This window comes from Halochromatium sp. NSM3 (assembly GCF_059621085.1).
Window position 1 is genome coordinate 1 of record NZ_JCAQIA010000013.1, and the last position, 56283, is coordinate 56283.

Annotated in this window: 54 protein-coding genes (1 of these 54 only partly in view); 39 read left to right on the plus strand and 15 right to left on the minus strand. The window is 64.6% G+C overall.

Annotated features, from left to right (window positions below):
• The coding region (locus AC54T3_RS07360; RefSeq protein WP_496623633.1) for a helix-turn-helix domain-containing protein at positions 1-319 on the minus strand (319 nt) is incomplete at its 3' end.
• Between the two features lie 265 nt (positions 320-584).
• Here AC54T3_RS07360 and AC54T3_RS07365 point away from each other — a divergent pair.
• The 3 genes from AC54T3_RS07365 to AC54T3_RS07375 are packed head-to-tail and all read left to right on the plus strand — an operon-like array spanning position 585 to position 1329.
• Positions 585-842, plus strand: coding sequence for a UPF0175 family protein (locus AC54T3_RS07365; RefSeq protein ID WP_496623634.1), 258 nt, complete (start codon positions 585-587; stop codon positions 840-842).
• Complete coding sequence (locus AC54T3_RS07370; RefSeq protein ID WP_496623636.1) at positions 842-1198, plus strand: PIN domain-containing protein; 357 nt, start codon at positions 842-844, stop codon at positions 1196-1198. Before AC54T3_RS07365 ends, AC54T3_RS07370 begins: the two co-directional genes overlap by 1 nt.
• Positions 1195-1329: a DUF3368 domain-containing protein gene (locus AC54T3_RS07375; protein WP_496623637.1), complete on the plus strand. Its 135-nt coding sequence runs from the start codon at positions 1195-1197 to the stop codon at positions 1327-1329. Before AC54T3_RS07370 ends, AC54T3_RS07375 begins: the two co-directional genes overlap by 4 nt.
• A 62-nt stretch (positions 1330-1391) precedes the next feature.
• Here the strand turns inward: AC54T3_RS07375 and AC54T3_RS07380 are convergent, their stop codons facing one another.
• Genes AC54T3_RS07380 through AC54T3_RS07395 form a run of 4 tightly spaced genes read right to left on the minus strand, consistent with a single transcriptional unit; the run spans position 1392 to position 6699 of the window.
• A complete protein-coding gene (locus AC54T3_RS07380) occupies positions 1392-4787 on the minus strand; it encodes an efflux RND transporter permease subunit (protein WP_496623639.1) in 3396 nt (1131 codons plus the stop codon).
• Positions 4788-4794: 7 nt separating this feature from the next.
• The gene (locus AC54T3_RS07385; RefSeq protein ID WP_496623640.1) at positions 4795-5910 is read right to left on the minus strand and encodes an efflux RND transporter periplasmic adaptor subunit; all 1116 of its coding nucleotides are present in this window, start codon (positions 5908-5910) and stop codon (positions 4795-4797) included.
• Positions 5911-5944: 34 nt separating this feature from the next.
• Positions 5945-6211 (minus strand): hypothetical protein, encoded by a 267-nt coding sequence (locus AC54T3_RS07390; RefSeq protein ID WP_496623642.1) that lies wholly within the window; start codon positions 6209-6211, stop codon positions 5945-5947.
• Positions 6212-6258: 47 nt separating this feature from the next.
• Positions 6259-6699 carry an FKBP-type peptidyl-prolyl cis-trans isomerase gene (locus AC54T3_RS07395; RefSeq protein WP_496623643.1) on the minus strand — a complete coding sequence of 147 codons (441 nt, stop codon included), beginning with the start codon at positions 6697-6699 and terminating at the stop codon, positions 6259-6261.
• A 128-nt stretch (positions 6700-6827) separates the two neighbouring features.
• Here AC54T3_RS07395 and leuC point away from each other — a divergent pair, with 128 nt between their 5' ends.
• From leuC to AC54T3_RS07470, 15 genes are all read left to right on the plus strand, one after another.
• Positions 6828-8246, plus strand: coding sequence for a 3-isopropylmalate dehydratase large subunit (gene leuC / locus AC54T3_RS07400; RefSeq protein WP_496623644.1), 1419 nt, complete (start codon positions 6828-6830; stop codon positions 8244-8246).
• Positions 8247-8249: 3 nt separating this feature from the next.
• A complete protein-coding gene (leuD, locus tag AC54T3_RS07405) occupies positions 8250-8891 on the plus strand; it encodes a 3-isopropylmalate dehydratase small subunit (RefSeq protein WP_496623645.1) in 642 nt (213 codons plus the stop codon).
• Positions 8892-8919: 28 nt separating this feature from the next.
• A complete protein-coding gene (gene leuB / locus AC54T3_RS07410; RefSeq protein WP_496623646.1) occupies positions 8920-10008 on the plus strand; it encodes a 3-isopropylmalate dehydrogenase in 1089 nt (362 codons plus the stop codon).
• A 73-nt stretch (positions 10009-10081) separates the two neighbouring features.
• The gene (asd, locus tag AC54T3_RS07415; protein ID WP_496623648.1) at positions 10082-11197 is read left to right on the plus strand and encodes an aspartate-semialdehyde dehydrogenase; all 1116 of its coding nucleotides are present in this window, start codon (positions 10082-10084) and stop codon (positions 11195-11197) included.
• Positions 11198-11210: 13 nt separating this feature from the next.
• A complete protein-coding gene (locus AC54T3_RS07420; protein WP_496623649.1) occupies positions 11211-13226 on the plus strand; it encodes a type IV pilus assembly protein FimV in 2016 nt (671 codons plus the stop codon).
• Positions 13223-14104: a tRNA pseudouridine(38-40) synthase TruA gene (truA, locus tag AC54T3_RS07425; protein WP_496623650.1), complete on the plus strand. Its 882-nt coding sequence runs from the start codon at positions 13223-13225 to the stop codon at positions 14102-14104. Before AC54T3_RS07420 ends, truA begins: the two co-directional genes overlap by 4 nt.
• Positions 14105-14159: 55 nt before the next feature.
• Positions 14160-14786, plus strand: a complete 627-nt coding sequence (locus tag AC54T3_RS07430) for a phosphoribosylanthranilate isomerase (RefSeq protein ID WP_496623652.1) — start codon at positions 14160-14162, stop codon at positions 14784-14786.
• Complete coding sequence (trpB, locus tag AC54T3_RS07435; protein ID WP_496623654.1) at positions 14770-16020, plus strand: tryptophan synthase subunit beta; 1251 nt, start codon at positions 14770-14772, stop codon at positions 16018-16020. Before AC54T3_RS07430 ends, trpB begins: the two co-directional genes overlap by 17 nt.
• Positions 16017-16850, plus strand: a complete 834-nt coding sequence (gene trpA / locus AC54T3_RS07440; RefSeq protein ID WP_496623655.1) for a tryptophan synthase subunit alpha — start codon at positions 16017-16019, stop codon at positions 16848-16850. The genes trpB and trpA overlap by 4 nt, the downstream gene beginning before the upstream one ends.
• A 22-nt stretch (positions 16851-16872) precedes the next feature.
• Positions 16873-17811 carry an acetyl-CoA carboxylase, carboxyltransferase subunit beta gene (gene accD, locus AC54T3_RS07445; RefSeq protein WP_496623755.1) on the plus strand — a complete coding sequence of 313 codons (939 nt, stop codon included), beginning with the start codon at positions 16873-16875 and terminating at the stop codon, positions 17809-17811.
• A gap of 47 nt (positions 17812-17858) precedes the next feature.
• On the plus strand, positions 17859-19151 hold the full coding sequence (gene folC, locus AC54T3_RS07450) for a bifunctional tetrahydrofolate synthase/dihydrofolate synthase (RefSeq protein WP_496623657.1): 1293 nt from the start codon (positions 17859-17861) through the stop codon (positions 19149-19151).
• A 41-nt stretch (positions 19152-19192) separates the two neighbouring features.
• Positions 19193-19861: an SPOR domain-containing protein gene (locus AC54T3_RS07455; protein WP_496623659.1), complete on the plus strand. Its 669-nt coding sequence runs from the start codon at positions 19193-19195 to the stop codon at positions 19859-19861.
• Between the two features lie 12 nt (positions 19862-19873).
• Complete coding sequence (locus AC54T3_RS07460) at positions 19874-20365, plus strand: CvpA family protein (protein WP_496623660.1); 492 nt, start codon at positions 19874-19876, stop codon at positions 20363-20365.
• A gap of 8 nt (positions 20366-20373) precedes the next feature.
• Positions 20374-21891, plus strand: coding sequence for an amidophosphoribosyltransferase (gene purF, locus AC54T3_RS07465; RefSeq protein ID WP_496623662.1), 1518 nt, complete (start codon positions 20374-20376; stop codon positions 21889-21891).
• Entirely contained in the window at positions 21888-23105 is a 1218-nt protein-coding gene (locus tag AC54T3_RS07470) for an O-succinylhomoserine sulfhydrylase (protein WP_496623663.1), read from the plus strand. Before purF ends, AC54T3_RS07470 begins: the two co-directional genes overlap by 4 nt.
• Before the next feature lie 78 nt (positions 23106-23183).
• On the opposite strand, the gene tal is transcribed toward AC54T3_RS07470, so the two are convergent.
• Positions 23184-24152, minus strand: coding sequence for a transaldolase (gene tal, locus AC54T3_RS07475; RefSeq protein WP_496623665.1), 969 nt, complete (start codon positions 24150-24152; stop codon positions 23184-23186).
• Between the two features lie 160 nt (positions 24153-24312).
• Between tal and AC54T3_RS07480 the strand changes: the two genes are divergently transcribed.
• Positions 24313-25323, plus strand: a complete 1011-nt coding sequence (locus AC54T3_RS07480; protein ID WP_496623667.1) for a CHAD domain-containing protein — start codon at positions 24313-24315, stop codon at positions 25321-25323.
• 16 nt (positions 25324-25339) lie between these two features.
• Here AC54T3_RS07480 and dapE read toward each other — a convergent pair whose 3' ends face one another.
• The 3 genes from dapE to dapC form a co-directional block, all read right to left on the minus strand.
• Positions 25340-26500, minus strand: a complete 1161-nt coding sequence (gene dapE, locus AC54T3_RS07485) for a succinyl-diaminopimelate desuccinylase (protein ID WP_496623668.1) — start codon at positions 26498-26500, stop codon at positions 25340-25342.
• A gap of 102 nt (positions 26501-26602) precedes the next feature.
• Entirely contained in the window at positions 26603-27436 is an 834-nt protein-coding gene (gene dapD / locus AC54T3_RS07490; RefSeq protein ID WP_496623670.1) for a 2,3,4,5-tetrahydropyridine-2,6-dicarboxylate N-succinyltransferase, read from the minus strand.
• A gap of 103 nt (positions 27437-27539) precedes the next feature.
• Positions 27540-28736, minus strand: a complete 1197-nt coding sequence (dapC, locus tag AC54T3_RS07495; RefSeq protein WP_496623671.1) for a succinyldiaminopimelate transaminase — start codon at positions 28734-28736, stop codon at positions 27540-27542.
• Between the two features lie 131 nt (positions 28737-28867).
• Here dapC and AC54T3_RS07500 point away from each other — a divergent pair, with 131 nt between their 5' ends.
• Positions 28868-29257 carry a VOC family protein gene (locus tag AC54T3_RS07500; protein ID WP_496623672.1) on the plus strand — a complete coding sequence of 130 codons (390 nt, stop codon included), beginning with the start codon at positions 28868-28870 and terminating at the stop codon, positions 29255-29257.
• Here the strand turns inward: AC54T3_RS07500 and AC54T3_RS07505 are convergent.
• The 3 genes from AC54T3_RS07505 to map all read right to left on the minus strand — a co-directional run bounded on the left by AC54T3_RS07505 (position 29242) and on the right by map (position 33430).
• Entirely contained in the window at positions 29242-29835 is a 594-nt protein-coding gene (locus AC54T3_RS07505; RefSeq protein WP_496623674.1) for a hypothetical protein, read from the minus strand. The genes AC54T3_RS07500 and AC54T3_RS07505 overlap by 16 nt on opposite strands.
• Before the next feature lie 80 nt (positions 29836-29915).
• Positions 29916-32555, minus strand: coding sequence for a [protein-PII] uridylyltransferase (gene glnD, locus AC54T3_RS07510; protein WP_496623757.1), 2640 nt, complete (start codon positions 32553-32555; stop codon positions 29916-29918).
• Positions 32556-32581: 26 nt separating this feature from the next.
• Complete coding sequence (map, locus tag AC54T3_RS07515; RefSeq protein ID WP_496623676.1) at positions 32582-33430, minus strand: type I methionyl aminopeptidase; 849 nt, start codon at positions 33428-33430, stop codon at positions 32582-32584.
• Positions 33431-33875: 445 nt separating this feature from the next.
• Between map and rpsB the strand changes: the two genes are divergently transcribed.
• From rpsB to AC54T3_RS07595, 16 genes are all read left to right on the plus strand, one after another.
• On the plus strand, positions 33876-34604 hold the full coding sequence (gene rpsB / locus AC54T3_RS07520; RefSeq protein WP_496623759.1) for a 30S ribosomal protein S2: 729 nt from the start codon (positions 33876-33878) through the stop codon (positions 34602-34604).
• Between the two features lie 134 nt (positions 34605-34738).
• Positions 34739-35632 carry a translation elongation factor Ts gene (gene tsf, locus AC54T3_RS07525; protein ID WP_496623678.1) on the plus strand — a complete coding sequence of 298 codons (894 nt, stop codon included), beginning with the start codon at positions 34739-34741 and terminating at the stop codon, positions 35630-35632.
• A gap of 26 nt (positions 35633-35658) precedes the next feature.
• Positions 35659-36387: a UMP kinase gene (gene pyrH / locus AC54T3_RS07530; RefSeq protein WP_496623679.1), complete on the plus strand. Its 729-nt coding sequence runs from the start codon at positions 35659-35661 to the stop codon at positions 36385-36387.
• Entirely contained in the window at positions 36384-36941 is a 558-nt protein-coding gene (gene frr, locus AC54T3_RS07535; RefSeq protein ID WP_496623681.1) for a ribosome recycling factor, read from the plus strand. Before pyrH ends, frr begins: the two co-directional genes overlap by 4 nt.
• A 49-nt stretch (positions 36942-36990) precedes the next feature.
• The gene (uppS, locus tag AC54T3_RS07540; protein WP_496623682.1) at positions 36991-37767 is read left to right on the plus strand and encodes a polyprenyl diphosphate synthase; all 777 of its coding nucleotides are present in this window, start codon (positions 36991-36993) and stop codon (positions 37765-37767) included.
• Positions 37757-38614 carry a phosphatidate cytidylyltransferase gene (locus AC54T3_RS07545; RefSeq protein WP_496623684.1) on the plus strand — a complete coding sequence of 286 codons (858 nt, stop codon included), beginning with the start codon at positions 37757-37759 and terminating at the stop codon, positions 38612-38614. The genes uppS and AC54T3_RS07545 overlap by 11 nt, the downstream gene beginning before the upstream one ends.
• Before the next feature lie 14 nt (positions 38615-38628).
• Complete coding sequence (gene ispC / locus AC54T3_RS07550) at positions 38629-39816, plus strand: 1-deoxy-D-xylulose-5-phosphate reductoisomerase (protein WP_496623685.1); 1188 nt, start codon at positions 38629-38631, stop codon at positions 39814-39816.
• 6 nt (positions 39817-39822) lie between these two features.
• Complete coding sequence (gene rseP / locus AC54T3_RS07555; RefSeq protein WP_496623686.1) at positions 39823-41187, plus strand: RIP metalloprotease RseP; 1365 nt, start codon at positions 39823-39825, stop codon at positions 41185-41187.
• Positions 41188-41387: 200 nt separating this feature from the next.
• Entirely contained in the window at positions 41388-43652 is a 2265-nt protein-coding gene (gene bamA / locus AC54T3_RS07560; RefSeq protein WP_496623688.1) for an outer membrane protein assembly factor BamA, read from the plus strand.
• 12 nt (positions 43653-43664) lie between these two features.
• Positions 43665-44183: an OmpH/Skp family outer membrane protein gene (locus AC54T3_RS07565; RefSeq protein ID WP_496623690.1), complete on the plus strand. Its 519-nt coding sequence runs from the start codon at positions 43665-43667 to the stop codon at positions 44181-44183.
• 13 nt (positions 44184-44196) lie between these two features.
• Positions 44197-45273 (plus strand): UDP-3-O-(3-hydroxymyristoyl)glucosamine N-acyltransferase, encoded by a 1077-nt coding sequence (lpxD, locus tag AC54T3_RS07570; protein WP_496623691.1) that lies wholly within the window; start codon positions 44197-44199, stop codon positions 45271-45273.
• A gap of 42 nt (positions 45274-45315) precedes the next feature.
• A complete protein-coding gene (gene fabZ, locus AC54T3_RS07575) occupies positions 45316-45750 on the plus strand; it encodes a 3-hydroxyacyl-ACP dehydratase FabZ (protein ID WP_496623693.1) in 435 nt (144 codons plus the stop codon).
• A 3-nt stretch (positions 45751-45753) separates the two neighbouring features.
• Positions 45754-46524, plus strand: a complete 771-nt coding sequence (gene lpxA, locus AC54T3_RS07580) for an acyl-ACP--UDP-N-acetylglucosamine O-acyltransferase (protein WP_496623694.1) — start codon at positions 45754-45756, stop codon at positions 46522-46524.
• 10 nt (positions 46525-46534) lie between these two features.
• Positions 46535-47806 carry a lipid-A-disaccharide synthase gene (gene lpxB / locus AC54T3_RS07585; protein WP_496623696.1) on the plus strand — a complete coding sequence of 424 codons (1272 nt, stop codon included), beginning with the start codon at positions 46535-46537 and terminating at the stop codon, positions 47804-47806.
• Positions 47799-48476, plus strand: a complete 678-nt coding sequence (gene rnhB / locus AC54T3_RS07590; RefSeq protein WP_496623698.1) for a ribonuclease HII — start codon at positions 47799-47801, stop codon at positions 48474-48476. Before lpxB ends, rnhB begins: the two co-directional genes overlap by 8 nt.
• Before the next feature lie 132 nt (positions 48477-48608).
• The gene (locus AC54T3_RS07595; RefSeq protein WP_496623700.1) at positions 48609-49166 is read left to right on the plus strand and encodes a peroxiredoxin family protein; all 558 of its coding nucleotides are present in this window, start codon (positions 48609-48611) and stop codon (positions 49164-49166) included.
• A 20-nt stretch (positions 49167-49186) separates the two neighbouring features.
• Here AC54T3_RS07595 and AC54T3_RS07600 read toward each other — a convergent pair whose 3' ends face one another.
• Entirely contained in the window at positions 49187-50446 is a 1260-nt protein-coding gene (locus AC54T3_RS07600) for a hemolysin family protein (protein ID WP_496623701.1), read from the minus strand.
• A gap of 4 nt (positions 50447-50450) precedes the next feature.
• Positions 50451-51944 carry a hemolysin family protein gene (locus AC54T3_RS07605; protein WP_496623702.1) on the minus strand — a complete coding sequence of 498 codons (1494 nt, stop codon included), beginning with the start codon at positions 51942-51944 and terminating at the stop codon, positions 50451-50453.
• Positions 51945-52123: 179 nt separating this feature from the next.
• On the opposite strand from AC54T3_RS07605, the gene ubiG reads away from it, so the two are divergent.
• From ubiG to AC54T3_RS07620, 3 genes are all read left to right on the plus strand, one after another.
• The gene (gene ubiG, locus AC54T3_RS07610; RefSeq protein ID WP_496623704.1) at positions 52124-52888 is read left to right on the plus strand and encodes a bifunctional 2-polyprenyl-6-hydroxyphenol methylase/3-demethylubiquinol 3-O-methyltransferase UbiG; all 765 of its coding nucleotides are present in this window, start codon (positions 52124-52126) and stop codon (positions 52886-52888) included.
• Positions 52885-53496 (plus strand): NAD(P)-dependent oxidoreductase, encoded by a 612-nt coding sequence (locus tag AC54T3_RS07615; RefSeq protein ID WP_496623706.1) that lies wholly within the window; start codon positions 52885-52887, stop codon positions 53494-53496. The genes ubiG and AC54T3_RS07615 overlap by 4 nt, the downstream gene beginning before the upstream one ends.
• Positions 53497-53565: 69 nt before the next feature.
• A complete protein-coding gene (locus AC54T3_RS07620; RefSeq protein WP_496623708.1) occupies positions 53566-54597 on the plus strand; it encodes a CPBP family glutamic-type intramembrane protease in 1032 nt (343 codons plus the stop codon).
• On the opposite strand, the gene AC54T3_RS07625 is transcribed toward AC54T3_RS07620, so the two are convergent.
• Positions 54539-56283 carry the 3' portion of a cation:proton antiporter gene (locus AC54T3_RS07625; RefSeq protein ID WP_496623710.1) on the minus strand. It continues 145 nt past the right edge of the window, so 1745 of the gene's 1890 nt are visible here — the last part of the coding sequence; its start codon lies off the right edge, out of view; its stop codon occupies positions 54539-54541. The two genes, AC54T3_RS07620 and AC54T3_RS07625, sit on opposite strands and share 59 nt — an antisense overlap.

The following is a 56283-nucleotide window of genomic DNA, read 5'->3' on the forward strand; positions in this document are numbered from 1 at the left end:
AGGCACAAGTCCACAGGGGCGTGTCATAGCCAAAGGCTTCGGGGGTCGTCTCCAGCACCGTCTGCTTGAGCCACGCATCCATCTCGTCGGTCACCACCGGTTCAGCCCCAGGGGCTTTCTTGGTCTCGAGACCGGCGTAACCCTCGCTCTTGAACCGTTTGAGCCAGGCATACACACTGCTGCGACTGATGCCGAGCAGGTCACTGACATCCTCGGGACTGAAGCCGTTTTCCCGCACCGCATGCACCGCGATCGTGCGCACATAGCTCATGACTTCGTCGGGAATCAAACGGGCATCGTCTAACCAGGTAGGTTTCATGGTCGCCTCCATCGTTTTTACGGAATCAGGCTTCATACTGTTATGACAACCAGTGGCCTGCTTGATTCCAACCTGGACGGAATGAAAATGTCTTGGTATCAAGACGAATGGCTATAGGCGTACATGGCGTGGCTTGTCGAGTTGGCGTCCTTCTTCGCCGTCTACAAGAGATCGAGAAACTGCCCAAGCTTATCGCCGGCGGAAGCCTGGGAACCTTGTCAACCAAGGGGCGGTTGGAAGCGACCCTCAAACAAGAGTATGGCGAATGAACATCTCGTTTTCCATCAATGACGATATCCCGTTGGCAATCAACGAAAACGCCAGCGATTTTGCGCGTGATCTGCGGTTTTTCGCCGCGCTCGCCTGGTACCGAAAGAACAAACTATCCCTGGGAAAGGCCGAAGAACTCGCGGGTTGCGAAAAACTCGATTTCATCGCCCGAATGCAACTGGAGCAGGAACCGATCTTTGATTATGGCAAAGACGAATTGGCATCAATCTTCAGAGACGCGGCGAAGCTGTGATGAAGGTCGTGGTGAATACCACGCCGTTGATTTCGTTAGCCTGTGTGGGGCGGCTCGATCTATTTGAGCAGTTCTTTGGCGGCATCATCCTGGCCGAAGCAGTGTATCGGGAAATCAAGGCCAAACCGGGCTACGGCTACGCAGAGATCGACCAGCCCTGGATAGAGATTCGCCCCATCGCCGGCGAGTTATACCGCTCGTTCCTGCTGACTCAGCTCGATGCCGGAGAAGCCGAAACCATCATTCTGGCGCGGGAAATCGCGGCCGATGTGGTTGTCATCGACGAAAACCGCAGCTATCGGTTGGCCCATCAGGCGGGATTACCCGTCGCGCGCGCACTCTGTCGTTGTTGTTGAGCGCCAAGGACAAGGGGTATATCAAGGAGATCAAACCGATCCTGGAAGCAATGGTGACTCGTGGACGTTGGTACTCGGCCTCCGTCTGCCGAGCCCTGCTTGTTCAAGCGGGGGAAATCCACGCACAGTGACGGACCGTGGGTGGCCAGCGTACCAAGCGCTTAGTGACCGCGATCAGCGCATCGCGTGCTCCTCAACCCGTCGCAGTCCGAATCCACTCCACCCGCTTGCGCATCACCCCATAGTAGACCACCGGAATCACCACCAGCGTTAGCATGGTGGAGACGAACAGGCCGAACAGCAGTGACACCGCCAGGCCCGAGAAGATCGGGTCGCTGAGGATGAAGGAGACCCCGGCCATGGTCGCTAGCGCCGTAAGCACGATGGGCTTGGTGCGCACCACCGCCGAGCCGATCACCGCGCGCTCCAGCGGATCGCCGGCGCGTACCTGCTGATTGATGAAATCCACCAGCAGGATCGAGTTGCGCACGATGATGCCGGCGAGCGCGATCATGCCGATCATCGAGGTCGCCGTGAACTGGGCGCCGAGCAGCGCGTGGCCGGGCAGGATGCCGATGATGGTCAGCGGGATCGGCGCCATGATGATCAGCGGCACCACGTAGCTGCGGAACTGGAACACCACCAACAGATAGATCAGCACCAGGCCGAAGGCATAGGCAATGCCCATGTCGCGGAAGGTCTCGTAGGTGACCTGCCATTCGCCATCCCATTTGATGCTGGGCTCGTAGGGGTTCTCTGGTTGGCGGGTGTACCACTGCGCCAGATCCTCGTCGAGCTGGCCGGCGATGCCGAAGAGTCCGTACAGCGGGCTGTCGATGGCGCCGGCCATGTTGGCGGTGACATAGACCACCGGCAGCAGATCCTTGTGATAGATGCTGGACTCGCGCTGGCTGTCGACCACCGTGACGATCTCCGACAGCGGCACCAGTTGGCCGCCGCGCGAGCGCACCCGCAGCGCCAGCACCTGATCCAGATCGGCCTTGTCGGCCTCGGCGTATTCGACCCGGATCGGCACCGCGTACTTGACATTGGCCCCGTGTAGATAGGCCATGTCCTCGCCGCCGAGCACGCTGGCCAGGGCCTGGGCGACGCTGGCTTGGTCGACCCCGAGCTGCGCCGCTTTCGGGCGGTCGACCAGGAGCACGAACTTGCGCCCTGGATACTCCATCGAGTCATCGATATCGACGATGTCCTCGGCGCCGGCGAAGACTTCGCGCACCTGCTCGGCAAGGGCCATCTGCTCGGCGTAGTCGATGCCATAGATCTCGGCGACCAGCGGCGCGAACACCGGCGGTCCGGGCGGGATCTCGACGATCTTGGCATTGCCGCCATGGCGCTCGGCGATCGCCTGCAGCGGCTCGCGGAGTCGCAGTGCAATGCTGTGGCTCTTGTCCTCGCGCTGATCATCGGCGACCAGATTGACCTGGAGGTCGCCCTGATGCGCCTGATCGCGCAGATAGTACTGGCGCACCAGGCCGTTGAAGTTCATCGGCGAGGCGGTGCCGGCATAGGCCTGATAATCGGCGACCTCGGGCTGCGTCTCGAGGTAATGCCCCAGCTCCCCGAGCACGCGCGCGGTCTGCTCCAGGCTGCTGCCCTCGGGCATGTCGAGTACGACCTGCAACTCACTCTTGTTGTCGAACGGCAGCATCTTCAGGATCACCGCCTGACTCAGTGGCAGCAGCAGCGAGGCACCGATCATGAGCAGGATGCCAGCCAGCAGCAGCCAACGGTTGATCAGGCCGCGTCGCCCTTCTAGGAACGGCGTGATGACCCGATCGAACAGCCATTGCAGCCGTGGGTTGGCCTCGTCCTCGTCCTTTGCGGCGTTCTGACGCGCTGGCGCCGACTCGCCGCCCGCCGCGTCTTGCGGATCTTGCCGGGCGTGCTGGGCTTGTCCGGCGACGGCCGCATCATGGCGCCGGCCGAGCACCTGATAGGCGAGCCAGGGCGTGAGCACGAAGGCGACGGCCTGAGAGATCACCATCCCCATCGAGGCATTGATCGGGATCGGGCTCATGTAGGGCCCCATCAGTCCGGAGACGAAGGCCATCGGTAGCAGGGCGGCGATGACCGTGAAGGTGGCGAGGATGGTCGGGCCTCCGACCTCGTCCACCGCGCCCGGCATCAGATCGAGCATCTTGCGTCGCCCGATGGCCATGTGACGAATGATGTTCTCGACCACGACGATGGCGTCATCGACCAGGATGCCGATCGAGAAGATCAGCGCGAACAAGGACACCCGGTTGAGGGTGAAGCCATAGGCCCAGGAGGCGAACAGGGTCAGCATCAGGGTGACGATGACCGCGCCGCCGACCACCAGCCCGGCGCGCCAGCCCATCGCCAACGCCACCAAGACGATGACGGTGATGGTGGCGGACGCCAATTCCGTGATCAGCTTGCGCGCCTTGGCGTCGGCGGTCTTGCCGTCGTTGCGGGTGATGCTGACCTCGACGCCCTCGGGGATGAAGACGCCGGCGAGCTGATCGAAGCGCGCGATGATCTGCTCGGCGACGGCGACCGCATTGGTGCCTTCCTGCTTGGCCACGGCGATGGTGACCGCTGGGGTAGTGCCGTCCAGCGAGGTGGGGGCGGCGCCACTGAGGCTGTCGCTGCCGCTGGCACTGGAACCGGAACTGGCACCGGGGCCAGCACCCATCCAGACATAGGCCCGGGGCACCTCGGGGCCGCGCTCGATGCGGGCCACCTCGCGCAGATAGACCGGGCGGCCGCCGTGCATGCCGACCACCAGCTCGGCGATATCGTCGACGCTGGAGAGCATGGTCCCGGCCTGGACCTGGATCTCGCGGTTATCGGCGACAATGGCGATGTCGTCACGGCTGCTGTTGCCGGCCTGCAAGGCGCGACTCAGGTCACTCAGATCGATGCCGTGCGAGGCCAAAGCTTGCGGATCAAGGATGACGCGCATCACCTGTTGCGGCGCGCCCACCGTGTAGACATCGCGGGTACCGGGCACCCGTTTCAGCTCCTGCTCGATGGCGTGGGCGACCTGGCCTAGCTCATAGGCCCCGAGCTGCTGATCCGCCGACCAGAGGGTGGCGGTGAGGATCGGCACGTTGTCGATGCCCTTGGGTTTGATCAATGGCTGACCGACACCGAGGCCTTCGGCCAGCCAATCGGCGTTGGAATTGACCTTACTCCACAGCCGCACGATGGCCTCGGTGCGGTCCTCGCCGACCTCGAACTGGACCGAGATCAGCGCCATTCCAGGTCGTGATACCGAGTACACATGCTTGACACCCTGGATCTCGGACAATACCTGCTCGGCTGGGCCGGCGACGAGGTGTTCGACCTCGCTCGCCGAGGCACCGGGGAAGGGGATGAAGACGTCGGCGAAGGTGACGTTGATCTGCGGCTCTTCCTCGCGCGGCGTCATGATGATCGCGAACAGCCCGAGTAGGAGGCCGACCAGCGCCAGCAGCGGCGTGATCTTGGCATCCTGAAAGCGCTGGGCGATGCGCCCGGAGATGCCAAGCGTCGTCCTCTGGCCCGATGGCGCTGTGGCTCCGGCGGCCTCAGCGGTTCCAGCGCTGTTTTCGGTTGTCATCGGCGACTCAGCCATCCTGGCGATCCTGGCGGTTCGCATCCGCTTGGCGTTTGAGCGCGACGCCGGCGGCAATCGGGTCGAGCGCGACCTGCTCGCCCGGGCTCAGGCCGGAGAGGACGACGATCTCGCCATCGAGGCTCGAGCCGATTCGGATCTTGCGCAGGCGGATGCGGCCGTCGTCGCTGACCACATAGGCTCCTGTGACCTCGGAGCGATAGACCACCGCAGCGCTGGGGATGGTGAGTTCCTCCTTATCACCCGTGACGATGGCGGTCTTGACGAACATCCCGGGGAAGAGCCCCTCGGTGTTCGTCTCGAGATCAGCGCGTACCTTAAAGGTGTTCGAGCCGAGATCGGCGAACGGGAAGACGGTGATGCGGCTCGGCTCGGTGACCTCGCCATTGGGCAGATAGATCTTGATCTCGCCGCGCTCGCGCACCGCCGGGATTGCGCTCTGCGGCACATCGATGATCACCCGCAGCTCTTCCAGCGAGATGCCGCTCATGACCGGGCTACCTGGGCTGGCGACCTCGCCGCGCTCGACATGACGGCGAATGACGATACCGGAGTAGGGCGCCCGAATCTGCGTGTACTCGAGCTGCTCCTGCGCCTGCTCCAGGTTGGCCTGTGCCGATTCGAGGCGGGCTGTGGCACTCTCGAGATCGGCTGCGGCCTGATCCATCGCCGATTCGGAGACGTTCTTCTGCTGATAGAGCCCTTCGATGCGCGCATGCTCATCGCGCGCTTGCGCGAGCTGCGCCGACGCCGACTTGAGATCCGCCGCAGCCTGGGCAAGCCGCGCGCGATGCTCGGTATCGCGCAGGCGCACGATCACATCGCCCTTCTCGACGAAGTCATCGACATCGTAGCAGATCTCCTCGACCTGGCCACTGGTTTGGGCCGAGACCGTGGTACGATTGATCGCCTCGACGACACCATCGAGGCGGTACTCCTTGGGCACGACGCGATAGTGGGCCTCGGCGGTGGCGATGGTGGTACTGGCAGGATCTTGGCTCGGATCGGCATCGCTTGGATCAGCATCGGTCGCGTTGCTGATCGCGGCATGAGAGAACAGCAGCAGGGCGAGGATCGCTAGCCGCCGGAGTCTTGGGTTCGATGGCATCGATGGATACTCCATAAATTAGCATTTCCTTATATTAAGCCAGAAGCTCGTCCGGTGTCGTCGCGCGATTGCTCTCGAGCATGCGTTGGAAACGCTTTGGGTCTTGTTTCAGGATGTCGACGTATTCATCCAAGAGCGTGGCCCAGTGAGCACCGCCGTGCTCCTGAAACTTGGCCAGTGCGACCAACAGGAGCTTCGCTGCCGCGCGCAGCTCGCGTTGGTCTCCCTCGCCGTAGTGCTGCACAAGTTCGGCGTAGAGGGCTTCGACCCGCTCGACGGGGGGCTGGGGGTCTTTGGACATGGGCTGTTGGCCTAGCGTGCTGCTGGGTTTTAGGCGCCCAGTATAGTTCAGAAGACTTCAATCACTTGCGCGTGGATGCGCAAGCCACGCCGAGCGAGAGGATGATTAAAGTCGATCTCGACCTCGGTCTCGTCGACACTGAGAATAGTGCCGGCGGTCTCCTGTCCACCCGGGGCTTGGAATGGGATGACTTGGCCCGGCTCGGGCGTGAATCCCTGCGGTAGATCGCTGCGCGGGACCCGGTGTACGAGCGCCCTGTCATGCGCGCCAAAGAGGGCGACGCCATCGGCTAGCATCTGCTCATCGGCACCGGGCTCGAGATCGACCAATAGGCCTTCAAGCCCGGGTGCGAGCGTGCCATCGCCAATCCGCAAGCGCATCGGCTCGTCGCCGAAGCTAGAGAGTACCTCGGTGCCATCGTCGAGATAGACTGCGATATGAAGGCAGACCTGCCTGCCCGGGCCGATCTTGGCGGAGTGAGTACTCAAGAATGAATGCCTCGCGTTTGCCTGCCCTTGAAGGGTGATGGTGTTCAGTATACTTGAACGCGCGCATTGAGCCTTTGGCGCCAGCGGTTTATGCTGCACGGCTTATTTTCTGATCGGAGCAACGCCCGATGGCGGCTCAAAGCGCCCCACCAAGAACACTTTTCGATAAAATTTGGGACGATCACATCGTGCGCACGGACGAGCACGGCACTGTGCTGCTGTACATCGACCGGCAGCTGGTGCATGAGGTGACCTCGCCGCAGGCCTTCGAGGGACTGCGCCTGACCGGCCGCAAGCCGCGCCGTCCAGAGGCCAACCTGGCGGTGCCGGATCACAATGTCCCGACCAGCGATCGCCACCTCGGCATCGTCGATCCGATCTCGCGCCTGCAGGTCGAGACGCTGGAGGCGAACTGCCATGAGTTCGGCATTCAGCTCTTCGCCATGGGTGATCCGCGCCAGGGCGTCGTGCATGTGATCGGTCCCGAGCAGGGCTTCACCCAGCCTGGCATGACCCTGGTCTGCGGCGACAGCCATACCTCGACCCATGGCGCCTTCGGTGCGCTCGCGTTTGGCGTCGGCACCTCCGAGGTCGAGCATGTGCTGGCGACGCAGTGTCTGCTGCAGCGCAAGCCGAAGAGCATGCTGGTCCGCGTCGAGGGTGCGCTCGGCCAGGGCATCACCGCCAAGGACATGGTGCTGGCGATCATCGGTGAGATCGGCACCGCCGGCGGCACCGGCCATGTGATCGAGTACGCCGGCGAGGCGATCCAGGCGCTGAGCATGGAAGGCCGGATGACGGTCTGCAACATGGCGATCGAGGCCGGTGCGCGCGCTGGGCTGATCGGCATCGACGAGAAAACCATCGACTACCTGCGCGATCGCCCGCAGTCGCCAACGGGCGAGGCCTTCGAGCAAGCGGCGGCCTATTGGCGCTCGCTGAACAGCGATCCTGGCGCCGAGTACGACCGCGTGGTGCGCATCGATGCCGCCAGTATTCGCCCGCAAGTGACCTGGGGCACCTCGCCAGAGATGGTGGTGGCGGTGGACGCCGAGGTGCCGGACCCGGATGCGGTGGCCGATCCGGTCAAGGCCGGCAGCTACCGCCATGCGCTGACCTACATGGGGCTGATGCCGCGCACGCCGATCGCCGAGATCGGCATCGACAAGGTCTTCATCGGCTCCTGCACCAACGGTCGCATCGAGGATCTGCGCGCGGCGGCCGAGGTGGCCAAGGGGCGCCATGTCGCCGATTCGGTCAAGCTGGCGATGGTGGTGCCGGGTTCCGGCCTGGTGAAGCAGCAGGCCGAGGCCGAGGGGCTCGACCGGATCTTCATCGACGCCGGCTTCGAGTGGCGCGATCCGGGCTGCTCGATGTGTCTGGCGATGAACGCCGATCGGCTCGAGCCCGGCGAGCGTTGCGCCGCGACTAGTAATCGCAATTTCGAGGGGCGCCAGGGACAGGGCGGACGCACCCATCTGGTGAGTCCAGCAATGGCCGCTGCGGCCGCTGTCGCTGGGCGTTTTGTCGATGTGCGGGAGTTTTAACCGATGCAACCCTTCGAGACCTTTCGCGGTGTGGTGATGCCGCTCGATCGCGCCAATGTCGACACCGATGCGATCATCCCCAAGCAGTTCCTGAAGTCGATCCAGCGCACGGGTTTTGGCCCGAACCTGTTCGATGAATGGCGGTATCTGGACCACGGCGAGCCGGGTCAGGATTGCGCGGGCCGACCGCTGAACCCGGACTTCGTGCTCAATGATCCGCGCTATGCCAAGGCCGAGATCCTGCTCACGCGGCATAACTTCGGCTGCGGTTCCTCGCGCGAGCATGCGCCCTGGGCGCTGGGCGGCTATGGCTTTCGGGTGCTGATCGCGCCGAGCTTCGCCGATATCTTCCGCCAGAACTCGATCAAGAATGGCCTGCTTCCGATCGTGCTCGACGAGCAGACCGTCGATGCGCTGTTCGCGCTCGCGGGTGGCGATGTGCCGCTGGAGATCGAGGTCGATCTGCAGTCTCAGCGGCTGAAGCCGAGCGCTGGCGACCCGGTCGCCTTCGAGATCGATGCCTTCCACCGGCATTGCCTGCTCAATGGGCTCGATGACATCGGGCTGACGCTGGAGCGTGCCGACGAGATCGCAGCCTACGAGCAGCGTCGCCAGCAGCAGGCGCCCTGGCTGTTCGCATCCTAAGCCGCCCTTTGCTCCAACGGAGACACGCTTGACCAAGAAGATTCTGATCCTGCCCGGCGATGGCATCGGCCCCGAGATCGTCGCCGAGGCTGTGAAACTGCTCGACTGCCTGCGCAGCGACTTTGGCCTCGCCATCGAGACCGAGACCGCCCTAGTCGGCGGTGCCGCCTATGACGACTGCGGCTCACCGCTGCCGGCATCAACCCTCGATCTGGCCAAGGCCGCCGATGCGGTGCTGCTAGGGGCCGTCGGCGGCCCGAAATGGGAGCCGCTCGAGATCGCGCTGCGCCCGGAGAAGGGGCTGCTCGGCCTGCGCTCGGGACTCGGCCTATTTGCCAACCTGCGCCCGGCGATCCTCTATCCGCAGCTCGCCTCGGCCTCGACCCTGAAGCCGGAGGTGGTCGCCGGGCTCGACATCATGATCGTGCGCGAGCTGACCGGCGGTATCTACTTTGGCCAGCCACGCGGTATCGAGACGCTGGAGAACGGCGAGCGACGTGGCATCAATACCTTGGTCTACACCGAATCCGAGATCGAGCGTATCTGCCGCGTCGCCTTCGATACCGCGATGCAGCGCGATCGGCGCCTCTGCTCGGTGGACAAGGCCAATGTGCTCGAGTGCACCGAACTCTGGCGTGAAGTCGCGATCCGCGTCGGTCGTGACTACCCGGAGGTCGCACTCAGCCACATGTATGTCGACAACGCGGCGATGCAGCTAGTGCGCGCGCCCAAGCAGTTCGACGTGATGGTGACCACCAACATGTTCGGCGACATCCTCTCCGATGCGGCGGCGATGCTGACCGGCTCGATCGGCATGCTGCCCTCGGCCTCGCTGAATGCCGAGAATCAGGGCATGTACGAGCCGATCCATGGCTCGGCGCCCGATATCGCCGGCCAGGGCGTCGCCAATCCGCTCGCGACCATCCTGTCGGTAGCGATGATGTTGCGCTACTCGCTCGCGGCGCCGGAGCATGCGGAGCGCATCGAGCAGGCCGTCGCCAAGGTGCTGGATCGTGGGCTGCGCACGGGCGATATTGCATCGCCTGGCACAACGACGGTCGGCACGGTCGCGATGGGCGATGCGGTGCTCGAGGCGATCCGCACCTCGGCTGGCTAATTTCAACAGCAAGCGGTACATCGTCTCTGAAGTTCAGCTGTTTCTGAACGGTCCCAACAAAGGTGAGATCTAGATGAATCGGGTCGGTTTCGTCGGCTGGCGTGGCATGGTGGGCTCGGTCCTGATGGATCGGATGCGCGAGGAGCATGACTTCGCGTCGATCCCCGAGGCGCGCTTCTTCTCGACCTCGCAACAGGGCGAGCCGGGGCCGGATGTTGGTCAGGGCAGCCATGCGTTGCTCGATGCCCATGATCTCGACGCCTTGGCCGGGATGGACGCCATCGTCACCTGCCAGGGCGGCGACTACACCGAGCAGGTGTTCGAGCCGCTGCGCGCACGCGGTTGGCAGGGCTATTGGATCGATGCCGCCTCGACGCTGCGGTTGCGGGAAGACAGCACCATCGTGCTCGATCCGGTGAACCTGGAGTTGATCCAGCAGGCGTTGGCCGCCGGCAAGCGCGATTTCATCGGCGGTAACTGCACGGTCAGCCTGATGCTGATGGCGGTCGGCGAGCTGCTGCGGCGCGATCTGGTCGACTGGGTCAGTGCCATGACCTATCAGGCCGCCTCTGGTGCTGGCGCGCGCAACATGCGCGAGCTGCTCTCACAGATGGGCGCCTTGCAGGCCAGCGTCAGCGAGCTGCTAGCCGATCCGCGCAGCTCGATCCTCGACATTGATCGCGCCGTGACCGAGGCGATGCGCGCCGAGGCCTTCCCAACCGAGCAGTTCGGGGCGCCGCTCGCCGGTAGTCTGATTCCCTGGATCGACAAGCCGATGGACAACGGCCAGTCGAAGGAGGAATGGAAGGCCGGGGTCGAGACCAACAAGATCCTGGGCCGCGCAAAGAACGCGATCCCGATCGACGGCACCTGCGTGCGCATCGGCGCGATGCGCTGCCACAGCCAAGGGCTGACGATCAAGCTCAAGCGCGCGATCCCGATCGACGAGATCACCGCCATGCTCGCCGAGGCCAACGACTGGGTGCGGGTGATCCCGAACGCACGTGAGCAGACCGTCGCCGAGCTGTCGCCAGCGGCGGTCACCGGCACCCTGAGCATTCCGGTCGGCCGACTGCGTCCGATGGCGCAGGGGCCAGATTTCCTCAACGCCTTTACCGTTGGCGATCAATTGCTGTGGGGCGCGGCCGAGCCGCTGCGCCGGATGCTTCGACTCCTGCTCGAGCGTTAATGGTGGCACGCGCGTGGAGCTGCCGATCGTCAAGCGAGAGCGATGCCGATCGCAGTACGCCGCAGTTTTCACGCAGGCACTGAGTGCGCTGGCGCGCCTTCGACTGTTGATCTCGGCGAGGTTTGGGCGCGGCGGCACGGTGCGTGGTCAGGAGCCGAGTCGTGGTCAGCCATCAAGCCGAGCCCAGGCTCTGGGCGGGCCGCTCGCCATCGCCCTGCTGCTTCCTGCTCCGCAGGCTGCCGCGCTGGGTTTTGGCGAGCTGCGCACGCAGTCGGCGTTGAATCAGTCCTTCTACGGTGAGATCGATCTGCTCGACGTTGACGAGTCGGACCTTGACCGGGTCGAGGCGCGCCTTGCCAGCCCTTCGGCCTTCAAGGAGGTTGGGCTCGAACGGCCAGCATTCCTGACCGAGATGCGCTTCACGCCGATGATCGGTCCAGGTGGTGGGCCGATGATCCAAGTCATCAGCCACGAGCCGATTCGCGAGCCCTATCTGGCCCTATTGCTCGAGTTCCTCTGGCCGGATGGGCGATTGGTGAAGGAGTATGCCGTGCTGCTCGATCCGCCAGCGGTCGACGGGCAGGGACAAGCCGAGGAGGGTGTTGAGGAGAGCGCCGCGCGCTCGATGGTTGTCGTTAAGCGCGATGTCGTTGAGCACGATTTTCCATTGCGCTATGGGCCTGTGCCCTCTGGGGTTGGGCTCACCGAGGTTGGAAGGCGCCTGGCGATGCCTGGCGTCACCTTGGAACAGATCGCGCTCGCGTTATATCGCAGCAGCCCGGGTGCCTTCGTCGGCGGCAACATCAATCGTCTGCGGCAGGGAGCCGAGCTGATCATCCCAACCCGCGCCGAACTCCTCGCGCTCGACCCCGAAGCCGCGCGTGAGCAGTATTGGGCCGCCACCGCTGGTGCGCGGATCGCGCAGGCGCCGCTGACCGATGTGGATGCGCGTTTGACCGGTGCCAGCCAGGAGACGACTGGACACACGGGCGCTCGGGATGCGCGTACCGAACAACCGCAGATTGCAGCAGAGGGGGCAGCGCCGACTCCAAAGTCCGTGTCGGTCTTGCCCTCGCCCTCGCCCTCGTCCGTGGCGGCGCTCGAGGCCGAGCTTTTGCTGATGCGCGAGCAGAACGAGGCCAGTCGTCAAGCGGCGATGGAGCTGCGGACGCGGGTACAGGAGCTGGAAGCACAGTTGAGCGATATCCGTCGATTGCTCGACCTGCGCCATGCGCAACGGCTGGAGCCCAAGGCCCCCGAGCCTGTAGCCCAGTCCAAGTGGCAGTCTGCCAATGCCGCCGCCGACACTGGCCCGCAACCAACTGAGCAAGCGTCCGATGTTGATCCGCTGCGGATGCTCGCGGCCTGGCGCAATACCATGCCTGGCTGGGAATTGATCCTGCTCGCTGTCGCGCTGTTCTTGGCGTTGCTCGGTCTTGTCCTGCGTCGACGGCGCGCGCAGGAGCAGTCCGCTGTTGTGCTCGATCCCTCGGTCACGCCAGAGGGGCTGGACGCGGCTGGACAGACAGAACGGCAAGCGCTGCGGCTCGATTCGGATTGGTCCGTTGCCGGTGCAGGCTCAGCGACGCCAGCCGTTGCTCGTGGCGCACCGAACGATCTCGATAGCCTGGCCGAGGCGGATGTCTATCTCACCTATGGACGCCATCGCGATGCCGAACGGGTGCTGCGGGAGGCGGTCGCCACTACCGGCAGCAGGCCGGAGCTGCGCTACAAACTCGCCGAGACCTACTTGGCGGCGGGTGATGAAGCGGCCCTGGCAGCGCTCGTTGAACAGATGCGCGCGGCGGGCGATCCAACCTTCGACGCCGAGCGTTGGGCTCGGGTTGTCTCGGCCCTCGAGGCTGATGATGCGGCTCTCTCCCTCGAACTCGATCCGCTTGAGCCAATGACCGAGGCCGACGACGCGCTCATTGCGATGCCCGTCGTCGAAGTGGACGCGCTGGCGATTGAAGACGTACCCGAGGCACGTTGGTCCTTGGGCAAGAAGAAGGGCGAGCGCGGACGATGAGCCTCACCGATGCGCCCGAGGGCCTCGCGCTGCGGCGCATTGCGCTGGGTGTCGAATACCTCGGCACCCCGTACTGTGGCTGGCAGTACCAGCATCACGCGCTCAGTGTGCAACAGGTGCTGGAGGAGGCGCTGTCGCGGGTCGCTGATCAGCCGGTGCGGGTGCATTGTGCCGGCCGCACCGACGCCGGGGTGCACGCGACCGAGCAGGTCGTGCATTTCGAGACAACGGTCGTGCGTCCCGAGCGTGCTTGGACCTTGGGCGTGAACGCGCACCTGCCCGATGACGTCGCGGTGCGCTGGGCGCGACCGGTTGCGTCAGGCTTTCACGCGCGCTTCTCGGCCGTGGCGCGGCACTATCGCTACCTGATCCTACGCCGGCCGGCGCGCTCGGCGCTCTGGCATCGGCGCGCATTCTGGACCCATCGGGCGCTCTCGGTGGCGCCGATGCGCGAGGCGGCGGCGGCGCTGATCGGACGCCACGACTTCACCAGCTTCCGCGCCTTGGCCTGTCAGGCGAAGAGCCCGGTGCGGACCCTGCGGTATCTCGACCTGAGCGAGCGCGGCGATCTGCTTGTGCTCAACGTGGGCGCCGACGGCTTCCTGCATCATATGGTCAGAAATCTGGTCGGGGTGCTGCTTGCGATCGGTCGCGGGGATCGGCCGGTCGACTGGGCCGCCGAGCTGCTGGCGCTGCGGGATCGTGCGCAAGGTGGGGTCACGGCGCCGGCGCATGGGCTCTATCTGGTGCGGGTCGATTATCCAGCGGCCTTCGGGCTGCCGTTCGCTGCCGATGATGCGGGAACCGCTGCGCTGGTGGGCGATGGGCTGGCCTCCCATGATCGGGGGCCAGACGAAAACCCGCCGGCTATGCTCTAATGCGCGGTTTGCGATGTAGACGGCGCGATCGATGCAACAGTCGATGCACAGGTCGATGCGAACACGGGTCAAGTTCTGTGGTCTCACCCGGCTCGACGATGTCGAGGCGGCGGTGGCACTTGGGGTCGATGCGATCGGGCTGGTTTTCCACCCGGCGAGCCCGCGCGCGATCGAGATTGAGCAAGCGGCGCGGCTGGTGGACGCGCTGCCGGCATTCGTCAGCGCGGTCGGGCTGTTCGTCGATGCCAAGGCCGAGCGGGTGCGCGCCGTACTCGAACGGGTTCCGCTCGATGTCCTGCAGTTCCACGGCGCCGAGCCGCCCGCGTATTGCCACGGCTTCGGCCGGCCTTGGATCAAAGCGATCGCGGTCCGCGCCGGGGTTGATCTCGAGGCCGAGGCGCGGCGCTATGCCGGCGCGCGCTCGCTGCTGCTCGATACCTATGATCCCGCGCTCGCCGGTGGCACCGGACGCTGCTTCGATTGGGGGCTGGTGTCAGCGCGGCAGGCGCGGCTCGGCATCCTCGCCGGTGGGCTTACGGCCGCCAACGTGGCCGATGCGATTCGCCAACTGCGCCCCCATGCGGTCGATGTGAGCGGCGGGATCGAGCAGGCGAAGGGGCTCAAGGACCCTGACAAAATGACTGATTTCATGAAAGGTGTACGTGATGGCGACCAGAGCTGATGATCTCGCACAGGGCGTGCCGCCCGCGCTGACGGCGGCGTCCTATCAGTGGCCCGATGCCTGCGGCCACTTCGGTCCCTATGGCGGGATGTTCGTGCCCGAGACACTGATGCATCCGCTCACCGAGCTGCGTCAGGCCTACGAGCGCTACCTGGCCGATCCGGATTTCCTACGCGAACTCGATGCCGACCTGCGCCACTACGTCGGTCGTCCGTCGCCGGTCTACCATGCTGAGCGCTGGAGCCGCGAGCTGGGTGGTGCGCAACTCTTCCTCAAGCGCGAAGACCTCAATCACACCGGCGCGCATAAGGTCAACAACACCATCGGCCAGGCGCTGCTGGCGCGGCGTATGGGCAAGACCCGCATCATCGCCGAGACCGGTGCTGGCCAGCATGGCGTCGCCAGCGCCACCGTCGCGGCTCGGCTCGGGCTCGAGTGCGTGGTCTACATGGGCGAGGTCGATGTCGCGCGCCAAGAGGCCAATGTCTACCGCATGCGCCTGCTTGGCGCCGAGGTGGTCGCGGTCAAGTCCGGCACCCGCACGCTGAAGGACGCGCTGAACGAGGCGATGCGCGACTGGGTCACCAATGTCGACAACACCTTCTACATCATCGGCACCGTCGCCGGCCCGCATCCCTATCCGGCCATGGTGCGCGATTTCCAAGCGGTGATCGGCCGCGAGGCGCGTGGGCAGATGGTCGAGCAGACCGGGCGGCTGCCCGACGTGGTCATGGCCTGTGTCGGCGGTGGCTCGAATGCCATCGGGCTCTTCTATCCGTTCATCGGCGATACCGAGGTGGCGATGATCGGCGTCGAGGCCGCAGGCGATGGGCTCGACACCGGTCGCCATGCCGCGCCGCTCTGCGCTGGCGAGCCCGGAGTGCTGCACGGTAACCGCACCTATCTGATGGAGGACGCCAACGGCCAAATCCGCGAGACCCACTCGATCTCGGCCGGGCTCGATTATCCGGGCGTCGGCCCCGAGCATGCCTGGCTCAAGGACAGCGGCCGTGCGACCTATGTTGCGGTGACCGATGACGAGGCGCTGGCCGCCTTCCACGGGCTGACCCGCACCGAGGGCATCATCCCGGCGCTCGAGAGCAGCCATGCGCTGGCGCAGGCGGCCAAGCTGGCGCCGACCCTACGCAAGGATCAAAGCATCCTGATCAATCTCTCGGGGCGCGGTGACAAGGATATGCAAACCGTCGCGCGCATGGACGGGCTGCAGCTATGAGCCGTATTCAGACTCGATTCGAGCGTCTGCGCGATCAGGGCCGCACCGCGCTGATCCCCTTCATCACCGCCGGCGATCCCTCGCCCGAGCTGACCTTGGAGCTGATGCATCGAATGGTGACCGCCGGCGCCGATCTGATCGAACTCGGCGTGCCGTTCTCGGACCCGATCGCCGATGGACCGGTGATCCAGCGCGCGACCGAGCGCGCCTTGGCGCAAGGTGTTTCGCTGCGCGATGTGCTTGGCATCGTTCGCCGCTTTCGCGAGACCGACACCGAGACGCCGGTGGTCTTGATGGGCTATCTGAATCCGATCGAGGTGATGGGCAACGTGGCCTTCGCGCAAGCCGCGCGCGAGGCGGGCATGGACGGCGCGCTGATCGTCGATGTGCCGCCGGAAGAGAGCCATGATCTGGTCGATGCGATCAAGGTGCGGGGGCTGGACCTGGTCTACCTGCTGGCGCCAACATCGGATGCCGCACGTATCGAGGCGATCGCCGAGGTCGCCTCCGGCTTCGTCTACTATGTCTCGGTCAAGGGCGTGACCGGTGCGAGCACGCTGGATATCAATGAGGTCAGCGCCAAGCTCGACGCGATCCGCGCGCGAATCGCGCTGCCGGTCGGGGTCGGCTTCGGCATCCGCGACGCCGCGACCGCAGCCCAGGTGGCGCGGGTGGCCGACGCGGTGATCGTCGGCAGCGCCCTCGTCGGTCGGATCGAGACGCTGGCGGAGCAGGGCCAAGCCGAGCGCATTCCCACGGTGATTGGCGATTTCCTCGGCGAGCTGAGGGCCGCGATCGACGAGACCGACAACGGAGGCCGGCATGGCTGAGAAGACTGCTCGCGGTGAGGCAATGAGCTGGTTCGAGAAACTGATCCCGAGTCGAATCCGCACCGAGGCGATCAGCAAGCGCGCGGTCCCGGAAGGGCTCTGGGATAAGTGTCCGGGCTGCAACGCGGTGCTCTATCGCGCCGAGCTGGAGCGCAACCTCGAGGTCTGCCCGAAATGCGGGCATCACAATCGGGTGTTCGCGCGCAAGCGGCTCGAGCAGTTCCTGGACCCGGAATCGACCGAGGAGATCGGTGCCGAGCTGGACTCCACCGATCCACTCAAGTTCAAGGACATGAAGAAGTACAAGGATCGGCTCAGCCAGGCGCAGAAGCAGACCGGCGAGAAGGAGGCGCTGATCGCCATGCGTGGCCGGCTCAAGGGCATGGCCTGCGTGGCCACCGCGTTCGAGTTCCGCTTCATGGGCGGGTCCATGGGCTCGGTGGTCGGCGAGCGCTTCGTGCGCGGGGTCGATGCCGCGCTCGAGCTGGAGGCGCCCCTGGTGTGCTTCTCCGCAAGCGGCGGTGCGCGCATGCAGGAGTCGTTGTTCTCGCTGTTTCAGATGGCCAAGACCAGCGCCGCGCTCGGGCGCCTGCGCGAGGCGCGGCTGCCGTTCATCTCGGTGATGACCGATCCCACCATGGGCGGTGTCTCGGCGAGCCTAGCGACGCTCGGTGACATCAATATTGCCGAGCCGGGCGCGCTGATCGGCTTCGCCGGTCCGCGCGTGATCGAACAGACGGTGCGCGAGACCCTGCCCGATGGTTTCCAGCGCAGTGAATTCCTGCTCGATCATGGGGCGCTGGATCAGATCTGCGATCGCCGCGAGTTGCGTGATCGGATCAGCGACCTGGTCGCGATGCTGATGCGCCGCTCGGTGATTGACAACGCCCCGGCGGCGGACAGCCCTGGCTCGACCGAGCTGGCCGTGGTCGAGGCACGCGCCATGCCGGACCCGCTCTGAGCGCGCCTATCCTGGCCGATGCCGGCACGCCGGTCGATCCAGCGACCATGCGCTTCCAAACCCTAGCGGACTGGCTTGCTTGGCAGGAGACACTGCATCCGAGCCGGATCGATCTGCGGCTCGAACGGGTGAGCGCGGTCTGGGCGCGGCTGCATCCGGCGCTGACGCCGGGCGCACTGCCGTGTCCGGCCATCACCGTCGGCGGCACCAACGGCAAGGGCTCCTGCGTGGCGTATCTCGAGGCCTGGTATCGGGCTGCGGGGTATCGCTGTGGCGCCTACACCTCGCCGCATCTGTTGCAGTACAACGAACGCGTGCGCATCGACGGCGAGATGGCGAGCGATGCGGCATTATGCGCGGCCTTCACGCGCATCGACCAAGCGCGGGGAGACGCGCTACTAACCTATTTTGAGTTCGGCACCCTCGCGGCGCTGGATCTCTTCGTGCGGGCCGAGGTCGAGATTGCCCTGCTTGAGGTCGGGCTCGGCGGTCGTCTGGATGCGGTGAATATGATCGACGCGGATGTCGCGCTGGTCGCCAGTATCGGCCACGACCATGCGGTCTGGCTCGGTGAGACCCTGGATCAGATCGCCTTTGAGAAGGCCGGTATCTTCCGCCCGGGGCGGGCGGCCGTGATTGGCCAGCGCGATGCACCCGCGCGGCTGCGCGAGCGCGCTGAGGAGATCGGCGCGCTGCCGCTGCAGCTTGGGCAGGAGCTGGATTGGAACGCTGGCGAAGCGGGCCAATGGACCTGGCGCGGGCCGCATGGCAAAGAGCATCGGCCGCTGCCCGCGCCCGCGTTGCGCGGGCGCTGCCAGCACGACAATGCCGCCGCCGCGCTCTGCGCCTTGGAGCAGTTGAGCGATCGGCTTCCGGTCAACGTGGCGGCGATCCGCCAAGGCTTATTGCGGGTCAGGCTCGGCGGGCGTTTCACGGTGTTGCCCGGGCAGCCGACCTGGGTGCTCGATGTGGCGCATAATGATCAGGCGGCGCTGGCGTTGGCCGAGAACCTTGCGAACTATCCCTGTCGCGGGCGCCGGTTGGCGGTGCTTTCCCTACTCGCCGATAAGGACCCGCGCGCGGTCATTGCACCGCTTGCCGGGCTGATCGCGCGTTGGCACCTGGGGCCGGCGGCGAGCGAGCGCGCCATGTCGCTGGAGCGCATCGAGGCGGCCTTGACCGAGGGCGCGCCGGCGGCGACCTGGCGATCGCATGCGAATCTGGAGCAGGCGCTCGCCGCCGCTGCGGCCGAGGCCGAGCCACAGGATCTGATCCTGGTGTTCGGCTCCTTCGTCACCGTCGAGGCGGCACTGCGCAGTTCGGGCCTGGCTCCTGTATAATTTCGACTGTTTTATGAATTGCACCCTGGGGCATCATGCAGATGGATGAAGCGGCCAAGAGACGGCTGGTTGGCGCGGCAGTGCTGGTCGCGTTGGCGGTGATCTTTGTGCCGATGCTGGTCGAGCGCGACGACACCGGTCTCGGTGAGCCGATCCTGATCCCGGAGGCGCCCGAGGATGAGGCCTGGCGCGAAGATGACCCTCGCGCCTTCGGGCCGCCGGCGGACGACCGGCTTGCCGAGCCCGAAGACTTGCCGATGCCGCTACCGACGCCGGAGCCGCCCCCTTCGGGGCCGGGCGCCGAGGCGCCTCAGGCCTGGACCTCGATGCCGCCACCACCCGAGCTGGCCGAGTCGCCAGCAGCGCCGGCGCGGACCGAACAGCGCGCGGATGCATCCGCCTCGGCGGCAGCGGGGAGCAGCCGAGACCGCTCGACACCGGCCCCGGCCGGCCCCAAGCCAGTGCCGGCCGGTGCCCGCGCATGGGTCGTCCAGGTCGCGAGCCTTGGCTCGTCGGAGGCCGCGCGCACCCTGCAAGACGAGCTGCGCGGCAAGGGTTATCCGGCCTTTGTCGAGCAGGCCGAGGTGGGGGGACGTCGCTATTATCGGGTCCGGGTCGGCCCGGAGGTCGAACGCGCGCGGGCTGATCGTCTCGCCGAGCAGCTCTCGGCCGACACCGGTGGTCAGCCATTAGTGCAACGGTATCCTTGAGCGGTGAGCCCTATGATCTGGGTCGATTACGTCATCATCGCCATCATCGCGCTCTCGGCGCTGATCGGATTGGCGCGAGGGCTGGTTCGGGAGGTGATCTCGCTCTTGGTGTGGGGTGCCGCCCTAGTCGTGGCCTGGATGTTCTACGAGCCGGTTGCGCTCGAGCTGGCGCCTTGGATCTCAACGCCCTCGGTGCGCATCGGGGTGGCGGTCCTGATCCTGGTGCTCGGCGTGCTCATCGCCGGCGCTATCCTTGGTTATGTGCTGGCGACCTTGGTCGATAAGACCGGGCTCGGCGGGACCGATCGGCTCATGGGGATGCTCTTCGGTGCCGCGCGCGGTGGTGTGTTGGTCGCCTTGGTGGTCTTCATGGCCTCATTGACGCCGCTCACCGAAGACCACTGGTGGAATCAATCGCAACTGCTCGATCAATTCAAGGTCCTGGCCGATTGGATGCTGGAACAGGTACCGCCCGATGTCTACGAGCGCATCAAGGCGCTGTGAGGTAGTCCATGTGTGGAATCGTTGGCATCGTCGGCAAATCGCCGATCAATCAGATCCTCTATGACGCGCTGCTGGTGCTGCAACATCGCGGCCAAGACGCCGCTGGCATCGTCACCAGCGATAGCAAGAAGCTGCACATGCGCAAGGACACGGGTCTGGCGCGGGATGTTTTCCGCACCCGGCACATGCTGCGCCTGCGCGGCAATATGGGCATCGGCCATGTCCGCTATCCGACCGCTGGCGGCTCTTGCTCCTCCGAGGCGCAGCCGTTCTACGTCAACTCGCCCTATGGGATCGTGCTGGCCCATAACGGCAACCTGACCAACGCCGAGGAACTCAAGCGCGACGTCTTCGTCGACGACCTGCGGCATATCAATACCGAATCCGATTCCGAGATCCTGCTCAACGTCTTCGCGCACGAGCTGCAGTTGCAGAACAAGTTGCGCATCGACGAGCAGGACATCTTCCGCGCCGTCGAGGGTGTGCATCGGCGCTGTCGTGGCGGCTACGCGGCGGTGGCGATGATTCCTGGCTTCGGCGTCTTTGGCTTCCGCGACCCGCACGGCATCCGTCCGGTGGTCTATGGCAAGCGCGTCACCAGGGCCGGCGAGGAATACATCATTGCCTCCGAGAGCGTGGCGCTGGATACCATCGGCTTCGAGCTGATCGGCGATGTGGCCCCCGGCGAGTGCGTCTTCATCGACATCGAAGGCCATCTGCACACCAAGCAATGCGCGCCTCAGCCGGTGCTCTCGCCCTGTATCTTCGAGTTCGTCTACTTCGCGCGGCCCGATTCGATCATCGACAACATCTCGGTGCACAAGGCGCGCTCGCGCATGGGCAAGAAGCTGGCGGCGAAGATCAAACGGATCTGGCCGGGGCATGACATCGATGTCGTGATCCCGGTGCCGGATACCAGCCGCACCGCTGCGTTGCAGCTGGCCAATCATCTTGGCGTGCCCTATGCCGAGGGCTTCATCAAGAACCGCTATATCGGCCGCACCTTCATCATGCCCGGCCAGCAGGTGCGCAGGAAATCGGTGCGCCAGAAGCTGAACGCGATCGATCTCGAGTTCCGTAAGAAGAACGTGCTCTTGGTCGATGACTCCATCGTTCGTGGCACCACCTCGCAGCAGATCATCCAGATGGCGCGTGATGCCGGCGCGCGGCGGGTCTACTTCGCCTCGGCCGCACCGCCGGTGCGCTATCCGAATGTGTACGGGATCGATATGCCGTCGGCGAGCGAGCTGGTCGCGCACGCGCGCAGCGAGGCCGAGATCGAGAAAGCGCTTGGCGCGGATCGGCTCTTCTTCCAGGATCTAGACGATCTGATCGACGCCGTGCAGAAGCGCGGCAAGAGCCTGGTCGACCGTTTTGATACCTCGGTTTTCGATGGCGTCTATGTGACCGGTGATGTGACCCCGGACTATCTCGAAGAGCTGGAGCGATCGCGCAGCGATGGCGCCAAGCAAGAGCGCCGCTCGGGTCAGGATGAGACCGTGATCGAACTCTATAACACGGCATGAAGCTCGCGACGCGCGCGATCCGCACCGGCCATCAGCGTACCAGCGAGGGCGAGCACTGCGAGCCGATCTTTGCTACCTCGAGCTTCGTCTTCGCGAGCGCGGCCGAGGCCGCCGCTCGATTCTCCGGCGAGCAGCCGGGGAATATCTATTCGCGCTTCACCAATCCAACCGTGCGCGCCTTCGAGCAGCGGCTCGCCGCGCTCGAGGGTGGTGAGGCCTGTGTCGCGACGGCCTCCGGGATGGCGGCGATCCTGGCGACCTGCATGGGCTTACTGCAGGCCGGCGATCGCATTCTCGCGGCCCGTAGCCTGTTCGGCAGCACGACCATGCTGTTCGACAAATACCTCACGCGCTTTGGTATCGCCACCGACTACGTGCCGCTCAGTGACCTTGACGCCTGGGCCGCCGCGATTCGGCCCGAGACCAAGCTGCTGTTCGCCGAGACGCCCTCGAACCCGCTCACCGAGATGGTCGCGATCCGCCCACTGAGCGAGATTGCCCACGCCCACAGCTGCCTGCTTGCGATCGATAATTGCTTCTGCACGCCGGTGCTGCAACGCCCGCTCGAGCAAGGCGCCGACCTGGTGATCCATTCGGCGACCAAGTACCTGGACGGGCAGGGCCGCTGCGTCGGCGGCGCGGTGGTTGGCGATGCCAAGCGTGTCGGCGAGGACGTGTTCGGCGTGGTGCGGACCGCCGGCCCCTCGCTCAGCCCGTTCAATGCCTGGCTGTTCTTGAAAGGCCTGGAGACCTTGCACCTGCGCATGTACGCCCATGCGGCGAGTGCGCTGACACTGGCGCGCTGGCTGGAGGCGCATCCAGCGGTGGCGCGCGTCTATTATCCGGGGCTGGCGGATCATCCACAGCATCACCTGATCGCGGCCGGCCCCAACCCAGGTCCGGACGCACAACAGCAGACCGGCGGCGGGATCATCGCCTTCGAGGTCACGGCACCGCAGCCGAGCTGGGCGCGCAAAGCGGCTTGGTCGGTGATCGACGCCACGCAGTTGCTCTCGATCACCGCCAATCTGGGCGATACCAAGACCACCATCACCCATCCAGCGACCACGACCCACGGACGCCTGAGCCCCGAGGCGCGGGCCGAGGTCGGGATCGGCGAGGGACTGATCCGCCTCGCCGTCGGGCTCGAGGATGTAGCCGACATCCAGGGCGATCTCGCGCGCGGTTTGGATGCCCTCGGAGACTGGCGTTGAGCCTGACGATGCGCAGGACTGGGCCTTACCATCAAGCGCTCGCCAGGCGGCGTCGAGGCTCAACGCCGACGCGCGCGCTCAACAGTTCTTGCAGATCTCGCGCGTGAAGGCCTCGAGTTTGTGGGTGTCGGCGGCGAAGAGTCGAATCCCCTCGGCGAGCTTCTCGGTCGCCATCGCATCCTCGTTCAGGCTCCAACGGAAGGCCTGCTCGTCATAACTGACCTTGGGGATGTCCATGCCGCGCGCGGCCTCGGCGTCGAGCTTGCGTGGTACCGAGCCATCGGCTTCGGCGAGTTCGGCCAAGAGCTTGGGCGCGATGGTCAGATAGTCGCAGCCGGCCAGCTCGAGGATTTCATCCAGGTTGCGGAAGCTCGCGCCCATGACGATGGTCTCGTAGCCGTGGCGCTTGTAGTAGTTGAAGATCTCGGTCACCGATTTGACGCCAGGATCCTCGTCGGCGGGATAGCCGGTGACGTTCTCGGCATCCTTGTACCAGTCCAGGATGCGGCCGACGAAGGGCGAGATCAGGGTCACCCCGGCCTCGGCGCAGGCCACCGCTTGCGCGAAGCTGAACAGCAACGTCAGGTTGCAATGAACGCCCTGCTTCTCCAGGTGCTCGGCGGCGCGGATGCCCTCCCAGGTCGAGGCGATCTTGAACAGGACGCGCTGGCGCGGATCGATGTCGATCTCCTCATAGAGCGCGATCAAGCCCTCGGCGCGCGCGATGGTGCCCTCGGTGTCGAACGAGAGCCGCGCATCGATCTCGGTCGAGACCCGACCCGGGACGATCTTCAGGATCTCAGCGCCGAAGTTGACCGCAAGCTTGTCCATGGTCCAAAGAGCGTGCTCGTCGGCGTTGGCACCCTTGTCCTTGCCAAAACTCACCGCGTCCTCGACCAGATGGCGATACGCTGGCATCTGCGCGGCCTTGTAGAGGAGCGACGGATTGGTGGTCGAGTCCTGGGGCTGATACTCGGCGATGGCCTCGAAGTCGCCGGTATCGGCGACCACGGTGGTCATGGCCTTGAGTTGTTCGAGCTTGCTCATGATGCTGTCACCTTGGATGGGTCGGGACGGTTTAGCCTCTGCCTAGGCGGATACCATAGTCGATCCCACTCAAGATTGGGAATGGGGATCGATACTTGCGTGATCCTTCATGATTGACGGTTGATCTCCCACCTGGGAGCAATGGGAGGACTTCAACGAGATGCGCAAAGCGATGCAAGGGCCGGTGGATGTGCTCGATCCGGCACAGCGCGCCGATCTGGCGACCCAACAGATCCTGCGCCGGCAGCTTGGGACCATCGAGGCCAATGTCGAGGGCGCGCGGCAGAACCTCGATAGCGAATTCCTCCATGATCTGCGCGTCGCGATCCGCCGCACGCGCTCGGCGCTGAGCCAGATCAAGGGCGTTTTTCCTGAGCCCACAGTCACCGATTTCAAGGCGCGTTTCGCCTGGCTGCAGCAGGTGACCGGACCGGTGCGCGACCTCGATGTCTATCTGCTCGATTTCCCGACCCTGCGGCAGCGCCTGCCGGCGCCCTTGCAGCCGGATCTCGAGCCCTTGTACCAGTTGCTGCTCGCGCAACATGCCAAGGCCCAACAGCAGCTGGCGCTGGAACTCGCGTCGCCGAGATTCAAGCAATTGCTCGAGGATTGGCGGGCGTTTCTCGATGCGCCCGTTGCCGTCGATGCCGCGCGTGCCGAGGCGTTGCCGACACAGGCCGCGTTGCCGATCAAGCAGGTCGCCGATCAGCGCATCCGCACGCTGCTCAAGCGGATGCGCGCCGAGGGCCGAGCGATCAGTGAGGCGTCACCGCCGGAGGATCTGCACGAGCTGCGCAAAAGCGGCAAGAAGCTGCGCTACCTGATGGAGTTCTTCCAGAGCCTGTACGAGAAGAAGCGGATATGCGAGCAGATTAAGCAGACTAAACGGCTGCTCGATAACCTCGGGCATTTTCAGGATACCGCAGTGCAGGCCCGGCATCTGCGCGAGACCGCCGACGCGAGTGGCGGCGAGACTCGGCTTCCGTCCGCCACCTGGCTGGCGATGGGCGCGCTGATCGGGCAGCTGTTGCAGGATCAGGCACGCGCCCGCAACGGATTCGCTGAAGTCTTCGCCGGGTTCGATAGCGCCGAGAATGCCGTGCGCTTCAAGACACTGCTTGCCGATGATTCAGCGCTTCGGCGCAAGCGCAAGCGAGCGCGAAAACGGTAGACGATCGATGCGTCGCTCAGGTCAACAGTCGGCGCAGGATGTCGGTATAGATGGTCGAGAGCAGATCCAGCTCCTCGACACCGACGCATTCATCGACCTTATGGATGGTCGCGTTGATCGGCCCGAGTTCGACCACTTGGGCGCCCGTCGGCGCGATGAAGCGACCATCCGAGGTGCCGCCGACGGTCGAGCGCTGGGTCGGCTCGTCGGTGACGGCGAGGATCGCGGCTTGGGTGGCTTCAACCAGTGCGCCAGCGGGGGTTAGGAATGGATGCCCGGAAACGCGCCAATCGATCTGGTGATCCAGCCCATGGCGGTCGAGGATTGCCTGGATGCGTTGCTGAAGCGCCTCCGGCGTCTGCTCGGTCGAGAAGCGCAGGTTGAACAGCACCTCGAGTTCGCCGGGGATCACATTATCGGCGCCGGTGCCAGCGTGGATGTTCGAGATCTGGAAGCTGGTCGGCGGGAAGTGCTCGTTGCCCGCGTCCCAGCGCTCGGCGCAGAGTTCGGCCAAGGCCGGCGCCGCGCGATGCACCGGATTATCGGCCAGCGTCGGATAGGCCACATGCCCCTGCTTGCCACGAATCCGCAGCCGCCCGCCGAGGCTGCCGCGGCGGCCGTGCTTGATGATGTCGCCGAGCCGCTGGTGGCTCGAGGGCTCGCCGACCAGCGCGTAGTCGATGCGCTCATCGCGCGCCGAGAGCGCCTCGACCACGCGGCGGGTGCCGTCGATCGAGGGGCCTTCCTCATCGCTGGTGATCAGGAACGCGATCGAGCCTCGATGATCGGGATGTGCGGCGATGAAGTGCTCGGTCGCGGTGATCATCGCCGCAAGTGAGCCCTTCATATCGCAGGCGCCGCGGCCATAGAGCAGGCCGTCGCGGATCTCGGGCGCGAAGGGGTCGGAGGTCCAGTCGGCGCGCGGACCCGGCGGCACCACATCGGTATGACCGGCGAAGCAGAACAGCGGCCCTTCGCTGCCGCGCCGGGCCCAGAGGTTGTCGACCTCGCCAAAGCGCATCGGCTCGATCGCGAAGCCGAGCGCCGCTAGCCGCTCGGCCATCAACGGTTGGCAGCCGGCATCCTCGGGAGTCACTGAGCGTCGGCGGATAAGATCTAGGGCCAGCTCGAGGGTGGCCGAGGGATTGTTTGTATCGGTCGCTGAAGCGGCGTGCATCGTATCCTCAGTCTTGCGCGTACCTAAGCAGCTGCCCACTGTCTACTTCCCGATGATCGCCCAACTGTGGTTCTCACATCGGGAGACGTTGATGGACGCTTTCTAGATATCGCGCAGCAACTCGTTGATGCCGACCTTGCCGCGAGTCTTCTCGTCGACCTGCTTGATGATGACCGCGCAGTAGAGGCTGTGCGTGCCGTCCTTTGCGGGCAGGTTGCCGGGAACGACGACGGCGCCAGCGGGCACGCGGCCGTAGGTGATCTCGCCGGTCTCGCGGTGATAGATCTTGGTGCTCTGGCCGATGTAGACCCCCATCGAGATCACCGCGCCTTGCTCGACGATGACGCCCTCGACGATCTCGGAGCGCGCGCCGATGAAGCAATCGTCCTCGATGATGGTCGGCGCGGCCTGGATCGGCTCGAGCACGCCGCCGATGCCGACGCCACCGGAGAGGTGCACATTCTTGCCGATCTGGGCACAGGAGCCCACAGTGGCCCAGGTGTCGACCATGGTGCCGGAGTCGACATAGGCGCCGATGTTGACGTAGGAGGGCATCAGCACACAGCTCGGCGCGATGTAGGAGCCGCGCCGGGCGGTCGCCGGCGGCACCACGCGCACGCCGCCGTCGCGGAAGTCCTTGGAGCTGACGTCGGCGTACTTTGACGGCACCTTGTCGTAATAGTTGGTGAAGCCGCCCTTGATGAACTGGTTGTCTTCGATGCGGAACGAGAGCAGCACCGCCTTCTTGATCCAGTCGTTGACGACCCAGTCGCCAGCATGCGGCTGGGCAACGCGTAGCTCACCGCAATCGAGTCGCTCGATGGTGTCGATGACCGCATCGCGCACGTGGGTCTCGACCGTGCGCGGTGTGATCTCGGCGCGGTGCTCGAAGGCCTGCTCGATGATCGATTGGTGTTCGCTGTGTTGCTCGGACATGGTTGGCTCCGGTGGAGATTGTTGGAAAGAGAACGTGAACCAAGTTCAGGTTGATCAGGACAAACCGCGCTGCCCGATGAGCACGACGATGTCACGCGGTTCGTCATAACTGCTCGCAGACCGCGCGGATGCGCTGGGCGGCCTCGATACAGTCATCGAGCGGGGGCACCAGCGCCATGCGGATGTGGTTCAGGCCGGGGTCGCCGTGCTCGCCGGCGCGCGACAGGAACCGCCCGGGTAGCACGCGCAGGTTCTGCTCGGCGAGCAGACGGCGCGCGAACTCGGTATCCGGGATCGGTGTGCGCGGCCAGAGATAGAAGCCGGCTGGCGGGATGCTGAACGCGAGCACGCCGTCCAAAATCGTGGCCACGGCGGCGAACTTCTCGCGATAGAGGCGCCGATTCTCGATCACATGCGCCTCGTCTTGCCAGGCCAGGAGACTCGCCTGCTGATGTTGCAGCGGCATCGCGCAGCCGTGGTAGGTACGATACTGGAAGAACGGCTCGATCAGCTGCGCATCGCCAGCGACGAAGCCGGAGCGCAGCCCGGGCGCATTGGAGCGCTTCGAGAGGCTATGGAAACAGACGCAGCGCCGATAATCATCGAGACCCAGCGCGGCGGCGGCCTGCAGCAGTCCGGGTGGTGGGCTCGCCTCGTCGAGATACAGCTCGGCGTAGCATTCATCGGCGGCGATGATGAAGTCGTGCCGCTGCGCCAGCTCGATTAGGTGCATCAGTTGGGCCTGGTCCATCACCGCGCCGGTCGGGTTGCCAGGCGAGCAGATATAGATCAGCTGGCAGCGCTCCCAGACGGATTCCGGCACGCGCTCGAGGTCTGGCAACCAATGCGTGTCCTTGCTGCAGGGGAGCAGATAGGGCGTGGCCCCGGCGAGCAGCGCGGCCCCTTCGTAGATCTGGTAGAAGGGGTTGGGCATCAGCACCAGCGCATCCTCGCGCGGGTCGATCATCGCTTGGGCGAAGGCGAACAGGGCCTCGCGGGTGCCGTTGACCGGCAGCACTTGGGTCTGTGGATCGATCCCGCTCGCGCCGAGCCCGAAGCGGCGAGCGAGCCAGGCGGCGATGGCTTGGCGTAGCTCGGGCAGCCCGCGCGTGCTGGGATAGCTTGCGAGCTGGTCGATATGCGCGACCAGCGCGTTGGCGATGAACGCTGGTGTGGCATGCTTGGGCTCACCGATCGAAAGCGCGATGGCCGATAACTCGGCGGGCGGCTCGATATCGCGCATGAGCGCCGCTAACTTCTCGAACGGGTAGGGTTGCAGGCGGCTGAGGTTCGGGTTCATCGCAGCGAGAGGGCGGTGGGCTGGCGTCGAGCCTCGCCGCCATTGGAAAGCGGTTTCCTAGGCACAATCGCGCAGTATAGGGCAGGGTGCCGATCCGCTCCACTCACAGACAGCCGGCGGAGGCCGTTCCGATGAGCCTGATCCATAGCATCCATCATGTGAGCCTGATCGTCGCCGATACCGAGCGCGCGCTCGCGTTCTATCGCGATCTGCTCGGGCTCGAGGTCGAACCGACACGGCCGCAGCTGGGCTTCGCGGGCGCCTGGCTGCGTGTGGGCGCTCAGCAGATCCACCTGCTGGAGCTGCCGAATCCGGACCCGGTCGCGGCGCGTCCCGCCCATGGCGGGCGGGATCGTCACCTGGCGCTGACGGTGCCCGATCTCGAGGCGGTGATGGCCGTACTCGACGCTGCCGCGATCCCCTATACGCTAAGTCGCTCTGGCCGCCGCGCGTTGTTTGCGCGCGATCCTGATGCCAATGCGCTCGAGCTGATCGAGCAGCCACCTCACCAGCCGTTGTAATACCAGAGGTTGTTCCAGTCCGAGGGTGTCAGTGGCTCGCCGCTGGCGCTGGATGGCTCGGAACGCTCGGGGGCTTGATCCTCGGCGAGACTGCCGCGCGTGAGTGGACCGCCTGCCGTTGGCGGTGGGCGCCTTGATTCCACTGGCGGTCCCGCTGGTGCCAGCGGGTTGAACCAGGGGCTGCGGTTGAGGTACAGCCGACGCTCGGTCTCGATCATCTCGCGCATCTCCTGCCGTCGCCGCCGTTGTTGGTCCTGGCGCTCGTCGCGCTTGGCCGCTCCGACTGGGTCTAGCGCATCATGTCTGGCCTGATGCGCGGCGCGCCGTTGCGCATGTAATGCGCGGCGCTGAGCCCGCACTTCCTCCAGCCAGCGGGGGATTTGCGGCGGATGCGCGCTCGGCGCTGGCATGGGCGCATACGGCGAAGGTGTCCGCGCGTCGGCCGCTTGCGGCGCATCGGCGGCTTGCTGCTCGCCGAGCGGAGCGCCCCGGGCGATATGGTCAGTATCGGCAAGGCCGAAGCCCATGCTCGCGAGTAGGGCGATGATGCATGTGCGTGAAAGGCGAGTGATCGACATGGTCAACCCGGTGGGATGCATGCTGTCGGGAGGGTGAGGCTAGGATGCATCATCAGGATTTCAACGCCTAGCCTAGGCGCTCAGTTGCCGGTTGGGTTTTGGTCGAGGCGGTCGTGGACCTCGCGCCGCAGGCAGCTCAGCGTTTGACCGCAGCGGATCGGCGTGGCATCGCGGGTGGCGATGAAAAATACATCCTCGACCTCGGCGCCGACGGTGGCGATCTTGGCGCCCCGGACCTGAATGTCGCAACGCTCGAAAACAGTCCCGATCTCGGCCAGCAGTCCGGGCCGATCGCGCGTGGTGAGCAGCATGAGCGTGCGCTGATTGGCTGCGTCGTCGGTAAAGCTGATCCGGGTTTCGATGGGAAAATACCGCAGCTGACGCGGCAGGCGCCGGTTGACGCGCGGCTCGGTGTGCGCGGATTGGCGCAGTTCGTGGCGCAGTTGCTCGGCCAGTTCGTCGCTGACCTCGCCCTGCTCGAGGGGCTCATGGTCTCGGGTCAGCACCTGGAAGACATTCAGCGCCATGCCGTCATCGGTGGTGATGATGCGGGCATTGACGATATCCAGGTTGCGCTGATCGAGCAGCGCGGTGATCCGCACGAAGAGATTTTCGCAATCCTGGGTGTAGATGAAGATCTCGGTACAGCCGCGCGTCGGTAACCGGCGCAGATTGACCATCGGCAGATCCTCAGGCTGCGCCTCGAGAATGCGCTTGGTCTGCCAAGCGATCTCCTCCGGTTGACTGGGCGCGAAGAAATCCACCGAGAAGCGAAACCAGAGGTTGCGACAATCCTCGGCCTCGATGCCCTGGCGCGCGAGGATACGCATGGCCTCGATCTGCTTCTGCTCGATGAGCACATCCTGTGCCTGCGGGTTGTCGAGCCCGCGGTCGAGGCTGCGCCGCGCGGCGTGGTACAGCTCGCGTAGCAGGGCATCCTTCCAGGTGCTCCAGCGTTTCGGATTGGTGCCGCGCACATCGGCCACGGTGAGCAGGTAGAGGTAATCGAGTCGGTTGATATCGCTGATCTGCTCGGCAAAGGCCTGGATCACGGCCGGGTCCGAGATGTCCTTGCGCTGCGCGGTGACCGACATCAGCAGATGATTCTCGACCAGCCAGGCCACCAGCCGGCTATCGAACTCGCTGAGGTAGTGCAGCTGGCAGAAATCCCAGGCGTCGTGCGCGCCGAGCACGGAATGATCGCCGCCGCGACCCTTGCCGATATCGTGGAACAGGGCGGCCAGATAGAGGATCTCGAGCTTGGGCACGCGCCGCGCGACCGCGCTGCACAGCGGCAGTTCGTGGTCGTGCACGGGGACCGAGAAGCGGCGCAGATTGCGCAGCACGCGCAACGTATGCTCGTCGACGGTGTAGACATGAAAGAGGTCGTACTGCATGCGCCCGACGATATTGGCAAAGGCCGGGATATAGCTCGCGAGCACTCCATAGCGGTTCATCCGCCGCAGGGTATCGGTGACCCCGCTCGGATGCCGCAGGATCTCCATGAACAGGCTGCGCGCGCGCACGTCCTCGCGGAAGGCGTCGTCGATGCGATGGCGATTCTCGCGGATCAGGCGGATGGTCGAGGCGCGGACCCCATGCAGCCGGGGGCGTAGTTGCAGGAGATGAAAAACTTCGAGCAAGGCGATCGGGCGGTGCTTGAAGACCTGTTCATGTGTGACTTCCAGGTAGCCGCTGCGGCTCTGAAAACGGCGGTTGATCGGCTCCGGCGGACCGATGCGATCCTGCAGCAGGATGGCCTCGCGAAACAGCTGCAGCAGCATCTCATTGAGCCGGTTCAGCTCCATCACCGTGCGGTAGTACTGCTGCATGAACTGCTCCACGGCGAGATTGTCGCTGTGGTCGCTGTAGCCGAATTGGTCGGCGAGGGTGCGCTGGTAGTCGAATAGCAGGCGATCCTCGTGGCGGCCGGTGAGCCGATGCAGGGCAAAGCGGATGCGCCAGAGCAGGGCGCGGCCCTCGATGAGGGCGAGGTGCTCGCTCTCGGTCAGGAAGCCGTGGTCGACGAGTTCGAGCAGGGAGCCGGAGCCGAAGTGGCGTTTGGTCACCCAGCTGATCATCTGGATGTCGCGCAGACCGCCCGGATTCTCCTTGATGTTGGGCTCTAGGTTGTAGGCGGTCTCGCCGTAACGGCGCCAGCGTTTGTGCTGCTCGGCGATCTTGGCCTCGAAGAAGCGGTCGGTCGGCCACAGGTGCGCGGGCGCAATCGCCGCTTGGAGCTGATCGAAGAGCGCGGCGCGCCCGGTGATGAAACGCGCTTCGATCAGGTTGCTGATGACGGTGAGGTCATCGGCCGCAGCGCTGGCGCATTCAGGCAGAGTGCGCACCGCGTGGCCAAGCTCGATGCCGATGTCCCAGAGGAAGGTGATGAGCGTGGTCAGTGGTGCCTGCAGCGGCTCGAGTTGGTCCGCGTCGACCAGGATCAGCAGGTCGATGTCCGAGGCCGGATGCAGCTCGGCACGGCCATAACCGCCGACGGCGATCAGGGCGCCGGCTTCGGTATCTGGCATCAAACGTTGCCAGGCGCAGCGCAGGAGCATGTCGATCGCCTGCGAGCGCGCCTGCAGCAGTTGGCCGACCGGAGCCCCCTGGTCGTAGCTGTCGAAGAGCCGTGCGCGCACCTCCTTGACGGTGTCGCGAAAGCGCGCCAGCGCGGCGCCCTCGTCGACACCGAGCAGCTCGGCTTCGCGCTCGAGCACGCCGAGTGTGAGTGCGCTGTCGGTTCTCACCCGGCGCTGGCGCGTAGCCAGACCGGCGCTTGCAGGCCGTCGGCTGTTTCGGTGAGCGGGTCGTGGTCATCGCTCGCCGCCGCGCGCTCCTCGTCGCGCAACGTCAGCACCTCGCGGCCCGTCTCGGTGATCAGGATCGTGTGCTCCCACTGGGCCGAGAGGGCGCGGTCCTTGGTGACCACGGTCCAGCCGTCCGGCAGCAGCTTGACGAAGCGCTTGCCGGCATTGACCATCGGCTCGATGGTGAAGCACATGCCGGGCTGCAGCCTGAGGCCATCGCCGGGCTTGCCATAGTGCAGCACCTGCGGCTCCTCGTGAAATTCACGGCCGATGCCATGGCCGCAATATTCCCGCACGACCGAGAAGCGATGACGCTCGACGAAGGTCTGGATGGCATGGCCGATGTCGCCGAGCGTGGCACCGGGGCCGGCCGTGGCGATGCCGACGCGCAGCGCCTGCTGGGTGGTGTCGACGAGCCGCCGCGCGAGCACGGTCGCTTCGCCCGCGAAGAACATCTTGCTGGTATCGCCGTGGTAGCCATCCTTGATCACGGTGATGTCGATATTGACGATGTCGCCCTTCTTGAGGCGCTTGTTGCCGGGAATCCCGTGGCAGACCTGATTGTTGACCGAGGTGCAGATCGAGCGCGGGAAGCCGCGATAGTTGAGTGGCGCGGGAATCGCTTCGAGTTCGTTGACGATGAACGCATGGCAGATGCGATCGAGTTCGTCGGTGGTGGTGCCGGGGACGACGTGCGGCCCGATCATCTCGAGCACGGAGGCGGCGAGCCGCCCCGCAACGCGCATCTTCTCGATCTCCTCGGCATTTTTTATGGCAACACTCATGGGCTCAGGATTCCGGCGGCTGCGGTCATACAGATGGATAATGAAGACGTGCCTATCGACAACGCGGTTTGCGACGATCAAATCCAGCATGGTATAAGACGCGGCGGAGTCGAGCAATTGACGCTCGTGCTCGCCACGGGGCCCATCCTGATGCATGGGGCTGCTCGATGTCGCACAGACCCGAGATGCCGGTCGTCTCGCTGAAGGTCAAGGCCGGAAGCCCGGCGGGCGACACCGGCGGCTCCCGGCGAAGCCCCCGATGGGACTCCGATAAGCGATTGAAAAGTTGATCGAGACCATGCCGCGATGGGCGCCGAGCGCCAGCGCGCGCGATTAAACGCCACACACGCGCCGACACATGATGCCGGGTGCCTCGAGAGAGGTTGCATCATGGAGTGCGTGGAGGCCCAACCCGATACGAGAGAACATCATGAGTGACGTTTCAATGCGGCAGATGCTGCAGGCTGGTGTGCATTTTGGCCATCAGACACGCTACTGGAACCCGAAGATGGCCGCGTACATCTTCGGCCAGCGTAACAAGATCCATATCGTCAATCTCGAGCGCACCCTGCCGCTCTATCAGGAGGCGATGAGCTACCTGGGGAAGCTCGCCGCGAATGGCGGTAAGATCCTCTTCGTCGGCACCAAGCGGGCCGCGCAGGAAGCGATTCGCGAGGAGGCGAATCGCTGCAACATGCCCTTCGTCAACCATCGTTGGCTGGGCGGCATGCTGACCAATTTCAAGACTGTCAAACAGTCCATCGCCCGGCTGAAGGAACTCGAGTCGATGTTCGAGGACGGCAGTATCGAGCGCTTCGGCAAGAAAGAGCAGCTCACGCTGCGTCGCGAACTCGACAAGCTCGAACTCAGCCTCGGCGGCATCAAGAACATGAACGGGTTGCCCGATGCGCTGTTCGTGGTCGATGTCGGCCATGAAAAGATTGCGGTCAACGAGGCCAACAAGCTGGGTGTGCCCGTGGTCGGCGTCGTCGACACGAACAACGATCCGAGCCGGGTCGATTATGTGATCCCCGGCAATGATGATGCGATTCGCGCGGTGCGGCTTTACATCGAGGGCGCCGCCTCCGCCATCCTGGATGGTCGGCAGACCGCTGCGGCCATGGCCGGCGGCCGTGATCCGGCCGAGGAGCCCGAAGCGGCGGTTGTGGACTGATTTGGCGGACTGATGGGCTCGGGCCGGGCTCCAGTTTGGGCCGGCTCGACCCTGGCAATTTTTATCGAGGCTCGAGACGCCCTCGTCTCGAGCCCTATCATGATCTTTTTGGCACGATCTTTTTGGAGTGACTCATGGCGATTTCAGCCGCACTGGTCAAGGAGCTGCGCGAACGCACCGGCGCCGGCATGATGGAATGCAAGAAGGCGCTGGTCGAGACAGATGGGAACATCGACGCGGCCATCGAGGCGATGCGTAAGTCAGGCCAGGCCAAGGCCGCGAAAAAGGCCGGCCGGGTCGCCGCTGATGGCGTCGTCGAACTCAAGATCGCCGACGATCAGCATGCGGCGGTGATGGTCGAGGTCAACAGCGAGACCGATTTCGTCGCCAAGGACGCGCATTTCGCCGGCTTTGCCGCCGCCGTGGCCGAGACCGCGCTGGCCAGCGCGGTTGCTGACGAGGCTGCGCTGGCCGCGCAGCCGCTGGCGGGCGGCGATGGTGAGAGCGTCGAGGAGGCGCGCCAGGCGCTGATCGCGAAGATCGGCGAGAACGTCGCCGTGCGTCGCATGCAGCGTTTCGATGCCCCCGCAGGAACCTTCCATCGCTATCGGCATGGCGTGCGTATCGCGGTGCTGGTCGAAATGGTCGGCGGCGATGAAGACCTGGGGCGCGATGTCGCGATGCACATCGCCGCCTCGAGCCCGCTCTGCGTCTCGGCCGAGGATGTGCCAGCCGAGGCGCTGGAGAAGGAGCGCGAGATCTTCAAGGCACAGGCGCTCGAGAGTGGCAAGCCAGCCAATATCGTCGATAAAATCACCGATGGCCGGATGCGCAAATACCTCGAGGAAGTGACCCTGCTCGGGCAGACGTTCATCAAGGATCCGGACACCCAGGTCGGCGATCTGCTCAAGGCGCGTGGTGCCGAGGTCAAACGCTTCGTGCGCATGGAGGTGGGCGAGGGCATCGAGAAGAAGGTCGAGAACTTCGCCGATGAGGTCAAGGCCCAGGCCGGTCAGGTCGACGCCTAGCTTTCTACTGACGCCAGGATCGAAACGTGTCGCAGCCCCCTTATCGGCGTATCTTGTTGAAGTTGAGCGGTGAAGCGCTCATCGGGGATGCGTCTTACGGTATCGATCCGGTGCTCTTAGGACGGCTCGCCGATGATGTCGCGGAGTCCGCGCAGCAGGGCTTGCAGATCGCGCTGGTCATCGGCGGCGGCAATCTCTTTCGCGGCGCTGCGCTCGCGGCCGAGGGCATGGACCGCGTGACCGGTGACCACATGGGCATGCTGGCCACGGTGATGAACGCGCTGGCGATGCAGGATGCCCTCGAACGCCGCTCGGTGCCGACCCGGGTCATGTCGGCGCTGAAGGTCAATCAAGTCTGCGAGGACTATATCCGCCGCCGCGCGCTCAGGCATCTCGACAAGGGGCGGGTGACCATCTTCGCGGCCGGGACCGGCAATCCGTTCTTCACCACTGATTCCGCCGCAAGTCTGCGCGCCGTCGAGATCGGCGCGGATCTCCTGATCAAGGCGACCAAGGTCGATGGGGTCTTTTCAGACGACCCGATGACCCATCCGGATGCGATCTTCTATAAGCGCTTGACGTATGATCAAGCAATTGCCGAACGGCTGCAGGTGATGGATACGACCGCCATCGTGCTCTGTCGCGACAATCGGATTCCGCTGCGCATCATGAACATTTACGAGGCCGGTGCGCTTGCCCGAGTGGCGGCGGGCGAGGATATTGGCTCGCTGGTGGTGACTGGACACGAACAATGATCGATGACATCAAGAAAGACGCCGCTGACCGGATGTCAAAGAGTGCCGAGGCGCTGCGGCACGAGTTGGCGAAGATTCGCACCGGCCGCGCCCATCCGTCGCTGCTCGACCACGTGAAGGTGAGCTACTACGGCTCCGAGGTGCCGATCAATCAGGTCGCGAATGTGGCGGTTGAAGACGCCCGCACCCTGACGGTGACACCTTGGGAGCGCAACATGGTGCAGGCGGTCGAGAAGGCCATCATGCAATCCGATCTTGGGGTCAATCCGAACAGTGCCGGCGTCGTGATCCGTGTCCCCATGCCGGCGCTGACCGAGGAGCGGCGTCGCGATCTGCAGCGCATCGCCCGACAAGAGGCGGAGCAGACCCGCGTTGCGGTGCGCAATATCCGCCGCGATGCGAATAATGAACTCAAGGAACTCGTCAAGGAGAAGCTGATCTCGGAAGATGATGAACGCCGCGGCCAAGAGATCGTGCAGAAACTGACCGATCAGTTCGTCAAGGAGGTCGATCAGATTCTTGACGAGAAAGAGCAGGATCTGATGGCGATTTGAGCGGCGCTCGCTTCCCTAGATGCAGCCTTGCGACGTCCGCTGACAGTCAATGAGTTCCGCGACCCGGCCTGATCATGAAGGGCCTCAACCCGGGGTTCCGACCCATGTTGCCATCATCATGGACGGCAATGGCCGTTGGGCGCGGCAGCGCGGCCTGCCGAGAACGCAAGGTCATCGCGCGGGCGCCAAGAGTGTGCGCGCGGTGGTCGAGCAAGGACTGCGCAGTGGCGTGCACATGCTCACGCTGTTTGCGTTCAGCAGCGAGAACTGGCGCCGTCCGCGCGCCGAGGTCAACACCCTGCTTGAACTCTTCATGAGCACCTTGCGGGCCGAGGTCAATCGGCTTGTCGAGCATGATGTGCGGTTGCGTTTCATCGGTGATCTCTCGGCCTTCTCGAACAAGCTCCAACGCCAGATCGCCGAGGCCGAGGAGGCAACCCGTGATGGCCAAGCCCTCTTGCTACAGATCGCGGCCAATTACGGTGGCCGTTGGGATATTGCGCAATCGGTCCGGGCCTTGGCGCATGAAGTCGCGCAGGGGCGGCTGCAACCGAGCGCCATCGATGAGGCGGTGATCGCCTCGCGCCTCTGCACCGCCGGTCTTCCGGAACCCGATTTGTTCATTCGTACTGGGGGCGAGAAGCGTATCAGTAACTTCCTGCTTTGGCAGAGTGCCTACGCCGAACTCTATTTTTCCGATCTGATGTGGCCGGAATTCGATGCCGATGCGTTTGTCGCCGCGCTGCGGGATTTCGGGCGTCGCCAGCGTCGCTTTGGGCTGACCAGTGAGCAGGTGACCGAACTGGCGGATGCCTATGGCGGCTGAGAACGCTCCCGGGGGACGCATGCAGGGGTTGCGCGCGCGTGTGTTGACCGCGCTGCTGCTGGCACCGCTGGTGATGGGCGCCGTGTTGTTGCTCCCGAGCCCCTGGTTCGCGGTGCTGATGGCACTGTTCGTCGCCATGGGCGCTTGGGAATGGTCGGGGCTGGCCGGCTTCGATGCCGGCCTTGCCCGCGCTGGCTACATGGTGCTGATCCTGCTTTGTTTGCCGCTCGTCTGGCTGTTGGCACCAAGCGATTGGCACGCCTTCATCCTCGCGCTCGCGGCGCTCTGGTGGCTCGTGCTGGCGCTGCGTTTGCCCCTGATACAGCGCATCGATCAGGCGCCGCAGGTCGAACCCTCCCTGCTGGTGCTCGGCCTGTTGGTGTTGGTCACCCCTTGGCTCGCGCTGGTCCATTTGCATGCCATGCCGACCAATGGCCCTCTGATTGCGCTGAGTCTGCTGATGCTGATCTGGATTGCCGACAGCGCGGCCTATTTCAGCGGGCGGCGCTTCGGTCGCGCGAAGTTGTCGGCAGTGCTCAGCCCGGGTAAGACCCGGGTGGGCGTCTACGTCGGCGTGGCGGCGGCAGCCCTGTGGGGGCTGCTGGTCGCGCTGCTGCTCGGTTTGGCGGCGCCGCAAGCGTTCTTTTTGCTAGTGATTTGCGTGCTGACAGCGGTGCTGTCGGTGGTGGGCGACCTCTTCGAGAGCTGGCTGAAACGCCGTCGTGGTATCAAGGATGCCGGTTCCCTGTTGCCAGGTCATGGCGGCATGCTGGATCGTATCGACAGTCTGACGGCAGCGGCGCCGATCTTCGCGCTCGGCTTCATCTGGCTCATCGGCGGGCAATAATGGGAGGAGAGGCTATGATCGGTATCACGGTGCTCGGGTCGACCGGCTCGATCGGGGTCAGCACGCTCGATGTGGTGCTGCGGCATCCGGAGCGCTTTCGGGTGGTGGCGCTCAGCGCGCATCGCAACGTCGAGCGCATGGCCGAGCAGTGCCGGCGCGTTCAGCCTTCCTACGCGGTGATGGTCGACCCCGCCGCCGCAGCGTCCTTGCGCGAGCAGCTCGCGGACATGCCGAGGCCACCGGAGGTGCTGGCCGGCGCCGAGGCCCTCGAGACCATCGCCGCGCTGCCTGAGGCCGATTACGTGATGGCCGCGATCGTTGGGGCCGCAGGTCTGCAGTCGACACTGGCCGCAACTCAGGCCGGCAAACGGGTGCTGCTCGCGAACAAAGAGGCCCTGGTGGTCGCCGGGGATATCGTGATGCGCGCGGCCGTTGCCAGCGGCGCCCTGTTGCTGCCCATCGATAGCGAGCACAACGCTATCTTCCAGTGCATGCCGCCGAGCTTCGCCGATGGGCTTGGCCAATGCGGGGTGGAGCGCATTCTGCTGACCGCCTCCGGCGGGCCGTTTCGGGATGCCTCGCCGGCGTCACTGGCGGCGGTGACGCCGGATCAGGCTTGTGCTCATCCCAACTGGCAGATGGGGCGCAAGATTTCGGTCGACTCGGCGACCATGATGAACAAGGGACTCGAGATCATCGAGGCCTGCTGGTTGTTCAACACCTCGCCGGCCAAGATCCAAGTCGTGGTGCATCCGCAGAGCGTGATCCACTCGATGGTCCAATACTCCGATGGCTCGGTGCTGGCGCAGCTCGGTAACCCGGATATGCGCACGCCGATTGCGCATGCGCTGGCCTGGCCGGAACGCATGGCCTCCGGGGTCGAGCCGCTGGATCTGTTCGTCACCGCGCAGCTCGATTTCGAACCGCCGGCACCGGAGCGCTTTCCCTGCCTGGAACTCGCCTATCGCGCCGCCGCCGAGGGGGGCACCGCGCCGGTGGTGCTGAATGCCGCCAATGAGGTCGCGGTCGCCGCCTTCCTCGCCGAGCGGATTGGGTTTACCCAGATTGCCAGCCTGGTGGAACGCACCATGGATCAGCTGCCGGCCGAACCGGTCGGCGCCGCCGGGCTCGAGCATGTGCTGGCGATCGATGCCCGCGCGCGCGAGGTGGCCGAGCAAGGCCTGCGGGCGTTGGTCGCTTAACTCACCATGCTCGACCTCCTCCTGAAACTCGGCGCCTTTCTCGTCGCCATCCTCGTGCTGGTGACGGTGCATGAGTTTGGTCACTTCTGGGTGGCGCGCCGTCTCGGCGTCAAGGTCTTGCGCTTCTCGATCGGCTTCGGTCGTGCGCTGCTGAGTTGGCGCCGACGCGATGATCCGACCGAGTATGTGCTCGCCGCGATCCCGCTCGGTGGCTACGTCAAGATGCTCGATGAGCGCGAGGAGCCGGTGCCCGAGGCCGAGTTGCACCTGGCCTTCAATCGGCAAAGGCTCTGGGTGCGCTCAGCGATTGTGATGGCCGGGCCGGTCTTCAACTTCCTGCTCGCGTTCGTGCTCTACTGGCTGCTGTTCATGGCGGGTCAGTCGGGTCTGACGCCCGAGATCGGCGAGGTTCCGCCGCAGAGTATCGCCGCCGACGCCGGTTTCGAGCCGGGTGACCGGATTCTCGAAGTCGATGATCGGCCCACGCCGACTTGGAGCGCGGTCTGGCTCGCGACCCTCTCCGAGGGCATCGGCGGCGAGGATCTCGGCATTCGCGTGCAGCGCCCCGATGGCAGCGAGCACGTGCTGGTGCTCGCTGGCGATCGGCTCGCCGAGCTTGAGCCGGGGCAGGGCTTTCTCGATGCGATCGGACTGCAGCGCGTCTCGCCCGCGATCCCCGCCGTGATCGGCGAGGTGGTGCCCGAGCAGCCGGCGGCCGAGGCGGGACTCGAGACCGGCGATCGTATTCTCGCCATCGATGGGGTCGAGATCGACGATTGGCAGCACCTGGTGTCGGTTGTCCAGGCCCACCCGGACCAACGCTTGCGGGTGACGCTCGCGCGCGATGGGGAGCCTGTCTCGCTCGATCTTCACCCCCGAGCGGTCGAGGTGGATGGCGAGACGAGCGGGCGCATCGGCGCCGGCGTCCATTACCCGGATGAGATCTGGGCCGAGCAAGAGGTCTGGGTCCGCTATGGGCCAATCGACGCCGCCTTTGAGGCCGGACGGCGCGTGGTCGATGTGTCGATGTTGACCTTACGGATCGTCGGCAAGATGCTGGTGGGCACGGCCTCGGTCGAGAACATCAGCAGCCCCATCGGTATCGCCAACGCGGCGGGGGAGACCGCGAGCTATGGGTTGGCCTCGTTCGTTCAATTCCTGGCCTTGCTCAGCGTGAGCCTGGGGCTGATCAACCTGTTTCCGATTCCGGTGCTCGACGGCGGGCATCTGTTGTACTTCGCCATCGAGGGCGTGATTGGCCGGCCCTTGTCCGAGGCGGTGCAGGAGCAAGGCCAGCGCATCGGCATCGCCTTGCTGATTGCGTTGATGACGTTCGCCTTCTATGTCGATATCGCGAAATTCCTGGGTTGATCCTGCTGATTGATCCTGCTGGGCTGATCTGTGCGAATCCCTTATACTCGAGTGCTTTGCTGGCGTGAGGCCCTCAGGCTGTCATCAGCGTGCAGGGTGGCGTTTTTCGAGCTTAGCGTGAACAGGGGGTCAATGTGACGTCGTCCCGCGCAGATTGCGCAACAGGCCGCATCAGGGCAGCGCTGTTGGCGTTGTGTCTCATGGCCGCCGGCGTCCAAGCCGCCGATTTCGAGGTTGCTGACATCCGGGTCGAGGGCCTACAGCGAATCGCCGCTGGGACCATCTTCAATTATCTGCCGGTTCAGGTGGGCGATTCGGTGAGTGACGGCATTACCGGCAACATCATCCGCGCGTTGTTCTCGACCGGCTTCTTCAGCGATGTCAAGGTCGAGCGCGAAGGCGATGTGCTGATCGTGGTGGTGCGCGAGCGCCCGGCGATTGCACAGATCGATCTCTCCGGCAACAAATCCCTGAAGACTGATCAGCTCATGCAAGGGCTGGAAGAGATCGGCATGGCCGAGGGTCGGGTCTTCAACCCGGCCATGCTCGATCGCATCGAGCAGGAATTGCGGCGGCAGTATTTCGGCGCCGGCAAATACGGGGTCGATATCGAATCGACGGTCTCGCCGCTCGAGCGCAATCGGGTGGCGGTTCGCATCGCGATCGTCGAGGGACAGACCGCGCGCATCAAGCAGATCAACGTCATCGGCAACCAGGCCTTTAGCGACAAGGAATTACTCAAGCAGTTCGATCTCGGGACCACCAAGTGGTACTCGTTCTACACCAAGAACGATCAATACTCGAAACAGAAGCTCGGTGGCGACCTCGAGGAGTTGCGCTCCTTCTATCTTGACCGTGGCTACATCAACTTCGAGATCACCTCGACGCAGGTCTCGATCAGCCCCGACAAGGATGGCATGTACGTCACCATCGCGATCGAGGAAGGCGACGTCTATCAGGTCAAGGATATCAAGCTGGCGGGCGAGTCGAGGGTGCCGACCGAGCAGCTCTTCCCGTTGATCCATCTGCGCCGGGGAGAAGATTTTTCGCGCATCAAGGCCACCGAAAGTGCCGAGCGCATCTCGGAGTTGCTCGGCAGTGAGGGCTACGCCTTCGCCAATGTCAACGCGGTGCCGGAGATCGATGAAGAGAACAAGGAGGTGACGATCACCTTCTTTGTCGATCCAGGTAAGCGGGTCTATGTCCGCCGCATCAATATGGAAGGCAATACCCGCACTCGCGACGTGGTGTTGCGTCGCGAGATGCGCCAGCTTGAGCGCGCCTGGTTCTCGACCGATCTGGTGAAGCGCTCGCGCGAACGACTGCAACGGCTCGGCTACTTCGAGGATGTGACGATCGAAACGCCGGCGGTGCCTGGGCTTGCGGATCAGGTCGATGTCGATGTGAGCGTGAAAGAGAAGCCGTCCGGGAACCTGCTCGCTGGTGTTGGCTTTTCGCAGTCCCAGGGCATCCTCCTGAATGCGAGCGTGACCCAGAATAATTTCCTCGGCACCGGTAAACGCGTTTCGATGGCCCTGAACACGAGTCGCAGCTCGCAGCTCTATCGGCTGGCCTACACCAACCCTTACTACACGGTCGACGGGATCAGCCGCGGTTTCGATCTCAGCTATCGGGCAACCGACTTCGACGATCTCATCGGTGCCGATTTCACCACCGATGTCGGTTTGGCCGAGGTCAATTTCGGCTTGCCGATCTCGGATGTCAGTCGTGCCGGACTCGGCTTCCGCTATCAGTACACGCGCTTCTTCGCTGGAGACACCTCGGAACTCGCCAAGGATTTCGTTCGGGACAATGGCGACACGTTCAACGATTTCTTCATCATGGCTAACTACTCACGAGATAGCCGGGATTCGGCGATCTTTCCGACCAGAGGCACCCTGCAGCGTGCCTTTGGCGAGATTGCCGTGCCGGGGAGCGACCTCCAGTACTACCGCTTGAACCTAGAGGGCCGGCAGTACATCCAGCTCACCCGCAAATTCATCTTCGCGGTGAGAGGTGATCTCGGCTACGGCGCTGGATACGGGGAGACCGCGCAACTGCCGTTCTTCGAGAACTTCTATGCCGGAGGCCCGCGCTCGGTGCGCGGTTATGATGCCTATTCGCTCGGGCCGCGCGAGGTCGATGGCGATGACGATCCGGTGGGCGGTAATCTCAAGATGACCGGTTCACTGGAGGTCTTTGCGCCCCCGCCCATCGGTGGTCAATTCGAGAACACGGTACGGCTTGGCGCCTTCTTCGACTTCGGCAATGTCTGGTGGACGGAGTCCGATCCGTTGGTAGCGCCCACGGGTTTTGATCTGGGCGAACTGCGTTATTCGACGGGCCTGTCCTTCGCCTGGCTCTCACCTGTGGGGGCACTGTCCTTGAGCCTCGGGTTTCCGCTCAATGCGGAGGATGATGACGAAACCCAGATCTTTCAGTTCTCATTTGGTCAGACATTCTGAGTTCCAGAGACTATGTTGAAACGATGCTGGACCCCCGCGCCTTTGCTCGCGCTGCTGCTTGTCGGTGCCGTCGCTGCCGAGGAGCCCTTCCGCATTGCCATCATCGATCCCAATCGCATCGTTGAGGAATCACCTCAATATGAGGCTGCGCGTCACCTTCTGAGCACCGAGGCGCAGGAGCGCGAGGCCGAATTGACCTCGCAACAGGAGGATATCGCGCGGTTGGAGACGCGCCTCGAGCGCGATGGTGCCCTGATGCGGTCTGATGAGGTGACACGGCTGCGTAACGATATTCGCGCGCGTGAGCGGCGCCTGCGCTATGCCCAGGAAGAGCTGCAGGCGGATTTTGCCCTGCGCCAGAGCGATTTGCGGACCAAGCTGGTGCAGCAGGTCGAGGAGGTCGTCGAACAGGTCGCCAAGGATAATGGCTTTGACCTGATCTTGAGCGAAGGCGTGGTCTATGCGAGTTCGCGCGCTGATATCTCGGGCGAGGTGATCGACCGTCTCAGAGAGGTTTTCGAGAAGCGCTGAGACAGCAAACGCGATGTTGGTCAGTGAACTTGCAACCCGGATCGGCGCCGAGCTGCTCGGTCACGGCGCCGACATCGAGATCAACGAGGTCTGCGCCCTGAGCGAGGCAAGCGCGACCGGTATCAGTTTTGTCAGCGCCAGGAAATACCTGCCCGCCTTGCGCGCGACCCGTGCCGCTGCGGTGATTCTGACCCCTGAGTTGGCGGCTGAAGCGCCCTGCGCCTGTTTGGTCGTCGACAATCCAACGCTGGCGTTCGCGCGGGCGGTCGAGCTGCTGCATCCACGCCGACCGGCACTAGCCGGTTGGCACCAGAGCGCGGTGGTTGCGGCCAGCGCGCAGATCCATCCCTCGGCATCGATCGGCGCGCTTTGCGTGATCGAGGAGGGGGTCGTGATCGAGGCCGGCGCCGAGATCGGGCCGCATTGCGTGATTCAACGCGATAGCCTCATCGGCGAGGAGGCCCGCCTGGTCGCCACTGTCACGGTTTGCGCGCGGAGCATCATCGGCAAACGTGTACTATTGCACCCTGGCGCGATCATTGGTCGCGAAGGTTTCGGATTTGCGCGCGATGGCGAGCGCTGGATTCGCATCCCGCAGATCGGGCGTGTGCGCCTTGGCGATGATGTCGAGGTCGGCAGCAACAGTGCCGTGGATCGTGGCGCCATCGGCGAGACGGTCATCGGCGATGGGGTCAAGATCGACAACCTGATCCAGATTGGCCATAACGTCGAGGTCGGCGAGAACACCGCCATGGCCGCCTGTTCCGGCATCTCCGGCTCGACGCGGATCGGCAAGAATTGCACCATCGCCGGCGCGGTCGGCGTGGCCGGCCATTTGGAGATCGCCGACGATGTGCATTTCACGGGCATGGCGATGGTGACGCGGTCGTTCGAGCAATCCGGTGCTTATAGCAGCGGTATTCCGGCGATGCCGAGTGCCGATTGGCGTCGCAGCGTCGCGCGCTTTCGGCATCTCGACGAGATGGCAAGGCGCCTGCGCCGGCTCGAGGAACAGGTTGCCGAGCTGCAAGACGCTCAGCCCAGGTCGTCACCTGAGCAATGGCGAGAAAACAGTGATAAGACAGCCTGATGTTGGCGTGCAGCCGGCTCTGTGGAGGTGGATTTGATTAAGATGGATATCCATAAGGTGCTGAGCCTGCTGCCGCACCGTTATCCGTTCCTGTTGGTCGATCGCGTCGTGTTGTTCGAGCCGAATGAGCAGTTGATCGGCTTGAAGAACGTGACCTATAACGAACCGTACTTCAATGGGCATTTCCCGATCCGCCCGGTGATGCCGGGCGTGTTGATCATCGAGGCGCTGGCCCAGGCCACCGGCTTGCTCGCCATGGAGTCGCGACCGGAAGAGGTGAGCGAAAAGTCGCTCTATTACTTCGTCGGCATCGATAATGCGCGCTTCAAGCGTCCGGTCGAGCCGGGTGATCAGCTCTTCCTCGACGTCAGGGTGCGTCACGTGAAGCGAGGTATCTGGAAGTTCTCGGGCGAGGCCCGCGTCGACGAGCGCATGGTGGCGAGTGCCGAGATCATGTGTACCGCTCGGGACTTCTGAGTCTTGATCCATCCAACCGCCGTCGTCGATCCCTCGGCACAGCTCGACGACGACGTCGAGGTTGGACCCTATGCGATCATCGGCGCCGATGTCAGCATCGGCCAGGGCACTTGGATTGGTCCGCACGCGCTCGTGAGCGGACCCACCGTGATTGGGCGCGATAACCGCATCTTCCAGTTCGCCTCGGTGGGCGAAGCCCCGCAAGACAAGAAATACGGCGGCGAGCCCACCACGCTGACGCTCGGCGATCGCAACGTGGTGCGCGAGTCGGCCACCCTCCACCGCGGCACGGTGCAAGGCTGCGGCGAGACCCGGATCGGCAATGACAATCTGTTCATGGCCTATACCCATGTGGCCCATGACTGCATCATCGGCGATCAGGTGATCATGGCCAACGCCGCCTCCCTGGGCGGCCATGTGGTGATCGAGGACTGGGCGATCCTCGGCGGCTTCACCATCGTGCATCAGTTCTGCCGCATCGGTGCCCACAGCTTCAGCGCGATGGGCTCGGTGATCGGCAAGGATGTGCCGCCCTATATAACCATCGATGGCCATCCGGCGATCCCGCGCGGGATCAATAGCGAGGGGCTGAAACGCCGGCACTTCAGCAGCGAGCAGATCAACGCCATCCGCCGCGCCTACCGGCTGCTCTATCTGTCCAATCTCAAGCTCGACGAGGCGGCCCAGGCGCTCGCTGACTTGGCCAAGGCCGAGCCGGTGGTGGGCGTGATGACCGCCTTCCTGAGCGCGAGTGCCCGCAGTATCGTGCGCTGATCCAGCCGCCGTGCGATCGTCTGTTCCGAGCCCGAGACCGGGCCCCGCGCTGATCGGCATCGTTGCCAACGAGCCCTCCGGCGATCAGCTCGGTGCCTTGCTGATCCAGGCGCTGCGGGCGCTGCGCCCGGAGTTGCGCTTCGTCGGTGTCGCCGGTCCGAGGATGCTTGCACAGGGCTGCGAGACCCTGTTGCCGATGGAACGCCTATCGGTGATGGGGCTGGTCGAGGTGGCCAAGGTGCTGCCGGACCTGCTCCGCGCGCGCCGCGAGTTGATCGCGCGGCTGCGGCAGCTGAAGCCGCTGGTGGTGATCGGCGTCGATGCCCCGGACTTCAACCTCGGCCTGGAGCGGCGCCTACGCGCGCGCACGCTCCCGACCGTGCATCTGGTGAGTCCAACCGTCTGGGCCTGGCGTCCGGGCCGCGTCAAGCAGATCCGACGCTCGGTCGATCTGATGCTCAGCATCTTCCCCTTCGAGGCTGATTTTCTGTGCGCGCATCGGGTGCCGGTCGAATACATCGGTCATCCGCTGGCCGACGAGATTCCGATTGATCCAGACCGCGAGGCAGCGCGCCTGGCGTTGGGACTGCTGCCAGAGATCCCGAACAGGGATGGGGGGGCGGATGCCAAGCGAGCCGCTGAGCTTGGAACCGCGCTGATCGCTGAATCTGAGACCGCGCTGGTCGCGATCCTGCCTGGCAGTCGCCGTAGCGAACTCGAGCTGCTCGGGCCGCCGATGCTCGAGACCGCAGCTTGGTGCCATGCCCGACGTCCAGGTCTGCGCTTCATCGCACCGATGGTCTCCGAGACGCTGCACGAGCGCTTTGAGGCGATGCGCCGCGCGCTCGCGCCCGAGGTGCCGCTGCGCCTGCTCGATGGCCAAAGCCGCAAGGTGATGACGGCGGCTGATCTAGTGCTTACCGCATCTGGCACCGCGACCCTCGAGGCCCTGCTCTCAAAGCGACCCATGCTGGTCGCCTATCGGTTGCACCCGTTGACCTATTGGCTGGTAACGAGGCTGCGGCTGATCAAGGTCCGTTATGCGGCCATGGCCAACCTCTTGGTCGGTCGCGAGCTAGCGCCGGAGTTCCTGCAGGAGCGCTGCCGTGCTGAACTCATGGGACCTGCGCTGCTGGCGTTGCTGGATGATGCCGACCGCCGTGCCGAGATCGAGCAGACCTATCGGCAGGTCCATCTCCAGCTCAAACAGAATGCCGCCCGCCGCGCTGCCGAGGCCATCCTCGCGCTCATCGACCAGGCCGGAGGGAGAGTCCATGGATGATCGATTATCGAGCCATGCTGGGCTGAGCGATCCTGGGTCAGGCGATTCGGACCCAAACAACCGAGTCGCCGGCGTCGATGAGGCCGGACGTGGACCGCTCGCCGGCCCGGTCTGCGCGGCAGCCGTGATCCTCGACCCCGCGCACACGCCGCCCGGGATCAACGACTCGAAGCAGCTCTCGGCGGCCCGACGCGAGCGCTTGGCCGCTGAGATCAAGGCCTCCGCGCTGGCCTGGGCGGTCGCCTTTGTCGACGTCGCCGAGATCAACCGGATCAACATCCTGCAGGCCGCATTGCTGGCGATGCGCCAAGCCCTTGAGGCCTTAGCGGTAACGCCCACACTGGCGCTGATCGACGGCAACCGCTGTCCCACCGGGTTGCGCTGTCCGGCGCAGGCGGTGGTGCGTGGCGATCAGACCGTCATCGCCATCGGCGCGGCCTCGATCCTGGCCAAGGTGGCACGCGATCACATGATGCAACGGCTGGATCAGCGCCATCCGGGCTACGGCTTCGCGCAGCATAAAGGCTATGGAACCAAGGCCCACCTCGAGGCCTTGGATCGGCTCGGTCCTTGTTGCGAGCATCGACGCAGCTTCGCACCGGTGCGGGCATGTCTGGCGCGTGTGGAGGGGCCACTTGATCCAAGCCTTGCCGATTGGCTGGCGACGTGAGATTTGTCAGGCACCCATCTCAGCTCCGTCGACTACGCCGGCACCTTCGCGTCATGCGCCGCGCGATCCGCCAGGCACCAATCCCCCGCGCTGCTGTCCATGAACGTCTAGCTTTAAGACGAGAAAATCATCATGTACGCTATCCAGATCCTTCGCGCGCTCGGCCATCGAGCTGCTGGTCCGCGCCTATGCCTGAGCACAGTATTGCTGCTCTTGGCCCTGCCGGCGATCGCGTCGGCGGCCGGGGTGCGACTGACCCCGATTTCGGAGGCACCTATGGCGCCCGACTTCGAGCTGAGCGGTCCGAATGCCGAGGTCTACCGGCTCGAGGACTTTCAGGGCAAACCGCTGATCGTCAACTTCTGGGCCACCTGGTGCCCTCCCTGCCGGGCCGAGATGCCCTCGATGCAGCGGGCCTGGGAACAGCTCGAGCCGGAAGGCATCGCGATCATCGCGATCAATGTCGGCGAGGATAGCGAGACGGTGAAGGCCTTCCTGGAGCAGGTGCCAGTGGACTTTCCGCTGCCGTTGGATACGGATTCTGCGGTGACCCAGCGCTGGCCGTTACGCGGTCTGCCAACCACCTTCGTCGTGGCGCCGGATGGGCGTTTGGTCTACAAGGCCACCGGCGAGCGCGAATGGGATGATCCGGCGCTGCTCGATCAGGTGCGCGCGCTCAAGCGCGACTAGAGGAGGCGTGCTGAACCTCTTCAGGCGCGCTCGATCTTGAGCTTCAAGATCGCGCGCTCGTTTGCCTCGGTGACGGTGAAGCGCCAGCCGGCATGCAGGACGCTCTCGCCGACGCCCGGGATGTGTCGCAAGCGGGCTTCGATGAAACCGCCGGCGGTATGGAACTCGGTGGCCGGTAGATCGATGCCCAGCAGGGCGTTCAGCTCTGAGATCGGCACCCGCGAGTCGAACAGGTAGAGCCCCTGATCGATGCGCTGGTAATGACGCTTGCGCTTATGATGGTACTCGTCGAAGTCATAGCCAACCTCGATCTCGCCGACCACCTCCTCGAGGATGTCTTCCATGGTGATCATGCCAATGGCCGAGCCGAATTCATCGACGACGATGGCCATCTGATCCTCGCGCTCGCGCAGTACCGGCAGCAGCTCATGGATCAGCTGTAGCGGCGAGACATAGAGCGCCGGGCGGACCAACTCACCGAGCGGCTTGGCCTTGACCGCTTCGTCCATCAGGTCCCAGACCGTGAGCGTGACCACGCCCGTGACATTGCCGATGTTGCCCTGATAGACCGGCAAGCGATTGAAACCGGATTGGCGCACCTGCTGCACCGCGTCATGGGTGCTGCGCAGATGGTTCAGCGCGGTGATCTCGGCTAAGGGCACCATCGCCTCGCCGACGGTGGTGTCACCGAAGCGGATGGCGCGCTCGATGCGCTGACGATCGAACAGATCCACCTCGGCACCGCGGTCGGCCATGTCCACCAGGGTGCTGAACTGTTGGCGGGTGATGAACAGGCTCGAGGCCGAGCGGGGACCGCGTGCGATGCGCGCCGCCGTGCGCGCGACCACCGAGAAGAACCAGACGAGCGGATAGAGCAGGATCGAGAACAGCCGCAGTATATAGACGACCATCGGCGCTAGTTCATCGGCCTTCTGCTGATAGACGCTCTTGGGCACGATCTCGCCGAACACCAGCAACAACGGGGTGAACAGCAGGAAGGCATAGAGTTCGCCGAGCGGCCCGAAGCCCTGGATCATCAACAGGGTGCCAAGCGTGGTGAGGGTGACGACGGCGATGTTGGTGCCAATTAGGGTCGTGGTCAGCAACACCTCGGGGCGCTCGAACATGCGCAATGCCAGTGCGGCACCGCGATCGCCTTTCGCCGCCCGCGCGCGCAGCCGGAACTTATCGGCGTTCACCAGCGCGATCTCACTGCCGGAGAAGAAGCCTTCGAGCAGCAAGAGCGCGACCATGAGGAGGATGGCGAAGAGGGGGTCCATGGGCTCAGTGGTCTCCGGTATCGTCGAGCGTCGGTTCGGCGGCTGTGTTGGTTTCGCCGGGCTCCAGGGGGTCGGGCTCCGGGGGATCGGGCTCCAAGTCCTTCGGCGTCACCCCACCGCGCGAGACCCGCACCCGCGCGATGCGGTGTCCGTCCATCTCGAGCACCTGGATCTCGCAATCTTCGACGCGCACCCGGTCGCCCTGTTGCGGCAGTCGATCCAGATGCCGGAAGGTGACGCCGGCGATCGTGGTCATGCGCGGGTCCCAGATACCGAAGTTGGTGAGGTCGTTGAAGTCGGTCAGCTTCATATCGCCGGGCACCTCGTACAGGTTTTCGTCGCGCTCCAGATACATGGCCTGGCCCTTGGCCTCGCCGGAGAGGTGACCGAAGATAAACGTGAGCACATCGCGCATGGTGATGATGCCCTCGACACCGCCGAACTCGTCGATCACCAGGGCGGCGCGGGTGCGATGCGCTTGGAAGAAGTCGAACATCTCATCGACGCGCTTGGTCGGCGGCGCCACCACCAACGGGCGCAGCAGATCCTCAATGCGCAAGTTGGAGAGATCCGGCTGATCCAGCACCAGCGGCAAGACATCCTCAAGTTGCAGGAAGCCGAGCAGGTTATCGCGCTGGCCACGGAATACTGGCACGCGGGAATGCCGCAATGCCTTGAAGCGCTCCAACGCCTCGCTCAGGCTGAGATCGGCATCGATAAAGGCCGTGCGGGTGCGCGGGGTCATGATCTCGACGATCTCGGTGGCACCGGCATCGAGCAGATGGTAGATCAGCGTGCGCTCGGTGGCCTGTAATTCACCCTCGTCGGCCACCTGATCCACCAGCGAGCGAAACTCATCGATCTGGAGGATGTTGGCTGGCGCCATCTCGCGGCCGACGATCCAAGTGGTGACGCGGTCCGAGACCAGCCGCAGCGTCACCCGCAAGGGGGTGACCAGTCGTACCCAGACACTCATCGGTGCCGCGACCAGCCCGGCGCTAATGCGCACCGGGTTCGACATGGCGATGGTTTTGGGGGTGACCTCGCCGAGCAGGAGTAACAGGGGGACCATGACCAACACGTTGATCACGCCGGCGCGCTCCTCGCCATAGAGCACCATCAGGATACCGGTCATGTTGGCCACAGCGGCGACGTTGATCAGCTGATTGCCGCAGAGCACGGAAATGATCAGCCGGCGCGGTTGATCAAGCAGCGCCTGCAGGGTGTCGATCTGCCGATGCCGGCGTCGGCGCAGCTCCTGCAAATCGAGTCGTGAGAGCGAGAACAGCGCGGTCTCGGAGCCGGAGAAGAACGCCGAGCCGATCAGCAGTAGCACTTGGAACAGGATGCGGGCGAGCATCTCGGGCGTTGCCAGGAGTGCCGGGTCGAAGCTCAGGAAAGTGCCCATCTCCAAGGCCCATTGCAGGGGGAGCGCGGCGAGCGTGGCAAGTAGGCCCGCCGCGCCCTCGGACGCTCCCGAGGTCGAGGTCGTGAGCACCCCTTGGAATATCGAGGTTTCGGAGAGCGATGCGGTCAAAGGTGGGGGCCAGGCTGGTTCGGGACTGCGCGAGGCTAACCGAGGCCCTGTGCCTGGCACAACCAGCAACGCCTTGGCTTGTAATATGAACGTGCGAGCACGACCTTGCGGGACATCACTCACGGAGACATCGTGCGCTTATGACGGCTGTTCATCTCACCGCTCCCGATATCGACCCGAAAGAGGTCGCCTTCTTTGAAAAGCTGGCCCATCGTTGGTGGGACGAGCAGGGGCCGTTCTGGCCGCTGCACAAACTGAACCGGTTTCGGGTCGACTATATCCGCGCCCAGCTCTGCCGCCTCTTCGCACGCGAGGTGACCGCAACGCGCCCGCTCAAGGGGCTGCGGATTCTGGACATCGGCTGCGGTGGTGGCATCCTCAGCGAGTCGATGGCGCGGCTCGGGGCGCAGGTGACCGGCACCGAGATCACCGAGAAGAACATCCGCGTCTCGCAGCTCCATGCCGACTGGAGCGGGCTCGAGATCGACTATCGCCTGATCACCGCGCGCGAGCTTGCCGAGGCTGGCGAGACCTTCGATGCCGTGCTCAACATGGAGGTGGTCGAGCATGTTGATCATCTGCCCGACTTTCTGGCCGATTGTGCACGGCTGGTGCGCCCGGGCGGTGTGATGGTGGTCGCGACCATCAATCGCACCCCATTGGCCTGGCTGATGGCCATCATCGGTGCCGAGCGGATCTTGCGCTGGCTGCCGAAGGGCACCCATCACTACCGCAAGCTGGTCAAGCCCGAGGAGCTGGTGCAAGGACTTGGCGAGCAACTGGTGCCCTTGGATCGCACCGGCGTGCGGGTGAGTCCATTCAACCGATCCTTCAGCTTCACCCGCTCGATGGCGGTAAATTACATGATGCTATTTCGGCGCAACGCCGAGGCGGATAACCCATGAAGATCGCTCTCTTCGGCGCAACCGGTGGCACCGGGCGGCAGGTGCTCGCCCAAGGCCTGGCTCAGGGCCATGAAGTGCGCGCATTGGCGCGCGCACCCGAGAAGCTGAAACCCGCGCCCGGCCTTGAGGTTATCGCCGGCGATGCCCTCGATCAAGCCGCCGTTGATCTTTGCCTGACCGGCACCGATGCGGTGATCTGCGTGCTCGGCAGTCACGGGAGCACGCAGCCGGTCGAGGCCGAGGGCACCGAGCGCATCGTTGCCGGCATGCAGCGTCTCGGCATCCAGCGGCTGATCGCGGTGACCTCGATGGGCGTTGGCGACAGTCGTGACCAGGTTCCGGGCTTCTTCCGCGTGATCATGCAATTAACGCTGAAGAAGATCATGGCGGCGAAAGAGGTGCAGGAGCAACGGCTCCGAGACAGCGGGCTCGACTGGACCATCGTGCGCCCAGGCGGGCTGACCGATGGCCCCGCCACTGGCAGCTATCGCAGCGGTGTCGACAAGTCGATCCAGGCGACCCGCGTTGCTCGTGCCGATGTCGCGGATTTCGTCCTGCAACAGTTGCTTGACGAGCGTTATCTGCGTCAGGCGCCGGCGGTGAGCTAGCTAGTGAGCGAGGTCGCTGAAGTGGATCGGATGCGGATGATTCGGTCGGCTCGGCCTGTTTTCTGAGCAATGTCCCTCTCGACCAAGGCCAAGGTTCTCCTGAAGACCGAGGGCGCCGGCCATGCGGCGCGCTTGACGGCGCTCTTCTTCGGCTACCTGTTCGCCGCGCTGCTGCTCGCCGCAGCGCTGACCTATCCGCTGATGCAAACCGGCTGGATCGACCATGAGCCGCAGCGGGTGATGGGGCGGCTCGCGCAGGTGTTCATCCTGCTCGGTCTCTGGCCGTTCCTGCGTCTGATGGGCCTGGCGAACCGGCAGGTGCTTGGATTCGCGCCCGCGCGGCCCCGGTTATTGCGCGCGATCGGTGGCGGTTGGCTGCTTGGCATCGGCATCCTGGGCGCGCTGGTGCTAGCGGAGCTGGGGCTCGGCGTGCGCGTCCCGGATGTCGATGGCTTGCTGCAGATACCGAGCCTGCTCGAGAAGGCTGTGGCGGCGCTGATCGGTGGGTTGCTGATCGGTCTGCTCGAGGAGACCTTCTTTCGTGGCGCGCTCTATACGGCGATTCGTCGGCGCGCGAGTGTTGCTGCAGCCGCAGCCGGGTCGGCGCTGCTCTACGCGTTGGTGCATTTCCTCAAGCCGCACGCGCTGCCGCCGGGTGTCCTGTTCGACTGGGCCGGAACCTGGAGCATGTTCCTGCATGTCTTCGCGGGCCTGTTCCAGTGGCAGCATCTGGATTCGCTGCTGGCGCTGTTCAGTGCCGGCGTCTTCCTGGCGCTGGTGCGTGAGCGCGCTGGCCATATCGGCTGGTGCATCGGTCTGCATGCGGGCTGGGTCTTCGTCATCCAGCTCACGCGGCGGGTGACCGACGGTGATGAGGCCGCGTCCTTGGCCTTCCTCGCAGGTCACTACGATGGCGTTATCGGTTGGTTGGCCGCGCTCTGGATCGCGCTCTTGGCCTGGGGTTATTGGCGGATCAGCGCCTGGCTGGGGAATAGCGCGCTAGGGGCAGGGGCAGGCCCAACGCGGCGGATCAGGTCGACCCCTAGCTTGGCAGCCGTTCCCCGTCGTCGGCCGGATCGCCGCTCGCATCCGACGCCTTGAGCGCCGGTGCCGTCTTGGCCGCATCGGTCTTGCTTTTAGTCGGTTTGCAGCCGAACCAGAGCACGCGTTGACCGGCCGCCCCCTTTAACGGCTTGTCCGCCTCGATCAGGGTGACCTCGTTGTCGCTATCGATCACCAGGAGCGGGATCGCGCCCTCTGGCAATGCCGAGCGCATCGCTTTCAGATCGAAGCTCTCGGTGATGCGCGTGCCGTGGAAACCCCAGCCCTGATACCAGTAGCGTTGCAGGTCTTCGTATTGCACCTCGTTGGAAAACGCCGTGCGTCCACGCGCGGCAGGTGATGGGCGACGAGCCTCGGCGGTATCGCCGCTGGCGAGCTGAAACACCTTCTGCGTGCCGAGTTCGGGCGCAAAGTGCGCGCAGACCAGGGCGTTATAGGCATCGTTGTTGCCGGTCGCGAGCAGATTGCCATAGGCACCCAGTTCCAGGGCGTATTCGGCATGCTCCGAGAGCACCTCGCCGAAATAGATCGGCACCCCGGTCAGGCGCGCGCTGCGCAGCCGGTGCCAGGCGTTGTCGGCCACGATCACCGGTACCTCGCGCTCGTGCAGGGCCTTGGCCAGCCCATTGCTCCAGGCCGTGCCGCCGGTAATGATGAGGCCGCCGCGCCGCTGCGCGCTCAGCTCCAGGCGTCGGGCCATCCAGCCTAGGCTGAAGCCATGCAAAACCACGGTAAGCAGGATCAGCGTGAACACTAGCGGCAGCAACTGTTCCGCGCCAGCGAAGCCGCGCTCGGCCAAGGCCGGGCCGAAGATGCCGGCCACCGCCGCCGCGACCACGCCGCGCGGTGCGATCCAGCCGACCAACGCGCGCTCCTGCCAGGGCATGCCGGCGCCGATGGTGCTGATCCAGACCGCCAGCGGACGCACGATGACGACGATCGCGACCACCAGCGCGCCGCTGCGCCAATCCATGGCTGCCATGATGTGCGGGTCCAGATCGGCGGTGAGTACCAGGAAGACACCGGAGACCAGCAGGATGGCGACATACTCCTTGAAGCGGCGGATCTCGCCGATGCTCGGCAGGTTCATGTTGCCGAGCACGATGCCGAGCACCGTGGCCGCGATCAGGCCGGCCTCGTGCAGCACCAGGTTGGCGAGCGCATAGACGCCGATCGCCGCTGCGAGCGCGAGTGGCCCCTTGAGGTATTCGGGCACCTTGCCGGCCAGGAACGCGCGTCCCAGCAGCCAACCGCCGACGCCGCCGAGCAACAGTGCGGCGACGACACCGGTCGCCATGCGCAACAGCGCCTCGTCCAGCGGGGTTGCGCCGCCGCCGCCACCGGCGCTGGTGACATAGTCGAACAGCACCACCACCAACAGGGCGCCGACGGGATCGTTGACGATGCCTTCCCACTTCAGGTAGGAGGCGGGTCGGCGCTTCAAGCGGGCCTGGCGCAGCAGCGGCAGAACCACCGTGGGACCGGTCACGATCATGATCGCGCCGAAGATCAGCGCAACCTCCCAGGACAGGCCGCCGATCCAGTGCGCCGCCGCCGCCGTGAGCGCGAGACTCAGCACCACCGCAAGCGTGACCAAGCGATAGACGCCGGAGGCGGCCTGTCTGAGTTCGGCGAAGTGCAGCGAGAGGCCTCCCTCGAACAGGATGGCGGCGACGGCGAGGTTGACCAGCGGCTGATAGGCGTCGCCGAGCGCCTCGCTCGGTC

Excerpts from the sequence above, each read along its gene's own strand:
- AC54T3_RS07365 (WP_496623634.1), top strand. The coding sequence starts at position 585 with ATGAACATCTCGTTTTCCATCAATGACGATATCCCGTTGGCAATCAAC.
- AC54T3_RS07370 (WP_496623636.1), top strand. The coding sequence starts at position 842 with ATGAAGGTCGTGGTGAATACCACGCCGTTGATTTCGTTAGCCTGTGTG.
- AC54T3_RS07380 (WP_496623639.1), bottom strand. The coding sequence starts at position 4,787 with ATGACAACCGAAAACAGCGCTGGAACCGCTGAGGCCGCCGGAGCCACA.
- AC54T3_RS07385 (WP_496623640.1), bottom strand. The coding sequence starts at position 5,910 with ATGCCATCGAACCCAAGACTCCGGCGGCTAGCGATCCTCGCCCTGCTG.
- AC54T3_RS07390 (WP_496623642.1), bottom strand. The coding sequence starts at position 6,211 with ATGTCCAAAGACCCCCAGCCCCCCGTCGAGCGGGTCGAAGCCCTCTAC.
- leuC (WP_496623644.1), top strand. The coding sequence starts at position 6,828 with ATGGCGGCTCAAAGCGCCCCACCAAGAACACTTTTCGATAAAATTTGG.
- leuD (WP_496623645.1), top strand. The coding sequence starts at position 8,250 with ATGCAACCCTTCGAGACCTTTCGCGGTGTGGTGATGCCGCTCGATCGC.
- asd (WP_496623648.1), top strand. The coding sequence starts at position 10,082 with ATGAATCGGGTCGGTTTCGTCGGCTGGCGTGGCATGGTGGGCTCGGTC.
- truA (WP_496623650.1), top strand. The coding sequence starts at position 13,223 with ATGAGCCTCACCGATGCGCCCGAGGGCCTCGCGCTGCGGCGCATTGCG.
- AC54T3_RS07430 (WP_496623652.1), top strand. The coding sequence starts at position 14,160 with ATGCGAACACGGGTCAAGTTCTGTGGTCTCACCCGGCTCGACGATGTC.
- trpB (WP_496623654.1), top strand. The coding sequence starts at position 14,770 with ATGGCGACCAGAGCTGATGATCTCGCACAGGGCGTGCCGCCCGCGCTG.
- trpA (WP_496623655.1), top strand. The coding sequence starts at position 16,017 with ATGAGCCGTATTCAGACTCGATTCGAGCGTCTGCGCGATCAGGGCCGC.
- accD (WP_496623755.1), top strand. The coding sequence starts at position 16,873 with ATGAGCTGGTTCGAGAAACTGATCCCGAGTCGAATCCGCACCGAGGCG.
- folC (WP_496623657.1), top strand. The coding sequence starts at position 17,859 with ATGCGCTTCCAAACCCTAGCGGACTGGCTTGCTTGGCAGGAGACACTG.
- AC54T3_RS07455 (WP_496623659.1), top strand. The coding sequence starts at position 19,193 with ATGGATGAAGCGGCCAAGAGACGGCTGGTTGGCGCGGCAGTGCTGGTC.
- AC54T3_RS07460 (WP_496623660.1), top strand. The coding sequence starts at position 19,874 with ATGATCTGGGTCGATTACGTCATCATCGCCATCATCGCGCTCTCGGCG.
- purF (WP_496623662.1), top strand. The coding sequence starts at position 20,374 with ATGTGTGGAATCGTTGGCATCGTCGGCAAATCGCCGATCAATCAGATC.
- AC54T3_RS07470 (WP_496623663.1), top strand. The coding sequence starts at position 21,888 with ATGAAGCTCGCGACGCGCGCGATCCGCACCGGCCATCAGCGTACCAGC.
- tal (WP_496623665.1), bottom strand. The coding sequence starts at position 24,152 with ATGAGCAAGCTCGAACAACTCAAGGCCATGACCACCGTGGTCGCCGAT.
- AC54T3_RS07480 (WP_496623667.1), top strand. The coding sequence starts at position 24,313 with ATGCGCAAAGCGATGCAAGGGCCGGTGGATGTGCTCGATCCGGCACAG.
- dapE (WP_496623668.1), bottom strand. The coding sequence starts at position 26,500 with ATGCACGCCGCTTCAGCGACCGATACAAACAATCCCTCGGCCACCCTC.
- dapD (WP_496623670.1), bottom strand. The coding sequence starts at position 27,436 with ATGTCCGAGCAACACAGCGAACACCAATCGATCATCGAGCAGGCCTTC.
- dapC (WP_496623671.1), bottom strand. The coding sequence starts at position 28,736 with ATGAACCCGAACCTCAGCCGCCTGCAACCCTACCCGTTCGAGAAGTTA.
- AC54T3_RS07500 (WP_496623672.1), top strand. The coding sequence starts at position 28,868 with ATGAGCCTGATCCATAGCATCCATCATGTGAGCCTGATCGTCGCCGAT.
- AC54T3_RS07505 (WP_496623674.1), bottom strand. The coding sequence starts at position 29,835 with ATGTCGATCACTCGCCTTTCACGCACATGCATCATCGCCCTACTCGCG.
- map (WP_496623676.1), bottom strand. The coding sequence starts at position 33,430 with ATGAGTGTTGCCATAAAAAATGCCGAGGAGATCGAGAAGATGCGCGTT.
- rpsB (WP_496623759.1), top strand. The coding sequence starts at position 33,876 with ATGCGGCAGATGCTGCAGGCTGGTGTGCATTTTGGCCATCAGACACGC.
- tsf (WP_496623678.1), top strand. The coding sequence starts at position 34,739 with ATGGCGATTTCAGCCGCACTGGTCAAGGAGCTGCGCGAACGCACCGGC.
- frr (WP_496623681.1), top strand. The coding sequence starts at position 36,384 with ATGATCGATGACATCAAGAAAGACGCCGCTGACCGGATGTCAAAGAGT.
- uppS (WP_496623682.1), top strand. The coding sequence starts at position 36,991 with ATGAGTTCCGCGACCCGGCCTGATCATGAAGGGCCTCAACCCGGGGTT.
- AC54T3_RS07545 (WP_496623684.1), top strand. The coding sequence starts at position 37,757 with ATGGCGGCTGAGAACGCTCCCGGGGGACGCATGCAGGGGTTGCGCGCG.
- ispC (WP_496623685.1), top strand. The coding sequence starts at position 38,629 with ATGATCGGTATCACGGTGCTCGGGTCGACCGGCTCGATCGGGGTCAGC.
- rseP (WP_496623686.1), top strand. The coding sequence starts at position 39,823 with ATGCTCGACCTCCTCCTGAAACTCGGCGCCTTTCTCGTCGCCATCCTC.
- bamA (WP_496623688.1), top strand. The coding sequence starts at position 41,388 with ATGGCCGCCGGCGTCCAAGCCGCCGATTTCGAGGTTGCTGACATCCGG.
- AC54T3_RS07565 (WP_496623690.1), top strand. The coding sequence starts at position 43,665 with ATGTTGAAACGATGCTGGACCCCCGCGCCTTTGCTCGCGCTGCTGCTT.
- lpxD (WP_496623691.1), top strand. The coding sequence starts at position 44,197 with ATGTTGGTCAGTGAACTTGCAACCCGGATCGGCGCCGAGCTGCTCGGT.
- fabZ (WP_496623693.1), top strand. The coding sequence starts at position 45,316 with ATGGATATCCATAAGGTGCTGAGCCTGCTGCCGCACCGTTATCCGTTC.
- rnhB (WP_496623698.1), top strand. The coding sequence starts at position 47,799 with ATGGATGATCGATTATCGAGCCATGCTGGGCTGAGCGATCCTGGGTCA.
- AC54T3_RS07595 (WP_496623700.1), top strand. The coding sequence starts at position 48,609 with ATGTACGCTATCCAGATCCTTCGCGCGCTCGGCCATCGAGCTGCTGGT.
- AC54T3_RS07600 (WP_496623701.1), bottom strand. The coding sequence starts at position 50,446 with ATGGACCCCCTCTTCGCCATCCTCCTCATGGTCGCGCTCTTGCTGCTC.
- ubiG (WP_496623704.1), top strand. The coding sequence starts at position 52,124 with ATGACGGCTGTTCATCTCACCGCTCCCGATATCGACCCGAAAGAGGTC.
- AC54T3_RS07615 (WP_496623706.1), top strand. The coding sequence starts at position 52,885 with ATGAAGATCGCTCTCTTCGGCGCAACCGGTGGCACCGGGCGGCAGGTG.
- AC54T3_RS07620 (WP_496623708.1), top strand. The coding sequence starts at position 53,566 with ATGTCCCTCTCGACCAAGGCCAAGGTTCTCCTGAAGACCGAGGGCGCC.